The following is a 56,043-nucleotide window of genomic DNA, read 5'->3' as shown; positions in this document are numbered from 1 at the left end:
GGCTGGATGCTGGGCTGGCCCGCCGTGCAGGCGCCGCCGGCCGCTCCGCAAGTGACGAGCGCAACGGTCGACGCGCTCAGCGGACGTGTCGCCGCGGTCGAAGCCAAGGCGGGCAAGCCCGCGGCCGATCCGGCCATGGTGGCGCGGATCGACGCGCTGGAGAAATCCGTCAATGCCTTGCGCGGCGACGTCGCCAATCTGCGCGCGCAGTCCGACAAGACCGCGAGCGCGTTGAACGACGCGAAATCCGCGCCGCGCGACGCCGCGGCATCGTCCGATCTCGCCAACCGCGTCGCGCAGCTCGAGCGCGCCAGCAAGACCGAACGCGCCGAGCTCGCGCAGCAGGGCGAGAAGATCGCCGATGCCAAGACGATGGACGACAAGCCGCTGCGCTATGTCGTGGCAGCGTCCCTGCTCGACGTCGCCGTTCGCCATGGCGACCCCTATCAGTCGCAGCTGTCCGCGGCGCGGTCGCTGACCGCCAAGCCCGAATTGCTGAAGCCGCTCGACACCTTTGCATCGTCAGGGATCCCGACGCCGGTCGCGCTGAGCCGCGAGCTGCTCAACATCGTGCCAAAGCTCTCTCCGCCGGCGGAAGCCCCGGCGGCCAGCGCCGGCATCGTCGAGCGTCTCCAGGCGGGGGCCTCGAAACTCGTTCGCATCGAGCGCACCGACGGTGTCGGCAGTGATCGCGGGGCCATCGTCGCACGGGTGACGGCGGCGGCGCTCCGCAACGATTTCGCGGAGGCGCGGCGCGAGCTGAAGACGCTGCCGGAGGCCGATCGCGCCCCGGCGCAAGCCTGGCTCGACAAGGCCGATGCCCGCGACGCCGCGCTCGCCGCCTCACGCAAATTCGCCGACGATGCCATGGCGGATCTCGCCAAGTCCGATCCGGTCAAGCCTGCTCAGTAAAGGTTCGCGCAATAATCAGCGCGTAATAGGGATCGCCATGCTTCGCATCGTCCTCTTCCTCGTCCTGATTGCACTCGCTGGCGCCGGCGCGGCCTGGGTTGCCGACCAGCCCGGCGAAGTCGTGATGACCTGGGGCGGCTGGCGAGCCTCTCCGACCATTCCGGTGTTCGTGCTCCTTCTCGGCATATTTGCCGTGGCGATCGTCCTGCTCTGGAGCCTCCTGACCGCGACCTGGCGATTGCCGGGCCGCATGCGCCGCCGCCGTCACGAAAAGCGTCACGCCCGCGGCCGCCACGCCATCACCCACGGCCTGCTCGCGATCGGCCATGGCGACACCGCCCTCGCCCGCCGTCACGCCGATACCGCGCGGCGGCTGGCCGCCAACGATCCGCTCGCGCTGCTGCTGCACGCGCAGTCGGCCCAGCTCGAGGGCAATCGCGACGAGGCGCAGCGCGTCTTTCGCGTCATGGCCGAGCGCGAGGATACGCGCCTGCTCGGCCTGCGCGGCCTGTTCATCGAGGCGCAGCGTGCCGACGATGCTGTCGGCGCCGTGATGATCGCGGAGGAAGCGATCAAGCTGTCGCCGTCCTCGACCTGGGCCTCGCACGCGGTGCTCGGCTTCCGCTGCGCGCGCGGCGACTGGAGCGGCGCGCTCGCGATTCTAGATTCGAATCTGTCCGCGGGCCTGATCGACAAGGCGGCCTATCGCCGGCAGCGCGGCGTACTGCTCACGGCGCGCGCGCTGGAATTGGAAACCATGGACCGCGACGTCGCGCGCGAGAGCGTGATGGAGGCGATCAAGCTCGCGCCGACGTTGGTGCCGGCCGCGGTGCTCGCCGCCAAATTCGAGAGCGAAGCGCATCAGGTGCGCCGCGCGATGAAGATGGTCGAAGCTGCGTGGCTCGCCAATCCGCATCCGGATCTTGCCGACGCCTACGCGCATGTGAAGCTCGGCGATTCCGCGCGGCAGCGCTTGCAGCGCGTCGAGACGCTCGCGGCCAAGACAAACGACAAGACCGCTGTCGACAGGCCCGGCCATGTCGAGGGCCAGCTGGCGATCGCGCGCGCCGCAATCGACGCGTCGGAGTTCGCCCGTGCGCGCGACGTGCTGGCGCCCTACGTCAACGATCCGACCCAGCGCGTCGCGCTGCTCATGGCCGAGATCGAACGTACCGAGCACGGCGACGGCGGCCGTGCCCGCGCCTGGACCCTGCGCGCGGTGCGCGCCCGCCACGATCCGGCCTGGACCGCGGACGGCTATGTCAGCGACCGCTGGCGTCCGGTCTCGCCGGTCACCGGCCGCCTCGATGCCTTCCAGTGGCAGACGCCGGTCGCGAGCCTGCCCTCCGGCAAGGGCGCCACGATCGAATCCTCGGCCTTCGAGGAAGCCATGCTGGCCGCTCCGCCGCCGAAGCGGGTGACGGCAGCCCCGAGCGAAGCCCCGGTGGAACCGGTCGCAACGACTCCGGCGCCGGTGCCAGCCGCGCAGGACAATTCACCTCCTGAGGCTGAGGCCAAGGAGGCTGGCAAGGAAGCTGCCAAGGAGACCGTCGAGGAGATCGTCAAGGAAGAGCCTGCGGTCGCGCTTGCCGAGCCGGTCGCGCCGGCCCCGGAGGCGGCCGAATCATCTCCTGTAGCGGCAACCCCGGTGTTCCGGACCCGCGCCGACCTCGGCAAGCCTGCACAGGCGCCGATCCAGGCCGTCATCCCGATCGTCCGCGCCCCCGATGATCCCGGGATCGATGACGAGGGTCCCAGCGATGAATTTACGGAACAAATCGGAACGCCCGCCCATGCAAAGGCCCAGGCTGGTGGTTGGCGCGGATTCTGGTCCCGTTGGGGCGCGTGAGACGCATTTCGGACCCTGCTCCACCTTGCCAATTCGGGCCATGCCCGATATCAGGAGCGCGCGTATCGGGACCGGCATTGCCTGGTTCCGGCAGGGTTCGCCGCAATAGCTCAGTCGGTAGAGCACGTCATTCGTAATGACGGGGTCGGGGGTTCGAATCCCTCTTGCGGCACCAGCGCTCCCAATTCAACCAATCGTCATAAGTCAGCGTTTTGACCGCGGCATCCGGCCGGCATGAGCACGCGCAGGTTCGAGATCGCGCGGCACTCTGAGTGATCCCGGTCACATTATCCCCAACGCGAGATCCGTAATGTCCCGATCACGCCAACTCGGGGAGATCTCACATGCGCAAGATCATTCTGGTTGCCGCCATGGTCCTGGCTTCCGCGTCTGCCCATGCAGGCGACCGCAGCCTGTCGCTGGGCCAGGTCAACGCGCCGGCTCCGCAGGCCACCACGACAAGCACCGCTGCAACGACGCAAACCAGCGAAGTTGTGCCGGCGGTCGAAGCTCCGAAGTATATCGAGCGTCCGTCGGCAGTCTCGGCTCCTGCACCCGCTGCAGCGAGCACTCCCGCAGCGACCACGACAACGACGGCCTCGGCCCCGGCGGTGACAAGCAAGCCTGCTACGAAGACGGCAAAGGCGAACAAGCCGAGACGTAACCATGAATGGACCGAGCGCCGCATCATCAGCGAGCTGCATCGCTACGGCATCTACTGGTAAGCGATCCCTACCCCCAAAAAGCAAATGGCCGGGCGAAGCCCGGCCATGCACGTTTTGGAACGGTGATCGAGCAGTGCTTACTGCGAAACCGTCTGCACCACGCTCGAGATCGGACGCATGCTCGTGCTGGCGGTCGGCACCTTCATGTCCTTCATCAGCGCCTCGTCGTATTCAGGCAGCGTCTGAAGCGTTGTCTTCGCTTTCATCTGCACGACCTTGTAGCCGCCGGCCTTGAGCCGTGCGAGCAGCGCCGGCATCGCTTCGCCGGTGTGCTTCTGGAAATCGTGCATCAGGATGATGCCCTTGCCGAGCTTGTCGAGCCGCGTCATCACCGTCTCGATGATCTTCTCCGGCGTCGCACCCTTCCGGAAGTCGAAGGAGTCGATGTCGGTCGAGAACATCGCGACGTTGCGGGTGCCGAAATAGCTCACGATCGCCGGATTGTGCTGAAGCTGCGGGAAGCGGAAGAACGGCGCGGGATTGGCACCGAGCGCGAATTTCACCGCGCTGATACCCTTTTCGACCTCGTCCTTGGCCATCTGCTCGGTCATCTTCTTGCCGTTCAGATTGACGTGCGACCAGGTGTGCGTGCCGACCGTATGGCCCTGGGCCAGCACCTGGCGCAGGATTTCCGGATGATAGGTCGCATGCTTGCCGACCGAGAAGAACAGGCCCTTGGTGCATTCATCCGCAAGCGCCTTCAGCACCGCGGGCGTGTTCACCGGCCAGGGACCGTCGTCGAAGGTCAGCACGACCTCCTTGTCGGTGAGGAAGTCGAACTGCTTGAAATGGTCGAAGCCGAAGCCGGGGCCGCCGGTGGTGTCGATCTCGACCACGCGGGAGACGCCCAGCGCGTTCGGGTTGGCGCAGGCCTGCTTCGGCTGAACTGGCGCGACCGGGGCGGGCGCAGGCGCGGGTGCCTGGGCAATTGCCGTCGGCTTGGCCGCGATCGTCGCGGTGGTCGTAACGTCGTCCTTGGCGGCCAGCTTCGCCTGTGCCGGCAATGGATCGGCGGCACGGGCGGCAACTGTCTTGGGAGCGCCCTGATCGGCGCGCGAGGAATAATAAAACCAACCGCCGGCGGCAATCACGACCGCGGCAACTACACTGGCCAACATCAGGCCCAACGCATTACGCATCGCTATTCTTTCCAATTACGCAACCAACCCGGCGGAATTTCCCGCGCGACGAGCCATTAATGCGAAGGAACAGTTAACGTGACACCAACACGACAGCGTTTGCGCCGGATTTTCAGCGAGGTGCGCCAAAGTGACCGATGTCACAGAGGAGCGGTCTCCCGTGATGGTCATCACAGTAGAAACTGTTTTGCTGGAGCATCGTAGTTCCCATCAACAACGGGCTCCGTTCCCAGCGGCGCCATTGGGAGCTTCAAATGACCACGTCTTTCTCCGACAAGTCCTCTGCAAAGTCCCTGACGAGCAGGATCCGCGACACCAGCCTGGCGCTGGGCCTTGCGGCCATCGTCTCGATCGTTTCGACGAGCGCGAGCTTCGCCTTCTCGTCCGAAGCGCAGCAGCAGTGCACCGGCGATGCCTTCCGCCTGTGCTCCTCGGAAATCCCCAACATCCCGAAGATCACCGCGTGCATGATGAAGCATCGGTCGGACCTGAGCGCGGGCTGCCGCGCGGTGATGGACAAGGACCTCGCCAAGGGCGCCTCACGCAAGATCGCTGACGCCCAGAACCAATAAGAGCGACGTAGCGATCGTTGCGTCGGTTAGCTCCCCTCGCGATGTGCCCCGGCGTCAAGCCGGGGCCACGCGGTGGCGCCATGCAGCCCGTCAATAAAGCCGTTGCGGCTCCGGGATCGTCGCACTAGCTTCGCCCGCTCATCTCGAGGGGTAAGAGGCATTACGCGATGACCAGATTTCTTTTCATTGTTTCTTTGATCCTGTGCGCATCGGGCGCATCCGCGCAGCAGCAGCCCGGGCACGATGCCTGCGCGCGCGACGTCACGCGCTTCTGCCGCGCCGTGATGAACAATGGCGATGGTGCCGTGCTTGCTTGCCTCAAGCAGAACCGCACCCGGCTGAGCAAAGGCTGCGACAAGGTGCTGACGGACCACGGGCAGTGAGACGTGGCGTCGTAGCCCGGATGAGCGAAGCGATATCCGGGACTTCTGCCCCGCATGTCGCCGCGCTCATGCGGGCTACGAACTCAAAAAATCTACGTGCTGCTTCCCGCCGCGGTGGCGACCACCGGCAGCACCTCGGCGCTGGCACGATCCGGCGTCTCTTCCTTCCAGCGCACCGAGCCGAACGGACGCTCCAGCATGCGGCGGATCCGCACCGGATCGGGTCCGATGTGGAAGGCGATCGCCTCCTGATGCAGCGCGCGCTCGGACTGGGTCGAGCGGTTGCGCTGGCGTAAGTAGTCGAGCCAGGTCGGACAGTGGTAGCGCTCGGTCCACAATTCGGGGTCGGCGATGTCGCGCGCGATCGACCAGCCATAAGCGCCATTGCGCTGCCGGGAGAGTTGCACGTCCTGCATCACATTGTGGAAGGCGCGCGCGTTCTCCTGCGAGACCCGGTACTCGATCTCGACCACCAGCGGCCCGCTGCGCGCCGTGAGCGACAGTTTGACTTCCGGATCGGCCAGCACGTCCGCATCCTCGTTGCGCGCGCCGACGCGCGGCATCGTGAGCCAGAATCCGAGCAGTGGCGAGATCAGCATCAGGCCGGCGGCCGTCAGCAGCGCGACCTCGACACCGGCATAATCGGTGAGATGACCCCAACCCCAGGCGCCGATCGCGATGCCGCCGGAAATCGAGGCCTGGAACGCCGCGAGCGAACGGCCCGCGACCCAGCGCGGCGCCGAGAGCTGCACGCCGATGTTGAACAGCGCGACCGCGGCCATCCAGACCGCACCGGCGAGCACCAGCGCGGTCGCGGTCAGCACCGGCTCCGTGCTCACGGCAAGTGCGGCCATCGCGAATGCCATCGAGATCGTACAGGCCCGGATCGCAGCCTCGCCGCTCATGCGCTTGCGCAATTCGTGGATGTTGAGCGCGCCGACCACGGCGCCCATGCCGAAGGCACCCAGCATGATGCCGTAGGTCTGCGCGCCGCCATGCAGCAGGTCGCGCGCGACCAGCGGCATCAGCGCCATGATGGCACCGCCGATCAGGCCCATCACCAACGTGCGCAACAGCACGATCTTGATCGGCGGCGAATTGGTGATGTAGCGGAAGCCCGAGACCATCGCGCGGTTGAGCTTCTCGCGCGGCAGGCGCGAGGGTTCGGTGTTACGACGCCAGAGCAGCAGCACGACCAGCAGCGGCAGATAGAGGATCGCATTGCAGGCAAAGGCGGCCACCGCGCCGAGCGCGGCGACGATGACGCCGCCGACCGCGGGACCGAAGCTGCGCGCGATGTTGTAGCTGATGCCGTTCAGCGCGACCGCCGACGGCAGCGCATCGGGCGGCACCTGCTCGCTGACCGAGGACTGCCAGGCCGGACCGAACAGCGCGTTGCCGCTGCCCACGACGAAGCAGAAGGCGAGCAGCAATTCCGGGGTAATGAGATTGAGCCAGGCCAGCACCGTGAGCGCGGTCGCGCCGATCAGGGCGATTGCCAGCGAGACCAGGGTGACGATGCGGCGGTCATACATGTCGGCGATGGCGCCGGCCGGCATCGAGATCAGCATGATCGGCAGCATCAGGGCGGTCTGCACCAGCGCCACCTTGTCGGCCGAGGCCGCCATCTGCGTCATCGCCCAGGCCGCGCCCACGCCCTGGATCAGCAGGCCAAGATTGGAGAGCAGGCTGGCGAGCCAGATGCGCCGGAACACGGTGTACCGCAAGGGCGCGGTGATCCCGTCGCCGGCGAATTTCTGACGGTTCGGCTGCTCGGTCATATCCCCTTCCATATGTGCTGGCAGAAGTGGGCTTGGAGTGATCTTTGGGTGATTCCGGCAAATTCAGTGATGCCCGCGAAAGTCCTTCGCTGTCCAGTGGTTAGGCCGGTATAAGCGGTGCAAAGGCATGGTTTTCTCGGAGGAATATATGAAGCTGTCGCGACGGTCGATCCTGCTAGGGGCAGGCAGCTTGCCTTTCGCGGTTGCGAGCTTGCGGACAGGCGCGCTGGCCCAGACCGCGCCCGCGGCGCAGAATGCCGAGGTGCCGCCGATCCTGTTCGTCCACGGCAATGGCGACTACGACGCGCTCTGGATGACGACCATGTGGCGGATGGAATCCAACGGCATTGCGCGTGATCGCATGCTGGCGATCAACTTCACCGATCCCAATGCGCGCAGTGACGACAAGGTCGAGCAGGCGAACCGCTCCTCGACCGAGGACCAGCGCCGCGAGCTCACTGCTGCCATCGCGGACCTGAAGCGCCGCACCGGCGCGGCCCGCGTGGCACTGGTCGGCAGCTCGCGCGGCGGCTATGCGATCCGCAACGTCATCAGGAATGGCGGCGCCGGCGATGTCAGCCATGCCGTGCTGTGCGGTACGCCCAATCACGGCGTGTTCGCGACCGATGACCAGCCGAACAACGAGTTCAACGGCCGCGGCACATACCTGCGCGGCCTGAACGAGGGCGAGAGCGAGGTGACGCCGGGCGTGGCCTTCCTTACGCTGCGTAGCGACGGCATGGACAAATACGCCCAGGCCGACGGCCGGTTCATCGGCAAGCCCGGCACGCCGACCGGCGTCACCGTTGAAGGGCCGGACTTGAAGGGCGCCACCAACCTCGTGCTCGGCGCGCTCGATCATCGCGAAGTGGCGTTCCACCCGCGCGCCTTCCGTGAGATCTACAAATTCATCGCCGGCCGCGAGCCCGCGCGCATCGCGATCGTGCCGGACCAGAGCGTCAGGCTGAGCGGCCTCGTAACCGGCACACCGGGCGGCGTATCGACCAATCGTCCGGTGACAGGTGCAACCGTCGACGTCTTCCGCGTCGATCCCGAAACCGGTGAGCGCAAGGGCGGCGCCGTGCACAGCGCGAAGACCGGCGCCGACGGCCGCTGGGGTCCGGCGCAGGTCGAGCCGTCCTGGTCGCTCGAATTCGTCCTGACATCGCCGGATGCGCCGACGACGCACATTTACCGCTCGCCCTTCCCGCGCTCGTCCGATGTCGTGCATCTGCGTGCCGCGCGCCCGCTCGGGCCGGCGGACAAGGATGCCGGCGCCGTCGTGATCATGTCGCGACCGCGCGGCTATTTCGGCCTGCCGCGGGACGTGGTGCTGCTCGACGGCAAGGAGCCGGCCGACGTCAAGCCGGGTGTGCCCACGGATTCGGCAGCAACCTTGCGGCTTCCGGCCGCGGAGGTCGGGCGTAACGTCGTGGCCCAGTTCGACGAAGAACGAATTGTGGCACGCACCTGGCCCGCCTCCGAGAACAGGATTGCGGTTGCCGAGCTGACTTACTAGCTAATTGCCTGCGTCACATCTCTCGGGAGGGAGCCATGAATATCGCCAGTGTGCGTCGGCCCATCATCCCTCCGACCCCGCCGCGTGCGCCCGACGACATGTCGTTTTTCGGCCGGGTCGCGGTCCTCAGGCAGAACATGATCGCAACCTGGGGGCAGCGTGCGTATGAAGAAGACGTCATCAAGGGCCGCTTCTTCCTCCACAACAGCTTCATCCTGAATCAGCCGGATGCAATCCGGCACGTCCTGCTCAGCAACTACGAGAACTACACCCGCACGCCGGCGGGGATCCGCATGCTGCGTCCCGTGCTCGGCGAAGGACTGCTGATCGCGGAAGGCCACGCCTGGGCGCATCAGCGCCGGACGCTCGCGCCGGCCTTCACGCCGCGCGCGACCGCAAATCTGGTCCCGCACATGACGGCGGTGCTCGACGAGACCATCGCGAAGCTCGATGAGCGGACCAGCGACCCGGTCGACCTGCGGGAGACGATGCAGCGCATGACGCTGGAGATCGCCGGACGGACGATGTTCTCGTTCGGCATGGATCGGCACGGTGCGACCTTGCGCAATTTCGTCATGGAATATGGCGAGCGGCTGGGACGGCCGTATTTCCTCGACATGCTGCTGCCGGTGTCCTGGCCGACCCCGATGGATCGGGCGCGCGCCCGCTTCCGCAAACGCTGGACGGAATTCGTCGCCATGCTGGTCGCCGAGCGGCGTGCGATGGGCAAGAAGGACGGCGCGCCGCCGCGCGACCTGTTCGATCTCATGGACGCGGCGCGCGACCCTGAAACCGGCAAGGGCTTTTCCGACGAGCAGCTGGTCGACGAGGTCGCGACCATGATCCTGGCGGGTCACGAGACCACGGCGACCGCGCTGTTCTGGGCGCTCTACCTGCTTGCGCTCGATCCGGAGACGCAGGAAGAGGTCGCCTCCGAAACCCGCGGCGAACATCTCGACAGCATGGCCGACATCGATCGCCAGAAGTTCACCCGCGCGGTGATCGAGGAGACCATGCGGCTCTATCCGCCGGCCTTCCTGGTCGCGCGTGCCGCGCGCGAAAAGGACAATGCGGCCGGCGTCGAGATCGGCAAGGGCGACATCATCATGATCGCGCCCTGGCTGCTGCATCGGCACGAGAAGCTGTGGGATCAGCCGAACGCCTTCATTCCCAAGCGCTTCATGTCGGCGGAAGCGCCCGACCGCTTCGCCTATTTGCCGTTCGGCGCGGGCCCGCGCGTCTGCATCGGCGCGCCGTTCGCGCAGGCCGAATCCGTGCTGGCACTGGCCCGGCTGATCGGTGCTTTCCGTGTCGAGCTTGCCGAGACGACCAGTCCCGTGATTCCGCTCGGCGTGGTCACGACCCAGCCGGACCATTCACCCATGTTCCGCATCACGCGTCGATGACAGGCGCCCGCCTCGCCGACGGCGTGGTCCAACCCAGATAGAGCCCCTGCCATGAGCGACATCCAGGCCCAGCTTTCCGTTCTCAAGCAGACCGCCGATGCGAAGGTGGTCGACGCAATCGCGCGTCTCATCGAGGACGGCGAGGATCACGAGCTCAACCGCGTCAATGTCCTCGACTTTGCCACGCAGCATGGCGTCGACGAAGAGCATGCGATCTCCGCCTTCCTGCACGCGGCGCGGCTCGGGCTGTTCGATCTCGGCTGGAACGTGCTGTGCCCGGGCTGCGGTGGCGTGTTGGGGGCGCATTCGACCCTGAAGGCGCTCAAGCCGGGTGATTACCACTGCGCGCTCTGCGCCTGCGGTTACAAGGCCTCGGTCGACGACCAGGTCGAGGTGTCCTTCACCGTGAACTCGCGCGTCCGGCGCATCGCTGCGCACGACCCTGATACGCTTCCGGTCTGGGAATATTTCAAGCAGGTGTTCTGGAGCTCCGGCGTCGACTTCAACAAGGAATCGTTCGCGACGCTGGCCAACGAGGTGACTCTGGATACGATGGAGCTGCCGGCCGGCGAGAAGGCGACGATGTCGCTGCATCTGCCGAGTGACTTCATCATCATCTTCGAGCCGGTGACGCACGCTGCCCAGTTCATCGACGTCCAGGGCGAGCCGACCAAGGACCGTCAGCAACTCGCCATCATGTACAACAAGGTGCAGGCGCCGACGGGAACCACGACCATGCGGCCGGGTCCGCTGCGGCTGTCGCTGGAGAACCAGGCCGGCGTGCGCGTGCTGCCGTCGGTATTCATCGCGGCCGAGGCGCTCCATCATCTGATCGGCAAGCGCAAGCCGTTCCTCACCGCCAAGCGCATGCTGTCGAACCAGACATTCCGCGACGTCTTCAAGGCGGACAATCTCAGTCTCGACCAGCGGCTCCAGATCACGTCGCTGACCTTCCTGTTCACCGATTTGAAGGGCTCGACCGCGCTCTACGAGCGTGTCGGCGATCTCGCTGCCTTCGATCTCGTGCGCGCGCATTTCCATGCGCTGCTCGAGATCATCTCGTCCGAGAAGGGCGCCGTGGTGAAGACCATCGGCGACGCCGTGATGGCGACCTTCGTCCGTCCCGAGCACGCGATCGTCGCCGGCTTCCGGATGCGCGCGGCGATGGACGAGCTGAACAAGCAGCGCGGCACCGAGGATCTCATTGTCAAGATCGGCATCCATGAGGGGCCGTGTCTCGCGGTGATGCTCAACGAGCGGCAGGATTATTTCGGCCAGACCGTCAACATCGCCGCGCGCGTGCAGAGCTTGTCGACCGCGCAGGAAATCCACATCACCGGCCCCGTGCTCGATGCACCCGCGGTCGCCGAGTTGCTCGAGCAGCGTGCGATCAAGCCGATCCAGAAGCAGGCGGCGCTCCGCGGCATCGCCGACAAGATGGTGGTGTACGAGATACCGTGAGGGGCTTTCGCTGTCGTCCCCGCGAAACGCGGGGATCCATACCGCGTGATTTCTGAAATCGGCAGGATGGTCGTTGCCCAAGTCGTCGCCAAACCACAGCCTGTGGTTATGGGTCCCTGCTTTCGCAGGGACGACATCTGAGGGTCGGCTTGCTACTCGCGCCTAATCACAGCGGCCAGATTGCAGAAACGTAATGCGCGCGCGAAACTGACGCACGTTGCGGCGGTCGGGTTTCCCGCTCATATAGTGCTGGTGGCGGCTGCGACCCCCGCGGCTTCATTGATTTCGGTAGGATCTTATGCTCGACGGCCTGCGCCAATTCATTGCGGACATTGTCGCCCCTCAGGCGCAGGACCGCGCATTCGGTGATAGCGATTACCGGCTTGCGGCCACCGCGCTGCTGGTTCACGTGGTCTCGCTGGACGGTCAACCGACGGCGACCGAGCAGCGCAAGCTGCACAGCCTGATCGAGAGCCACTTTGGGCTGGATCACGGCACCGCGGATCGCCTGATCGCGGACGCCACAGAGGTCGAGGGCGAGGCCGTCGACCTCTATCATTTCACCAGTGTCATCATGCGCTCGCTCGACGAAGAGGGCCGCAAGCGCATCGTCCAGATGATGTGGGAGCTCGTCTACGCCGACGGCCAGGTCACCGAGTTCGAGGACAACGTCGTCTGGCGGGCGTCCGACCTGCTCGGGATTTCCCAGCGCGACCGGATCGAGCTGAAGCATGCGGTCGCGGACCGCGCCGGTACCCAGATCAAGGACGACGCCGTCGGCGGGTGAGCTGCGCCGGCGCGGTCTTATTGCCGGTTGTACGGACCACATGACAAAACTTTAATGTAGCCCTCGGCCGCGCGGGTTCCGGATTCCCCCGTGAATCCGCGGTTTTCCTGCTTTCCCTGCCGCCTGCTCAAGCAGCCATGCCATCGGCGCCGCTTGCCTGCCGAGCACGGCCTATGCTCTCGTTCCCTGATTGCGGGGCCTGAAAACTTCAATTCAAGAGACTTCGATCGTGGCTGAGCGGGTAACGTTGATCACCGGTGCTTCGGCGGGCATCGGCACGGAGCTGGCGCGTGTGTTCGCCGCCAATGGACACCGCCTCGCGCTGACGGCGCGCCGGGCGGACCGGCTGGAAGCGCTCGCGAACGAGATCGTCGCCAAGGGCGGCAAGAAGCCGATCGTGATTGCCTGCGATCTGCAGGCGGCAGATGCCGGCGAGAAGATCGCCGCCGCGCTCGCGGCCGAAGGCGTCGAGCTCGATCATCTCGTCAACAATGCCGGCTTCGGCGTCTTCGGTGACGCAATCGAGCGCGACCGCGCCGAGCAGGTCGGCATCGTCGATGTCAACGTGCGGGCGCTGACGGATCTGTCGCTGCGCTTTGCCGATCAGCTCATCAGGAACAAGGGCGGTCTTCTCAATGTCGGATCGGTCGCGGGCTTTCTGCCCGGCCCCGGCATGGCCGTCTATTACGCGTCGAAGGCCTATGTGATTTCCCTCACCGAAGCCTTGCGGGCGGAGCTCGCGCCGCGCGGCGTTCGCGTCACCGTGCTTTGCCCGGGTCCGGTGCCAACCGAATTCCAGGCGCGCGCCGGCGTCGGTGCCGGACATGACACGGCCCTTCTCAATGTTTCCGCCGCCGAAGTTGCGCAGCAGGCCTATCGTGGCCTGATGGCCAACAAACGGGCAGTGCTGCCCGGTCTCGGCATCAAGATCGTGCCATTCGCGCTGCGTTTCTTTCCGCGCGGCTTCATCCTGTCCGCCACCAGCCGGTTCCAGCGGCAGAGGCACTAAAGAATCCGTAGTGGCCCGGAGCTTGCTTCACTGTCGGACGTGTGTGCGCAAACTCACACGAAATTAACGATCGCTTAGTTATGCTGGCGATCTGAACCGATAGCACTCGCAGGGGCCATGTTGTTCCGGACGGACAGGTTTGGTGGCGCAGAAGTGGTGCCCTTCCCCAGAAGGACGCCGAGCGCCGCCGCCTCCGAGACCCGGTTGCCGGTTCTGATCGTCCTGCATCAGGAATCCTCGACGCCCGGCCGCGTCGGCAATGCGCTGCGTGCGCTCGGCCATCGCCTCGACATCCGCCGTCCCCGCTTCGGCGATCCCCTGCCCGAGACACTCGATCAACACGCCGGCGCTGTTTTCTTCGGCGGTCCGATGAGTGCCAACGATTCCGACGACTACATCCGCCGCGAGATCGACTGGATCGAAATTCCGCTCCGCGAACAGCGGCCGTTCCTCGGCATCTGCCTCGGCGCGCAGATGCTGGCGATGCAGTTAGGGGCCCGCGTTGCGCCGCATGCGGAGGCACTGACCCAGATCGGCTACTATCCGATCCGCCCGACCCCCGCGGGCCACGCGCTCTGCCCGAATTGGCCGGCGCAGGTCTATCACTGGCATCGCGAAGGATTTGAACTGCCAGTCGGCGCCGAGCTGCTTGCGGAAGGCGATGATTTTCCGATCCAGGCGTTCCGCACCGGCAACGCATTCGGGGTGCAGTTTCATCCTGACGTGACCTACGCGATGATGCATTGCTGGACCACGCGGGGCTATGACGGCCTCGGCGCGCCCGGCGCGCGCGAGCGGCATCACCATTTCGCGGACCGTGCCGTGTACGATGCGGCCGAACGCGCCTGGCTCGATCATTTCATCGACGGCTGGCTGGCGCGCCGGCCAATGCTGGCGCAAGCCGCCGAGTGATCGCGCCTTCGCGCGACAAGCCCCTGCCTCATCCCTTTATATGCTAGGCTCGCACCCAACGAGCACGCGCGAAACCGTGCCGGCAGACAAAGGGAGAGCGCCATGGCCTACGAGCACATTCTCTACGACGTCAGCGAGAAGATCGCGACCATCACGCTGAATCGCCCGGATCGCATGAATGCGTGGACCCCGATCATGGAGCGCGACGTGCGCCATGCGATGGAGGCATCGAGCGCGGATGACAATGTCCGCGTCATCGTGATCACCGGCGCGGGCCGCGCCTTCTGCGCCGGCGCCGACATGGGTGCGCTGAAAGTGCTCGATCCCAACGACGTCAGGCGCGCCTCGAACCTGCCGCCCTTCGACATGAACCGCCGGCCGGACTGGCAGACGCGCTACGGCTTCTATCCCTCGATCAAGAAGCCGGTCATCGCGATGCTCAACGGCGCGACCGCCGGCATCGGCCTTGTCCACGCGCTCTATTGCGACCTGCGCTTTGCCGCCGACAATGCCGTCTTCACGACGGCCTTCGCGCGGCGTGGCCTGATCGCGGAGCACGGCATCAGCTGGATGCTGCCGCGCATCGTCGGCCACGCCCATGCGATGGATCTGCTGCTCTCGGCGAGGCGTGTGACCAGCGATGAGGCGCTGCGGATCGGCCTGGTCAACCGGCTCTGCGCGCCTGAAAAACTGCGCGAGGAGACCTACGCCTATGCGCGCGACCTCGCCGATTTCGTCTCGCCGAGTGCGATGGCCGTGATCAAGCGGCAACTCTACGAGGTGCCGTTCCAGACACTGGCGGAGGCGACGATCGAGGCCAACCGGGAGATGATGGTCGCGTTGAACGGCAGCGATTTCAGGGAGGGCGTGGCGAGCTTCATGGAGAAGCGGCCGCCGAGGTTTACCGGGAGGTAGGGGAAGTGTTCCTCAGCCAGTCCGTCTTCGCCCTTTGGGCTTCGCCGGACACCACGCTTCGCCCTTCAGGCTCTGCGCGGCTGCGCCACGCGTAGCCCGAAGGGCGAAGCGTGGTGGAGCCAGGCGGGATCGAACCGCCGACCTCGTCATTGCGAACGACGCGCTCTCCCAGCTGAGCTATGGCCCCGTTTGCTGGCCGCTCTGGTGAATGCGGCCGACAACCGGGCGCCATTTAAGTCCCCGCCAAGGTCAAGTCAAGGACGCGTGTAACCCGGTTTTAGCCATCCTGGTACCGACTTCCCTTGTTTGGGCCGGGGGGAACCGATATCTAGCAAAAAGCGTCAATCCCGACCGCAGCCAGAGTTTTCAAAAGCCATGCGTGCCGTTCTCGACATCGTCATCATCGTGCTCGACCTCTACGTCTGGCTGCTGATCGCTTCCGCGATCCTGTCCTGGCTGATCGCCTTCAACGTCGTGAACACCCGCAACCAGTTCGTTTCGGCGGTGGCGGAGTTCCTGTACCGGATCACCGAGCCGGTCCTGGCGCCGATTCGCAACTTCCTGCCCAGCCTCGGCGGCCTCGACATCTCGCCGATCATCCTGATCCTGCTCATCATGTTCATCGAGCGGGTGATCCTGTACTACATCTACCCGAACGTGATCTGAGCAGGCGGGAGCGCCTTGATTGCCAAAGAACCTTGTTTTCAAGGAACCTTGGCGCTACTCGGCCACGGGAATCAGCATCGCGCTGCGGGTGACGCCGCGCGGCGGCCGCGACGATATCGACGGGATCGAACAGCTGGCCGATGGCCGCAGCGTGCTCAAGGTGCGGGTGCGCGCCATCGCTGATGGCGGCGAGGCCAACAGGGCCGTTCTGGTCCTGCTGGCGAAATCGCTTGGCGTCCCCAAGGCCAGCGTCAAGCTCCTGTCCGGAGCGACTTCGCGGCTGAAGCAGATTGCGGTGGACGGCGATCCGGCGCGGCTCGGCGACGTCCTGCGTAAGCTTGCCTCGGCCAAATCGACAGACCAAGGGAACTGACATGACCGCCAAGATCATCGATGGAAAAGTCATTGCCGCGGAACTCCGCGCGCGCGTCGCTGATGAGGTCGCCCGCGTCAAGCGCGAGCACAACCTGGTGCCGGGCCTTGCGGTGGTGCTGGTCGGGAGCGACCCTGCCAGTGAGGTCTATGTCCGCTCCAAGCACACGCAGACCCAGGCCGCCGGCATGGCCTCGTTCGAGCACAAGCTGCCGGCCGACGTCTCGCAAGCCGATCTGCTGGCCGTTGTCGCAAAGCTCAACCGCGATCCCGCCGTTCACGGCATTCTGGTGCAACTGCCGCTGCCGAAGGGCCTCAACACCGAGGCCGTCATCAATGCCATCGATCCCGCCAAGGATGTCGACGGCCTGCATCCGAACAACGCCGGCCGGCTCGCCGGCGGTTTCGAGGCCCTGTCGCCCTGCACGCCGCTCGGCTGCATCATCCTGACCAAGAGCGTGCACGCCTCGCTCGAAGGCATGAACGCCATCGTCATCGGCCGTTCAAATCTTGTCGGCCGCCCGCTGGTGCAATTGCTGCTGAATGAGAACGCCACGGTGACGATCGCGCATTCGCGCTCGCGCGACCTGCCCGGCCTCGTGAAGCGCGCCGACCTCGTCTACGCCGCGGTCGGCAAGCCTGAGATGGTGCGCGGCGACTGGCTGAAGCCGGGCGCGACCGTGATCGACGTCGGCATCAACCGGATTCCAAAGGACGACGGCAAGACGCGCTTGGTCGGCGATGTCGCCTATCAGGAAGCGCTCGGCATTGCGGGCGCGGTGACGCCGGTGCCGGGCGGTGTCGGTCAGATGACGGTTGCCTGCCTGCTGGTGAATACGCTGCGCGCGGCTTGCGCGATTGCAGGGCTGCCGAAGCCGGCGGTGTAGATTTTCTTCACCTCGCCCGCCTGCGGGGAGAGGTCGGAATTCGCGCGAAGCGCGGATTCCGGGTGAGGGGGACTCTCCGCGAGTCCAACTCTCACCTCACTCGCGGAGACTCCCCCTCACCCCGACCCTCCCCCGCAAGCGAGGGAGAAGGCCTCAGCCCTTCTTTTTCTTCTCACGCTCGATGCCTTCGAGGATCAGCTTCTGTGCTTCCTCCGGGCCGCCCCAGCGCAAAATCTTCACCCACTTGCCCTTCTCGAGATCCTTGTAGTGCTCGAAGAAGTGCTGGATCTGCTGCAGCGTGATGTCCGGCAGGTCGGAGTACGACTTCACCTTGTCGTAGCGCTGCGTCAGCTTCGACGACGGCACCGCGAGAATCTTCTCGTCGCCGCCGGCTTCGTCTTCCATGAACAGCACGCCCACCGGACGCACGCTCATGACGGCGCCGGGGATGATGGCGCGGGTGTTGACGATCAGCACGTCGCAGGGGTCGCCGTCATCGGACAGTGTGTGTGGGATGAAGCCGTAGTTACCGGGGTAACGCATCGGCGTGTAGAGGAAGCGGTCGACCACCAGCGTGCCGGCCTCCTTGTCCATCTCGTATTTGATCGGTTCGCCGCCCACGGGGACTTCGATGATGACGTTGACTTCGTGTGGCGTGTTTTTTCCGATCGAGACCGCATCGATACGCATTCAAGGCTCCGTTGTTGCCGAGGTTAAATCGCGCCCGGCAGCGATTTTGGCGCTGTCATACGCGGGCTTGGCCCGCCAATCCATCGTGTTTTTGTGAAATAATGAATCCAGCGACTACCGGCGCAAAAGGCGGGCGGTATCGACGGATGGGAAGCGTTGCCGGCTAGACTTTCAGCAGCTCAATTGGTCCAAGCGAAGGCAACCTTGTCGAGCGACTTCGGCCCGAAACGCTCGGAGGAGCGCGCCACCATGCGGCCGCCCAAGGCACGGTAGAACTCGGTCGCCGGATCGTTGTCCGAGAGTGCCCACACGACCATGCTCTTCAGGCCGCTCTGCATCAGATCGCGGCGGGCGGCTGTGAACAGGCGACGGCCGAAGCCGAGACCCTGGAATTCCGGACGCAGATAGAGTTCGTAGATCTCGCCGTCGAAGTGCAGGCTGCGGGCGCGGTTGCGGCCGTAATTGGCGTATCCGGCGATCTTGTCGCCGAACACCAAAACGCTGACGCGGCTGCCCTTGCGAATCGCACTGTCCCACCACTGCGGACCGCGGCGGTTGATCAGCTTCTCCAGCTCGCCGCCGGGAATGATGCCCTGATAGGCGGAGCGCCAGGCTTCGTCATGGGTGGACGCCACCGCAGTTGCATCTGCGGCTTTGGCCGGCCGGACCTCGATCAGGGTTGTGCTCATGGACGCAATCAAACCAAGTCGCCGCGCCGGCGGCAAGACCTATCGTTAATTATCGGTTAACGTGTGGACTTTGTGCATCAGTATTTAACCATGTTGTGCCGAAAAAACACAAGACGCCATTTCGAACGGCACCGGCCTGCCGTCGTCGGTGCAAAACTGCCTTGCGGCAACCAATGAACCGCGATGGCAACGCAAAAAGTCCGCCGACAATGATTCGTTCCTACCGGTCTGCCGCTGTCCGTGTTCGCCTTCGGCAATTCATGCGGCGCTTCAACATCTTCGCCCTGCTGCCACTGCTGGCTTTGTCGACGGCGCCGCCGCTATGCGCGCAGGTCACGTTTGGGTCATCGGGTACGGAGGGCGAGCCGTTTCGCAGGCAACAATGGCGTGTGCCATCGCTGGATACCGACATTGCCGCGCATGCGCTGCTGTTTCGCCCCGGCGGCGCCGGTCCGTTTCGGCTTGCGGTCATCGCACATGCCTCGACGCAAAACGTGTTGCGTCGGGCGCAAATGCCGCAGCCGGAGTACCCCGCCCTTGTCGCGTTTCTCGTCGCACGCGGCTTCGCCGTGCTGGTGCCGGAACGGCTCGGCCATGGTGCGACCGGAGGCCGCTATGTCGAGGATCAGGGCGGCTGCGACGAGGCGGACTACGCGCGTTCGGGTCGCGTGACGGCCACCGAAATCTCGCTCGCGCTGGACTATCTGCGCAAGCAGAACTTCGTGCGCAAGGATGCCGCGGTTGTCATCGGGCATTCCGCCGGCGGTTGGGGTACGCTGACGCTCGCGAACGCCGATCCGAACGCGATCTCCGCGATCATCGCGTTTGCGCCGGGGCGCGGTGGCCATGCCAATGATGAACCGAACAGGATCTGCGCGCCGCAGACGCTTCTTGCGGCCGTGGCCGAGTTCGGCAAAGCGGCGCGTATTCCCGTCACATGGCTCGTGGCGACCAATGACAGCTATTTCTCGCCGGCGTTCTCGCGGCGATTGGCGGATGCGTTTCGCGGCGGAGGCGGCAAGGTCGACTTCCGCACATTGCCGGCCGTCGGCAGCGAAGGGCATTGGATGATCGAGAGCGAAGCCGGCGTCAAGGCCGCCAGCCACGAGCTCGAGCTTGCGCTGAACCGGTCCAAAGCTGCGGCGGCCAAGAAGCCATGACGCTGTATTTCCTGGTCAAATTCCTCCACGTGCTCGGTGCCATCGTCATCCTCGGCACTGGAACGGGCATCGCCTTCTTCATGCTGATGGCGCATCGCACGAACGACGCAGAATTCATCGCGCGCACCGCGTCGGTGGTGGTGATTGCGGATGCGATCTTCACGCTGTCGGCCGTGGTCCTGCAACCGATCACAGGCGGCCTGCTGATGATGCTTTCGGCGATCCCGATCACGGAACGCTGGCTGCTGGCCTCGCTTGCGCTCTACATCTTTGCCGGCCTGTTCTGGATCCCCGTCGTCTTCATGCAGATCGAGATGCGTGATCTCGCGCGCAAGGCGGCCGGGCAGCGTAGCGCTCTGCCTGAGCGCTACTTCGTGCTCTACCGCCGCTGGTTCGCGTTCGGCTTCCCCGGCTTCGGCGCGACGATGTTGATCCTGTGGCTGATGATCGCGAAACCGTTTTGAGAGATGCGATGACCCAGCGAACCATTTTGGTGCTCGGCGCCTCCGGCCTGATCGGCCGCTTCATCACCGACGATCTGCGCGCACGGGGATTTCGCATGGTTGGTGTGGCGCGACGCTTGTCGCCGGCGCAGAAGATGGGCGCACAGGATATCGAGCGGCCGATCCTCTCGCTCGATACAGCCGCGCTGGCGCGGCTCATCAGCGAGCATGCCGTCGATGTCGTCGTGAACTGTCTCGGCGTGCTCCAGGACGGCCCCGGCAGCGATACCAGCGCGGTGCATCGCGATTTCGTTGCGCGCCTGCTTCAGGCGATCGGCGACAGCGGCCGCGCGATCCGGCTGGTGCACATCTCGATCCCCGGGACCGCGGAGGCGGATCGTACCGCCTTCGCGACGACAAAGCGCGAGGCCGAGCGCCTGATCGCGGCCTCCGGCGTTCCCCACGCCATCTTGCGGCCCGGCTTTGTCGTCGCACCGTCAGCCTATGGCGGCAGCGCCATGCTTCGCGCGCTCGCCGCTCTCCCGCTCGATCTGCCGGGCAAGGAGATGGCGACGCCGTTCCAGCCTGTCGCTGTCGAGGACATCGCCGCCACCATCGCCTGGCTCGCTGCGCGCGACATCGACGATGCCTCGGTCAACGCCGTGAGCTGGGAGCTGATGCAGGCCGATCCGGTCACCATGGCCGGCGTCATCACGCAGTTTCGTCTCGCCTTCGGCACGGCCGGCTGGCCGCGCATCGCGATGCCGTCCCTTATGCTCGATCTCGGCGCAAGGCTCGGCGATCTCGCCAATCATCTCGGCTGGATGCCGCCGATGCGCACCACGGCCATTGCCGAGCTGCGCCGCGGCGTGAGGGGTGAACCCTCGGCGTGGATTGCCGCCACACGCATCACGCCGAAGACGATGGCTGAGACGGTCGGACGCCATCCGGCAAGCATCCAGGACAAATGGTTCGCACGACTGTTTTTGGTCAAGGCGCTGATCTTCGCGAGCCTGGTCGCGTTCTGGATCGTCTCCGGCTTCATCGCGCTGTTCGTGTCCTATCGTGCCGCCGCCGGAATCCTCAGCGCGCATAACTTCCCGCCCGCGCTGGTCGATCCCATCACCATTGGCACCAGCCTCATGGACATGAGCATCGGCGTGCTGATCGCCTTCCGCCGCACCGCGGCGATCGGGCTGGTCGCAGGCATCGTCGCCTCGCTCGGCTATATGGTGGGCGCAGCGATCCTGACGCCCGACCTCTGGATCGAGCCCCTCGGCGCGCTGGTGAAGACGGGACCTGCGATCGTGCTGATGCTGGTGGCTTTGCTCATGCTGGATAATCGGTAGCGTTTTCGAGCGAAGTGGATCCCGGTTCGCGTGAAGAAAACGCGTCAAAAAGAGAGCGCTGATGCCCAAATGGCCCGACGACGACGTGATCCTGTTCGACGGCGTCTGCATCTTCTGCTCGCGCTGGGTTCGTTTCGTCGCGCAGCGCGACACGGCAAAGCGATTTCGCTTCACGCCGATTCAATCGGACTATGGCGCGAAACTCGCGCGCACGTTCGGTATCGATCCGGATGATCCCGACACCAATGCCGTGGTCCATGGCGGCGAGGTGTTCATGAAGTCGGACGCAGCGCTGACGGTGCTGTCGCAGTTGCCGCGTTGGGGCTGGGTACGCATGTTGTTTGCCGTGCCAAAGCCGCTGCGCGACCCCGTCTACAGCCTCATCGCGCGAAACCGGTACCGCATTTTTGGCAAGTATGATGCGTGCTTCGTGCCGGATGCTGATCTGCGGGCACGGGTGATCGACTGACGGCGTTTGCGGTTACGGCCTGTTCAGAGCCGCCAGCACTTCCTTCGCCGCCCGCTCCCCACTATCCCGCGCCCCATGCGCCGTCGTGAAAAACTCCGGCGACGTCGCCTCCCCCGCAAAAAACAATCGCCCGTCCACCGGCGCAGCCAGCACGGCGCGATCACCGGCATGGCCGGGCAGCGCGTGTGAATACGAGCCGCGTGCAAACGGATCATGCGCCCAGCGCGACTCGTACAGCGGCTTCAGCTTGCGGCGGATGTCGTTGCCCAAAAAGCCCGCGATCTCGTCGATGCCTTGCGCGGCGATGGCTCCTTCGCCGGCGTTTTCCAGCGCGCGCGCAAAGCTGCCGCCGAAAAAGCCTTCAATGCAGGGCTGGCCGAACGGGCGGATGTGGTAGGTGCCCATCTCGGTGCGCATGGTGGCGCCGCGCAAATTGCCTTCCTTCGGAAAGGCTTCGGCATCGCTCAGCGCCAGCGTCACCTTGTCGTCGACGCCGAGCGGCAGGCCGGCGGCGGCATCGACCTTGGCCGGAAGCGGCGGCGAGAAACGGATGGCTTCATCGGCGATCAGGTTGGTCGGCACGGTGACGATCACCTTGTCCGCGGTCAGCGTGCCCTGCGACGTCGCGATGCGGATGCGCCTGTCCGAGTGATCGATCAGCGTCACGTTGCAGTTCAGCGCCACCGGGCAGGGTGCGCCATAGGCCGTAACAAGCGTGCCATAGCCGCGGCGGACGCGCCAGTTGAGGTCGCTGTCCTCATAGGCGTCCCAGTCCAGCGTCGACATGTCCTTCAGTTCGCAGCCGTTGATGTAGGTCGAGACTGCGTCGATCATCGGATTCCAGCGATTGCCGGGCTCGAGGCTCAGGCTCGCGGGCTCGTCCTTGCCGTTTTGCGCGGTCTGCCAGAGGCGCTCATAGAACGCCTCCATCGCGCGCATGAAATCGTCGCGCTCGCTTTGCGGAAACGCATTGCCGAAGGCGCGCTCGCGCCAGGGCGGCAGGTCCCTGTTGACCTCGAAATCGAGCTGCTTCGCGATGGCGGCGAAGGAATTCTTGTCTGCCGAGTGTAGCCAGCCGCAGCCGACGTCGAACGTGACCTCGGGCGAGGCCTGCACGGTCCAGGCCCGGCCGCCGAGCCGGTCGCGCGCCTCCAGCACGATCACGGAGAGGCCGGAGCTGTGCAACGCGTGCGCTGCGCCGAGGCCGGCGGCACCGGCGCCGATGATCGCGACGTCGACGGAGGAGGGTAGGGAAGCCATGGGTCGGCTCTAGCACGTTCGCGAAGTGCGCTGAAGCCGCCACAAAGCGAACTGTCATCGCCCGCCTTGTGCGCACTTGCGCACTGGGGCGGGTGATCCAGTATTCCGGAGGCAGTTGTTATAGAGCCGAGAAGCCGCGGCGTACTGGATTCCCCGCTTTCTCGGGGAATGACAGCGAGAGCGGTAGCTTACGCCACCGCTTCCTTGGCCTTTTCCGCGCGCTTGCGCTCGTTCGGATCGAGGTGCTTCTTGCGCAGGCGGATCGACTTCGGGGTGATCTCCACCAGCTCGTCGTCCTCGATATAGGCCAGCGCCTTTTCCAGCGTCATGCGGATCGGCGGGGTCAGGCGCACAGCCTCGTCCTTCGACGTCGTGCGGATGTTGGTGAGCTGCTTGCCCTTGAGCACGTTGATCTCGAGATCGTTGTCGCGGGTGTGCTCGCCGACGATCATGCCCTTGTAGACCTTCCAGCCGGGCTCGATCATCATCGGGCCGCGGTCTTCCAGCTTGAACATGGCATAGGCCACCGACTCGCCCTGGTCGTTCGAGATCAGCACGCCGTTGCGACGGCCCTGGATCGGGCCCTTGTAGGGCAGGTAGTTGTGGAACAGGCGGTTCATGATCGCCGTGCCCTTGGTATCGGTCATCAGCTCGCCCTGGTAGCCGATCAGCCCGCGGGTCGGCGCGTAGAACACCAGACGCAGGCGGTTGCCGCCGGACGGCTTCATCTCGATCAGCTCGGACTTGCGCTCGCTCATCTTCTGCACGACGACGCCGGAATGCTCCTCGTCGACGTCGACCACGACCTCCTCGATCGGCTCCAGGGTCTGGCCGGTGGCTTCGTCCTTCTGGAACACGACGCGCGGACGCGACACGGAGAGCTCAAAGCCCTCGCGGCGCATGGTCTCGATCAGGATCGCGAGCTGCAATTCGCCGCGACCCGATACTTCCATCGCGTCCTTGTCCTGGGACTCGACGACGCGCAGCGCGACATTGCCTTCGGCCTCGCGCATCAGGCGGTCGCGGATCAGGCGACTGGTGACCTTGTCGCCCTCGGTGCCGGCGAGCGGCGAGTTGTTGACGATGAATGTCATCGACACGGTCGGCGGATCGATCGGCTGCGCCTGCAGCGGGCTCTCGACCGCGGGATCGCAGAAGGTATCGGCGACGGTGCCCTTGGTGAGGCCCGCGATGGCGACGATGTCGCCGGCCTCGGCGAACTCGACCGGCTGGCGCTCGAGGCCACGGAACGCCAGGATCTTGGTGATGCGGCCGCTCTCGATCAGCTTGCCTTCACGCGACAGCACCTTGACGGCCTGGTTCGGCTTCACCGAACCCGACGCGATGCGGCCGGTGATGATACGGCCGAGATAGGGATTGGCCTCGATGATGGTGCCGAGCAGCCGGAACGGGCCCTCCTGGACCACGGGGGGCGCCACATGCTTGAGCACCAGCTCAAAGAGCGGCTTCATGCCGACATCATGGGAGGCGTCGGGCGAGTTCGCCATCCAGCCGTTCTTGCCCGAGCCGTAGAGAATCGGGAAGTCGAGCTGCTCGTCGGTGGCGTCGAGCGCCGCGAACAGGTCGAACACCTCGTTGACGACTTCGGAGATGCGAGCGTCAGGACGATCGACCTTGTTGATGGCGACGATCGGCTTCAGGCCGAGCTTGAGCGCCTTGCCGACCACGAATTTGGTCTGCGGCATCGGGCCTTCAGCGGCGTCGACCAGCACGATCACGCCGTCGACCATCGACAGGATGCGCTCGACCTCGCCGCCGAAATCGGCGTGGCCGGGGGTGTCGACGATGTTGATCTGGGTGTTTTCCCAAGTCACCGAGGTGCACTTGGCCAGAATGGTGATGCCGCGCTCGCGCTCCAGATCGTTGGAGTCCATGGCACGCTCGGCGACCTTCTGGTTGTCGCGATAGGTGCCGGATTGCTGCAGCAGCTTGTCGACCAGGGTGGTTTTGCCGTGGTCGACGTGGGCGATGATGGCGATGTTACGAAGATTCATGAGTGAGCTTCTTTGCGGTCGGACAATGGGTTAAGCGCGATCTCGCCGGTCAAGCCGGGACCTTCTTTCGAAACAACGCTGGAAGACCTGGAAACGGGGCGCTTTCCGCCCAAAAAGGAAGCCCGGTCATATCGACCGGGCAGCCTATGCGTTGCGGCGCAATATAGGCAAAAACCGCCAAAAAACAATGTGTTCTTTGCCGCTTGGTTGACTGAATTTTGTCCGGGAATCTCCGGGGGTTAGGGGCGGTTCCGGGCCGGGCTAGCCTTTCGCCCCCTGATGGCCGCCCAGATCAAGGCGACGCCTCCGATGCCGACCACCAATCCCACGAAGACCAGCGGCGCGATGTCCGAGTCGATCCGTCCCCCGTCGACCACGGAGGCCCCGCCAAACAGCAGTGCACAAAGACCCGGCAGCAACATGATGACCCCGAAGATCACCATGATCGCGGTCAGGCAGCCGCTGCGCTGCGGCGGGGCGGCCGGAGAAGGCGCGGGCGGGGGTTCGATGTTGCTCATGACGATGCGACGCTACTGCCGGGGCCCGGGTGGGGTCGCCACGCGGATGAAGAGGAAGATCGCGATTCCGATCAGGACCAATCCAATCGGGACAAATGCACCGGCTTGGGCGCCGAATGCCAGGAAGCATAGGCCGGGGAAAAGCAGCACCACGCCGGCGATCACCATGAAAGCGGTCAGGCAGCCGCTGCGCTGCGGCGGCGCGGCCGAGGACGCGTCCTCTTGAAGCGGCGGCTTCGGAGCCGGAGGAGGCGTGCCGGTGTCGCTCATCGCGGCATCGCCTCGCCCTGCCTGGCTTCCCGATAAGTCTGCCCCGCCAGCTCTGCGCGGATGCCGTCGATCTTTCCGTTGCGGTAGAACAGGTTGTAGGTGTCGAACGGGATGATCGCGCCGCTCTCGGTGACGAAATGGATGCAGCTGCGCTTGACGTTGCCGACGCAGAAATTGAAGCGATCGAGGAATTGCACGATGGTGACGCGGAACACGTTCTCGTAAGTGAGGCCCTGCGGCACCTCGAAGCTCGGCAGGCAGCACAGCAATTCGCAGACGCGCTCGCTGGTGTTCAGCGGTCCCGATGACAGCGAAAACAGATCGACGAATTTTTCCCGCAGCACCGGATGTTTCTCCGGGCTGATGGTGTTGGGCATCACGGCCACGAGCTGATCCTGCGGGATCAGCGAGGTCAGCGGCAGCACCTTCTCGCCATTGCGCAGCCCGTAGCCGATCGAGATGCTTTCGGGATTGCAAGGCAGCGGGATCATGTCCTTTTCGCCGAACACGCCGGTTTCGACCACGCGCTTGCGGATCTCCGACAGCATGATGCGGTCGGTGTTCTTGTCGAAATTCTCGTTGCGGCCGGCGTCCTGAACCGGCTGCAGCGTGACGCCGCGAACGCACTTCCAGCTCAGGGCATGGCGGACGATACCGCCGATCTCGGCATCGTTGACGCCGCGCTTGATGGTCGCGACAAGCGTGGTCGACACGCCGTAATGCTCGAGATTTTCCAGCGCCTGCTGGCGGATCTTGCGCAGATCCGCGCCGCGCAGATTGATCAATGCGTCGCGCTCGAGCGAATCGAACTGGAGATAGATTTCCAGCCCGCGCTTGTTCTCGGCGAGCCGCGCCACGAAATCCTTTTCGCGGGCGATGCGCAGGCCGTTGGTGTTGATCATGACGTGGCGGATCGGTCGGGCGCGCACGGCTTCCAGGATCTCGAAGAAATCCGGATGCAGCGTCGGCTCGCCGCCGGAAATCTGCACCAGATCAGGCTCGCCTTCGCTCGCGACCAGCGCGTCCAGCATCTTCTCGACCGTTGCCAGCGGCGTGAAACGCGTCCGCACAGGGGAGGATTCGGCGAAGCAGACCGGGCAGGTGAGGTTGCAATGCTCGGTGATCTCGATCAGCGCCAGGCAGGAATGCTGCTCGTGGTCGGCACACAGGCCGCAATCATAGGGACAGCCGAATTCCGTGCGCTGCTGGAATTGCAGCGGCCGGTCGCCCGGCTTGATGAAATCCTTGCACAGGCGCCAATAGGCGGCATCCGTCGAAACCAACGTCGACTGAACGCCATGCTCCTTGCAGCGCTTCTCGTACCAGACCTCGTTGTCGAGGATCTGGATCTTGGTCGGCACCAGCTTCAGGCAGGTTTCGCAAAGAGACTGGGTCTGGCCCCAGAAGATATAGGGCCGCGACTTACGCAACGGCGCGTTCATGCATGGGTCTCGCTTTGGGCGCCGTTGCCAGCATGGCGGCGGCGTAGAGCAGGATGGACAGCGACAGCAGGTGAAACAGGGTGAACGGGCCGATCAGCGTGCCGTAGGGCTTGAGGAATTCCCACAGGAAGCGTTGCGCGCCATAATAGAGGAGAACCAGGTAGAAACCATTGGTGATCACAAACCCGTTCCGGTTCACGACAGCCAGCACATAGACGAGCGCGAACACGGCCATTGCCGCGCTCTCGTAGAGCTGCACGGGATGGCGCAGAACGCCGTCGCCGAAATCATGGCCAAAAGGCAGCGCCGTCGGCGTGCCGTAGGTGAAATCGTCGAGGCCGGCGAAGTAGCAGCCGAGCCGGCCGATCGCGATGCCGAGCGCCAGCGGCAGCGCAAAACGGGCGCCGGTCCGCACGGCGATCCCTGCGGACCATTTGTAGAGCTCGATCGCCACGATGCCACCGGCGAGCGCGCCTTCGACCGAGCGCGCGATGCCCCTCTCGCCCGACAGCCACAGATTGGCAGAGCCGAACAAATAGGCCCCGAGACCCGCGCCGAACACCAGCGCGGCGACATAGGGCATTGCGAAGGATTGCGCCGGAAACCGCAAGCCCCGTCGCGACAGCCAGTAGACCGCCGCACCGGCGGCCAGCCACGCTGCGACATCGAAGAGGGTGTGAAGGAAAGCCCCGCTCATGCGCGACGAGCATAGCACGGCGAACATGGGGTCGCACGCTGACCTGCCTCGGGCGGAAGAATCAGAAGGGCGCGCCGGAGCGACTACCCTGCGTCGCCCGATTCCTCGGTCGGATAGACCCCCCGCAGCACCTCCTCGAAGTGCATCTTCACCGCGTCGTTGCACAGGCAGGCGCGCAGATGCAGGCCATCGAGATTGCGGACCAGGATCGCGCCGCGCCGCGTATCGAGCACGCCCTCGGCCTTGAACGATTGGAGCACGCGGCTCGCATAGCTGCGGCCGACCCCGAGCAGCGTCGCGAGCTGCTCATGCGTCAGCGGCACGCTGCTCTGGTCGCCGGTCCGCTCCATCGCCGCAATGATCCACTTGGCCGTACGCTGCTCGATGGAGTGGATGGCGTTGCAGGCGGTGGACTGGAAGATCTGTGCCAGCATGCAGTCGGCATAGCGGGCGAAGATGTTGCGCAGCGAGGCCGAGCGCATCTTCGCCGCTTCCAGCTTGGCGACGTGAATGCGCGCAAATGGTCCGCCGAACTTCACGCAGATGCGGGTATAGGCCGGCAAGAACCCCTCGCTGACGATGCCGCCCACCGCGCCTTCGCGGCCGACCAGGATGGTCTCGACGTCGCGGCCGTCCTCGTTGGGAACGAGAAATGTCGCGAGCGACGGCCCGCAGGGAAAGTGCACGACCTGGACATCATCGCCGGGGCTGTAGAGCAGCTCGTTGGCCCCGGCATCGTCCAGGGTGATGTGCGGTGCCAGCAGCGCGTAGTCGGCCGGACTCAAGCGCCGCAGCAGATTGTTGGCCGGCCGGCTGCCGACCTCGGTTGTCTTGCTGATACGCGCATCCATCGTAAATCCCCTGCTCTCCTTTCGACACTAGCGAGGTCCGATCCTTGGCTGTGTGCACAAGTGGACAGACGTAAAAACTGTTCTGTGGTGAGTTTCGTTCCTGGAACCCTCCGATGCGCTGGGCGCAGGCGTCGGGATGCGGCTGTCCTTGGTGGATACGAACATGCAGCCCTCGATAGCCAACATCATGATACCTGCTACTCCGGACGGCTCGGCCGGCATGCCCGCGGATGTTCTGATCGTCGAGGACGATCCGATCATTGCGATCGATTTCGAGGATCGCCTGCTCGGATTTGGCGTGAAGAGCGTGCGCACCGTGGGGTCGGTGGGGCAGGCGCTTGCGGCGATCGCAGCGCGTGCGCCCGACTTCGCGCTGCTCGACGTCGAGCTCGGCCGCGAGAAAAGCTTTGCCGTCGCCGAGCGGCTGGCGGCTGCGCAAATTCCCTTCGTCTTTGTGACGGGCTACGGCGCCGAGGCGCGGATCGCTGCTGAATTCAAGGCACGGCCGCGGCTGCAAAAGCCCTGCTCGAGCGAGGCGCTGGAGGCCGCGCTGCGCGCGCGCGGCGCCTGATCGCTCGGCTGCGTTTTCCCAGCTTCAGGCAAATTTCGGATCGAGCGTGGTCGACCACAACGCGACGTCGGCGCGGTCGCGCAAGGTCACCGTCATCTGGCCGGATGCGCCGTCGATCTTGACGTGACCGAAGAATTGCATGCCCGCGGACGGCGGCAGGTTCTGGTTGTCCTTGCCCGGCGCCTTGACGAAGCGCACCTCCGGCCCAAAGGTGTTGTCGAGCGCGTTTGGACCGAAGGTGCCCGCATGCAGCGGGCCCGAGACGAATTCCCAGAACGGCTCGAACTCCTGGAATTGTGCCTTGTTCGGATCGTAATAATGCGCGGCGGCGTAGTGTACGTCCGCGGTCAGCCACACCGTGTTGTTGATCGGCGCCATCTTGATGAAGCGCAGGATGTCGGCGATCTCGAACTCGCGGCCGCGCACCGGGCCGTCTCCTTGCGCGAACGCTTCCGAGCCGCCCTTCGGCGTGTCCGACACGACGAGACTCAGCGGCATGTCGGACGCGATCACCTTCCAGGTCGCGCGCGAATTCAACAGTCCGCGCTTGAGCCAGGCGATCTGGTCCGGGCCGAGGAAGTAGCTGGCCGGGCCATATTCCGTTTCGAGATTGGCGCCATTGGGGCCGCGATAACTGCGCTCGTCGAGCACGAACACGTCGAGATGCGGGCCGTACGAGATCTGGCGATAGACCCGGCCCGGCTCATTGATGCTCTCTCGCATCGGATACATCTCGTGGAAGGCACGGGCGCCGCGGGCAGCCAGCAGCGCAATGTCGCGCACCTTGTAGGTCGCCGGCAGCTCCTTCGACAGCGACCAGTTGTTGGTCACCTCGTGATCGTCCCACTGCACGAAGATCGGGACTTCGGCATTGAAGGCGCGGACATTGTCGTCGGTGAGATTGTACTTGTGCGCGGCGCGGTACTCGTCGAGCGTCTCGGCGACCTTGGCCTTCTCGGGGATGGTGAGGTTCTTCCAGAGTTTGCCGTCGGGGAGTTTGACTTCGGATTGAATGGGGCCGTCGGCGTAGATGGTGTCGCCCGAGTGCAGGAAGAAATCCGGACGATGCTTGCGCATCGCCGAGAAGGTCAACATGCCGCCGTCATCGGGATTGATGCCCCAGCCCTGGCCGGCGACGTCGCCGCCCCAGACGAAGCTGACGTCGCGGCGGTCGGCCGGCGCGGTGCGGAAGCGGCCGATGACAGCTTCGCCCTCGATCGCGCTATGCGAGAGGTCGCGGAAGCGGACGCGATAGAAGATGTCCTGTCCACCCGGCAGGTTCTCGATCAGCATCTTGGCAGTGAAGTCGCTCTCCGGCAGGGCGGCGATCGGCGGCAGCGCGCGGGCATTCTTGAAGGATTCGGTCGTCGCGACCTCGACCAGCATCTGCGACGGCCGATCCGTGCGCGCCCAGACCACGCCGCCGTCGACGGTGACATCGCCCGACTGCACGCCATGCGTGACCGCCGGCCGGTCGGCCGCGCGCGACAGATGCGGCATGGCGATCGCGCCGAGCGCACCGGCGCCGGTGCTGAGGAAGCGGCGGCGGGAGAATTTGATGTTCATGAAGGTTTCGCTGGCTTTGCCGCGCGCATGTCGTGCGCTTCGGAATGACAGCGAAAACTATACTGAGACAGTGTGACGCAGCAATAACGACGCGCGCGAGCGGCTACGCGTTGCCCGCGGCCCTGAACTGCGCGCCGGCGCGTTGCAGATTCTGCGGCATGCTGAACAGCACCGCCTTGCGGTCGGCGACGGCGGCGTGGAACTGATCGAGCACGATGTTGATGGCGGTGAGCCCGCCCTCCTCGATGGCGCCGTGGTCGAAGCAGCGCAGCGTATCGCGCAGGATCTCGTCGGCCTCGGTCTGCATCTGGTCGAGCTCGTCGGTCGTCTCGCTCTTGCGCGCGGCGGCGATCATGTCGAACAACCTGTCGCGCAGATGGCTGTTGTTGTCGCGCTCGTCCTTCTTCAGGTAGCCCGCGAACCAGGCGCCGATCGAGCCCATCGCCGAGAGCGCCATCAGGGTCCACCAGATGTAATCGCTGTATTTGTCGAGGAAGGTCTTTTCCTCGCCGTCGACGAAGGCGGCGGCGCCCGGATGCACGGGAATCACCGCATCCTTGTCGGTGTCGGGCGTCTCGATCTTCGCCGCCAGCGGGAATTCCGCCACCAGTTGCTGGCGCACGGCGAAGAGCTGGCGCGTGAACGCCGCGATGGTGGTGTCGGACACACCTTTGCGCGCCACGATGTGGTGCGAGAAGCTGATGGTCTTGACCTCGTCGTCGGGGCGATCGGGTGAGCCGCCATAGGTGCCGGCGGGAATCTCCGATGCTTCGTAGACGGGATGATTTTGCGCGATCGCGTCCGCGGAATCGATCGCGAGGAAGGTCGGCGTGCCGCCCTCCTTGACCGTCGCTGCGATCGCATCCGACGTGATCTTGCTGTTGACGGGGCCGGCTGCGAGATAGGCATCGGCCTTCTGGGTCTTGATCGCCTCGGCGGCTTCATTGGCCGGGAACTGGATCACCTCGACCTTGGCGGGATCGACCCCGTATTGCTGGAGGATCACCTTGAGCAAATTGACGTTGGCCTGGGTGCGGCCGATCACCCCGACGCGATGGCCGGCGAGCTGCGCGATCTTGGTGATCTTCGCGCCCTTCTTCTTGCCCTTGCCGGGCACCGACCACAGCACCACGACGTTCTTGCGCAGGGTCGCAACCGCTTGCGCATTCTTCGGCACGTCGACGTCGCCGCGCACGATGGCGAGATCGACCTTGCCTTCCGCGAGCGCCTCGGCACTGGCGGTGGCGCCGTCGGTCTGAATCGGCCGCAGCCGCACCTGGCTCTTGTTCTGCGTGAACGCCTGCGTCAGCGCTTGCACGACCCTGAGGTCGTCGCTGTTGCCGGGACCGACCGCGATCTTCAGCGTCACCGGCCGCATCGCGAAATAGTACCCGCCTGCGAGCGCGCCGACGATCGCAAGCACGAGCGCCAGCGATACGAGCGCGGTCTTCCGCGCCGCTGATCGCGGTGAAGGAGGGGTGGGCGCTTCGGCCAGGTCCAGACCCCCGGTCATCGATCTCCCATACAGGCGTTTCAGGCGCAGCTTCATCTTGGCCGGCGATTTACGCCGGCAATTGTAGCAAATTTCTTGTCCGGCGGGGTTACATCTCCGTCATGGTTAGCGGATGGACGAAATCCCGCATGAACCCGGGCCATATGCACGGTGTTAGGGTAAAGTTCCCCTGAAAACGGAGATCATCATGGCAGAGCGGCTGACGGTGGAAGCACGCAAGCAGGCGCTGGGCGCCATATCGGGCTGGACCGAGGTCCAGGGCCGCGACGCCATCGGGAAGACCTTTGTCTTCAAGGATTTCAACGAGGCGTTCGGGTTCATGACCCGCGCGGCGCTGGTCGCCGAGAAGATGGATCATCACCCCGAATGGCGCAACGTCTACAAGACGGTAGAGGTGGTGCTGTCGACTCATGACGCCGGCGGCGTCACCAAGCTCGATATCGAGCTGGCCAAGGCGATGAACGCCATCGCCAAGCTGACACCGGGCTGACATCTTGCAGGGACGGGCCGCATCCCCATGTTGTGCTCAGCAAGGGATGCGGCGATCCGCCGCCCTCGGCTGAACGGGGAGTTTGTCGAACATGGCTGCCGAACACAGCGTCGGCTTCGAGCCGGCCGGTCGGCTCGCGGAAGATCGCGAAAGCGTGCGCCGCCGCTTCTGGCGCAAGCTGAAGCGTGTCGCCGCGCAACTGCCGTTCGCGGAAGATCTGCTCGCGGCCTATTACTGCGCGTTCGACCGGCAGACGCCGCGTCATGTCCAGGCGTCGCTGCTCGGGGCGATCGCCTATTTCATCCTGCCGTTCGATTTCGTCCCCGACGTGATGCCGATCCTCGGCTTCACCGATGACGCCGCCGTGCTCGCCACCGCCATACGCATGGTCGCCGGTCACATCACGACCGAGCACCGCGAAGCCGCGCGTGCCGTGCTGAAGCGCGGGGTGGATGAGGCGGAAGCAGCGTAGTGCGCCTTTGCTTCGTAGCCCGGATTGCGCTGCGCTCCATCCGGGCTACGGAGTTTGCAATGACGCTCTCTACTTCTTCTGCGGTGCCGCCTCGGCCCGCGCCTTCTCCGCGTCCCATGCCTGGAATTGCTTGAATAGCGCTTCCTTGTCCGCGTCGGACACCTTTGCGGCCGTCGGGCTCTGCTTCAAGAACGCCTCGAAGCGCTGTCGCGTCACCGGCTCGATGCCATGCTTGTCGAGCCATTGCTGTGCGACCGGCAATCTGTTCCAGCCGGACAGCGGGGCCGAAAGCGAGACCTCCTTCCACTTGGGATGGAAGGGCGGGTTCTGCAGCGCGGGGAATTTCGTGAAGAACGCGTCCACGAACAGCGCGATCTTGCGATAGCGCTCGGTGTTCGGTGCCCAATTATAGGCTGCAAGCACCGCGGGCACCGCGATCGTGTCCACGCTCTCGCCTTCCTTGATCAGGTTCGGATAGTCCTTGGCGGTCAGCGACGCCGGCAGATAGTCGCTCTGGAGCGGCTTTTCATAGTCGACGCCCGCAAGATGGAAGCGCCCGTCGTTGGCGAAGGTCGAAACCGATTTGTACGGCTTGCCTCCGACCACGATGACGGCGTCGATCTGGCCGGCCTTCAGCTTCTCCATCGCGATGCGCTGCTCGACATAGACGAATTTCGCCTTGATCCCGAGCCGCTCGAACACGGTGAGCGCGGTGACGAAGGTGCCGCCGTTCGGCAGGTCCACGCTGACAGTCTTGCCTTCGAGGTCCTTGAGCGTCGCGACCGATTTCGGCGCGATCACCTGCATCTCCTCGTTATAGAGCTTGGTCACATAGGTGAACTGCTTCTTGATGTCCTTGGCAAAACCCTTGCGCTCGAGATAGTCGAGCGTATCCGCCCGCACGACGCCGAGATCGACACCTTGGAGGAACAGGATGTCGGCGACGCTCTGCACCGAGCCGCGGCCGACGATCGGCAGCACGCGGATCTTGTTGCCGTCGTCGAGCACGGAGGCGAGGTCGGCGCCGAATTGCACATAGGTGCCGCCGATCGTGCCGGTGATCAGCGTGACGGTGTTCGCGTTCAGCGACTGCTTGGTCGAGGTCGAGCCGAACTGGAAGATGGCCTTCAGGCTGTCCGAGACCTTGGCTGGATCGTATTCGGTCTGCTCCGCGCGTGCCGCGAAGGCACAAATCGTCATGATGGCGGCAAGCGCCATTCCCAAAGCGTTACGCATGATATCCTCTGAAAAGTTTTAGTTCTGAAGCTGGGTGAGGCGTTGCCGCGCCTCCGCCGATCCGAGTGCCGCGGCCTTCTGGTACCAGTCGCGCGCGACGGTCGCGTCGCCAGCGACGCTCCGCGCGTCGCTGGTGCCCAGCACGGCCGGGTCATGGGTCTGCGCCAGCAGAAATGCCGCTGTCGCATCCTGTGCATTGGCCGCGCGTTCGAGCAGCAAGCGGGCCGCAACAATATCGCCGACCTTCAACAGGTTCTTCGCGCGCGTCATCAGCCCGGCCAGCGTATCGGCGTCGAGCGCCTTGGCGGGCGGAGGGGGTGCAGGCGGCGCCGCGACGGGTGCGGGCAGGGCCACCGGCGTTTGGGCTTGCAGCGCGGTCTGATAGGCGGTCGCGATCGCCTCGCGGCTCGGCGTTGACGGCGCAGGGAGGCCCTGCGTGTCGGCGCTCGCCAGCTTCGTGCTTGTCACGCCGGCCGGATCCTTGAGCGAGGTCTGCGGCATGGCCGCCGCGTTGACCGACGCCATGGCCTGGTCCGACGCGACGACCATCCAGCGACCGGCATTGGCGGCGAAGAGGCCGCGAAGGTCGGACTGAAACAGTGTGACCACAACCGCCACGGTGGATGCCGTCAGAACGGCCGCGAGAACGCGCGGGACGATTCTGGAGCGCACCTCTACCGGCTCATATTCGCTTGGGTCCGGCGCACCGAGCGGATCGGACAAGAAGAGCGGAATTGGATCGTCCTGCGAAAGATCGGCCCGCGCGGCGCGCGCGCGGATAAAGGACGCGGTCGGCGGATGTAATGCGGCTCGATTGGCGTCGAGGGCTGTCGACTCCTTCGACTGGCGGTACGCCGTCGTTTCCATGGTGATCCTCCCCTTAACTAACGCAACGCAGGGGCATTTCCGGCTTCAGTCTTCTTGCTTTTGTCCAGAACTGTCCCGTAAATGGAACCGGTAAAACGCCGCGTGAATCAGCCCAAAAAACGACGACGGTTTGCGCGAATCTGGAAATAGTTGGGTTTGATTGAGGCGAGGTCGGGGAATGCACCGCAATTTCAGCGGTGATGGTTGAGGAAGGCTCTACCGGACGTCGCCGCGCCCGCCCGTGCTGCCTCCACATTCCCCGCCGTCCAGGACGCCGCGGCTTCTCGGTCAAGTCACTGTCATCTCCGGAAATACCGGGTCGCCCGGTCCCGGTTCCGCCACGGCTTCGCTGGGCCTTGTATGGGGCCGGCGTAGCTTCAGCGAAGACGGCAAGCCGGACGACGACGGTCGAGCGCGTGCTGCGCAGCGCCTCGACGAGGTCGCTACGCGCTCACATCACGGGTGCAAGATCACCTTGCCCATGGCCTGGCGTCCCGCGAGCACCTTCAGGGCGTCGGCGGTTTGCGCCAGCGGGAAGGTGCGGTCGACATGCGAGGAAATCTTTCCTTCCGCGGTCCACTTCACGAGCTTCTCGAGATTGGCGCGGTTCTTCTCCGGATTCTGCCGGGTCCATGCGCCCCAGAACACGCCGCGAATGTCGCAGCCCTTCAGCAGCGCGAGGTTCAGCGGCATCTTCGGAATATCGCCGGCGGCAAAACCGATGACGAGGAAGCGGCCCTCCCAGGCGATCGAGCGCAGCGCCTGCTCGGCATACGCACCACCAACCGGATCGAAGATGATGTCGACGCCCTTGCCGCCGGTGAGCTTGCGCAAGCCTTCCTTCAAATCTTCCTTGGCGTAGTTCAGCGTCAGCTCGGCGCCATGCGCCTTCGCGAATTCGAGCTTCTCGTCCGACGAAGCGCAGGCGATCACCTTCAGGCCCATCAGCTTGCCGAGCTCGCAGGCAGCAAGGCCCGTGCCGCCGGCGGCGCCCAGCACCGCGAGCGTCTCGCCCGGCTTCGGGCTGGCGCGATCTTCCAGCGCATGCAGCGCGGTGCCGTAGATGATGATAATGCCGGCCGCGCGGTCATAGTCGAGATTGTCGGGGATCTTCACGATCGATGCCGCCGGCAGCGCGATCTTCTCGCGCGCGCCGTTGTGGCCGCAGGACGCAACGACGCGATCGCCGACCTTCAGATCGGTCACGCCGGGGCCGATGCTCTCGATCACGCCTGCGACTTCCGCGGCCGGCGAGAACGGGAACGGCGGCTTGATCTGGTACTTGCCCTGGATCATCAGGATGTCGAAGAAGTTCAGTGCCGCCGCCTTGATCGCGATCACGGCCTCGCCGGGACCTGCCACCGGATCCGGCACGTCGGCAAGCACGAGATCGTCGGGCTGGCAATATTGCGAGCAGAGGATGGCTTTCATGGCGGCACCTGGAGCGTTTCGGGGTGGAATTATAGTTGGCCCGTTTCTGCCGGATTTAGGCACGGGCGACAATCCGGTTTCTTTGCCCAAAGCAATGCACAGGCCTATCGTCACGCCATCGCGAGCGCAGCGAAGCAATCCAGAGTCCGTGCTGCGGAAATAGTCTGGATTGCTTCGCGGAGCCTGTCATCGGGCCGCGCTTTGCGCGGACCTGGTGGCTCGCAACGACGATAACAAGAAAAAAGGATTCAAACGATGTTTGAAACGGGACTGCTCAAGGACAAGCGCATCCTCGTCACCGGCGGCGGATCTGGCCTCGGCGCCGCGATGGGGCTTCGCTTCCTCGCGCTCGGCGCCGAGCTCATCATCTGCGGCCGCAAGCTCGACCGGCTGGAGGCAACAGCGAGCGAGATGCGCGCGCAGACCAGCGGCAAGGTCACGACGATGGCCTGCGATATTCGCGACGGCGCAGCCGTCGAGAGCATGATGGATGCGATCTGGCGCGAGGCGCCGCTCGACATCCTCGTCAACAATGCCGCCGCGACCTTCATCGCGCAGAGCGAGCATCTGTCGTTTCGCGCCGCGGACGCGATCCTCGCGCCGACGCTGCATGGCGCGATGTATTGCACGCTCGCCGCCGGCAAGCGCTGGATCGACGGCAAGCATCATGGCGTCGTGCTCTCGATCCTCTCGACCTCGACCATCACCGGCCGCGCCTTCACCGTTCCCTCGGCGATGGCCAAGTCGGCGGTGCTGGCGATGACCAGGAGCCTCGCGGTCGAGTGGGGCCCGAAGGGCATCCGCACCATCGCGATCGCGCCGGGGCCGTTCCCGACCGCGGGCGCTTCGGGCCAGCTCCGTCCCGAGGGCCGCGACGAAGGCTGGACCGCGCGGAACCCGATGGGCCGCACCGGCGAGCACAGCGAACTTACCGACCTCGCCAGCTTCCTGGTCTCGGACCGTGCCGGTTACATCAATGGCGAGATGGTCGTGATCGACGGTGGCGCGCATTTGCGCAGTTCCGGCGCCGAGGATTTGCTCGGCTGGACCGACGCACAATGGGCCGAGCAGCGCGCGGCGCGATCCAGGGGCTGACCCGCTAACTGCCTTCCCAAATTGGACTTTCCCCGCTATCCCTGCTGCGGGGACAACGCGCGGCCGGGCCATCTTCCAGTCACAATATTGAGGGAACCACTCCAGCATGTGGCGGGTGCTGATTTTAGCCTTGATGACTGGCGTGATGGCCGTGGGAATCACCGATTCCGCGCGGGCGCAGACGGCGCAACCTGCGCCCAAGGCCGCACCGAAGGCGGCTGCACCGGCTGCCAGTCCGACTGCCAAGACGGCAGCAAAGCCCGAGAGCAAGCCGGCGGCTCCGGCCGCCGCGGTTGCGGGCGGCGCCGAGCCCACCCTGATCGGCCAGTTCGGCACCTGGGGCGCCTATTCGGCCACGCCCAACGGCAAGAAGGTCTGCTTCGCGCTGGCCAAGCCGTCGTCGTCGAAGACCAACCCGCCGAACCGTCCGCGCGATCCCGCCTATGCCTTCGTCTCGACCCGGCCGGCGGAAAAGGTGAACAACGAAGTCTCGGTCATGATCGGCTACGCGCTGAAGCCGGGCTCGGAATCCTCGGTCGAGGTCGGCGGCGCCGCCTTCGCGATGTACACGCAGGGCGACGGGCTCTGGATCAAGAACGCGGCCGAGGAGGAGCGGATGGTGGAAGCCATGCGCAAATCCGCCGATCTCGTGGTCAAGGGCGTCTCGGCCAAGGGAACCGAAACGACCGATACCTTCTCGCTGAAAGGCCTCGCCCAGGCGCTAGACCGGATTTCGCAGGATTGCAGGCGTTAAGGCTGCGGGCGGTATCACGGTCGCAATCGGCTGTTCCGGTTGCTATATAGAGACGGTTCCAAGTTTTTCCGTCATTCCGGGATGGTCCGAAGGACCAGACCCGGAATCTCGAGGTTCCGGGTTCGATGCTGCGCATCGCCCCGGAACGACAAGACAATCAGGTCCATTCAATGCAACCGATGACCGAGCCGCACAACGCAACACTGGTGGAGAAGACTCCGCTCGAAACCTATGTGCCGCCGGCAAAGCCCTCGCTGATCGGCCTGTCGCGCACTGAACTTGCCGACCGCCTCGGCGAGATCGGCGTCGCGCCCGCCCAGCGCAAGATGCGCGTGCAGCAGCTCTGGCACTGGCTCTATTTCCGCGGCGCCCAAAGCTTCGACGACATGACCTCGATCTCGAAGGGCATTCGCGCCGATCTCGCGCAGCATTTTACCGTCGACCGGCCCGAAGTCGTGGCCGAGCAGATCTCCAACGACGGCACCCGCAAATGGCTGTTGCGCCTGCCGAGCGGCGACAACGCCGAAAGGGCGCATGAAGTCGAGTGCGTCTACATCCCCGAGACCGATCGCGGCACGCTCTGCGTCTCCTCGCAGGTCGGCTGCACGCTGAACTGCTCCTTCTGCCACACCGGCACGCAGCGCCTGGTGCGCAACCTCACCGCCGGCGAGATCGTGGGACAGGTGATGGTCGCGCGCGATCGCCTGAACGATTGGGCCGATCGCGAGGACGGCACGCGCCGCGTCACCAACATCGTGATGATGGGCATGGGCGAGCCGCTCTACAATTTCGACGCGGTGCGCGATGCGCTGCTGATCGTCGGCGACAATGAAGGCATCGGCATCTCCCGCCGCCGCATCACGCTGTCGACCTCGGGCGTGGTGCCGAACATCGTTCGTGCGGGCGAGGAGATCGGCGTCATGCTCGCGATCTCGCTGCATGCGGTGCGCGACGAGCTGCGCAACGAGCTGGTACCGCTCAATCGCAAATATCCGATCAAGGAGCTGCTGCAGGCCTGCCGCGACTATCCCGGCGCATCGAACGCGCGCCGCATCACCTTCGAATATGTGATGCTCAAGGGCGTCAACGATTCGCTCGACGATGCGAAACTCCTGGTGAAGCTGCTCAAGGGCATTCACGCCAAGATCAATCTGATCCCGTTCAATCCCTGGCCCGGCACGGCCTATGAATGCTCGGACTGGGACCAGATCGAAAAATTCTCCGAATACATCTTCAACGCGGGCTATTCCTCGCCGGTCCGCACCCCGCGCGGCCGCGACATCCTCGCCGCCTGCGGCCAGCTCAAATCGGAGACCGAAAAGCTCTCGGCCAGGGAACGCCAGGCGCTGCGCGCCATGGCGATGACGGATTAGCCTTTCATGCTCGCGCTCTTTCGTCATTGCGAGGAGCGCAGCGACGAAGCAATCCAGACTGTCTCCGCGGACGCATCTCTGGATTGCTTCGCTGCGCTCGCAATAACGACAACGGTGGCTTCCCCCGCATGTCCCTGATCGGCCGCCTCGTCGTCATCTTCATCGGCTTCCTCGCCGCCTGTTTCGTCGGCGGCATGATCGTCGTCGTCGCGTTGCTGTTTCCGGAATTCGCCGATCTTGGCGCGGGCCCGGTCGATCAAGGCGCGATCGACATCCTGCTCGGCTTCGGCTTCATCTTCGTCTCGGGCTTTGCGCTGGTGCCGGCGGCGGTGATCGTCGCGATCACCGAGGCGCTCTATATCCGCAGCGCGCTTGCCTACGCCGCTGGCGGCGGCCTCGTCGGGCTCGCCTGCTATCTCGGCCTCGTTCCCTTCCACTCCGATACGTTGCAGTTCGAAGGCATCGTGCGGCGGCATCTGGAAATCATGACCGGCGCGGGCATCGTCGCCGGAATCGTCTACTGGCTGATCGCCGGCCGCAATGCCGGCGCCTGGCGCGACCCCTCGCCCCCGCGCAAACCGCCTCCGCCGCTGCCGTCGAATTCAAGGCCGGACGCGCGATGATTTGTGCTGTCATTCCGGGGCGATGCTCAGCATCGAACCCGGAATCTCGAGATTCCGGGTCTGGTCCTTCGGACCATCCCGGAATGACGCCGGCCAGGGTTTTCATCTCCGTCCCACTCCGCTAAACCGCGCGCCATGAACCGGACTGGACTCTTCATCGCCCTGGCGCTGTGGCTCGTGATCGGCGTCGTTTTCGGCCTCTATCCCGAACTCGACCTCAAGCTCGCCGCGCTGTTCTTCGATCCCGACACAAAAACCTTTCCGCTCAAGCTGAACGACTGGGCCGGCTTTGCGCGTGACGCTGCGATGTGGGTCGCCTGGGCGTTCGTGCTGCCGTCGCTTGTCGCACTCGTGGTCAAGATGTTCCGGCCCGACCGGCCGCTGATGGTGTCGGGGCGCGCGATCGTGTTCCTGCTGGTCACGATCATCCTGTCGGCCGGCATCCTCACCAACCTCACCTTCAAGACCTATTGGGGCCGGCCGCGGCCGGTGGTGGTGACGCAGTTCGCCGGCGACCAGCAGTTCGTGGCGTGGTGGGATCCGCGCGGCGAGTGTGCGCGCAACTGCTCGTTCTTCTCGGGCGAAGGTGCGACCGCGTTCTGGACCCTGGCGCCGGCCGCGCTGGCGCCGCCGGCGTGGCGGCCGCTCGCTTATGCCGCCGCGGTGGTCTTCGGCATCGTGACCAGCGGGCTGCGGATGGCCTTCGGCGGCCACTTCTTCACGGATGTCTCGATCGCCGGCCTCGTGACCTTCGTCGTGATCTGGTTCGCCTACGCGCTGATCTACCGCTGGCCACGGACCCGGTTCTCGGACGAGGCGGTCGACGCCGCCCTGACCCGGCTGAACATGCCCGCTTACCGGCTCCGCCAGCGCCTGTTCGGCCGCAAGACGGGCGCCGAGCCCTCGGTTTGAGCCATTAAATGGGTGCCGAGACGTGCGAAATTTGATATTCGCGCGGTCAAGTTCACCCTCACATCAGCCCTTTGAGACCCGATTGGAAGCGCCATGACCACGATCCTGAAAAGCCTGCCCAAGGGTGAGAAAGTCGGCATCGCTTTTTCGGGCGGCCTCGACACCAGCGCGGCGCTGCTCTGGATGAAGCAGAAGGGCGCGCGCTGCTACGCCTATACCGCCAATCTCGGCCAGCCCGATGAGGCCGACTACAACGAGATCCCGCGCAAGGCGGAAGCGTTCGGCGCCGAGAAGGCCGTGCTGGTCGATTGCCGCACCCAGCTGGTCCACGAGGGCATCGCCGCGATCCAGTCCGGCGCCTTCCACATCTCGACCGGCGGCATCACCTATTTCAACACCACGCCGCTCGGCCGTGCCGTCACCGGCACCATGCTGGTCGCGGCGATGAAGGAGGACGGCGTCAACATCTGGGGCGACGGCTCGACCTTCAAGGGCAACGACATCGAGCGCTTCTACCGCTACGGCCTGCTGACCAACCCGTCCCTGCGCATCTACAAGCCCTGGCTCGACCAGCAGTTCATCGACGAGCTCGGCGGCCGCGCCGAGATGTCGGCGTTCATGACGGCGCAGGGCTTTGCCTACAAGATGAGCGCCGAGAAGGCGTATTCGACCGACAGCAATCTGCTCGGCGCCACGCACGAAGCGAAAGATCTCGAGAGCCTCGACAGCGGCATCAAGATCGTCAACCCGATCATGGGCGTGCCGTTCTGGCGCGACGACTGCAACGTCAAGGCCGAGAAGGTCGTGGTGCGCTTCGAGGAAGGCCAGCCTGTTGCGTTGAACGGCCAGACCTTCTCTGATCCCGTCGCGCTGTTCCTCGAAGCCAACGCCATCGGCGGCCGTCATGGCCTGGGCATGAGCGACCAGATCGAGAACCGCATCATCGAGGCCAAGAGCCGCGGCATCTACGAAGCGCCGGGCATGGCGCTCCTGCACATCGCCTATGAGCGCCTCGTCACCGGCATCCACAACGAGGACACCATCGAGCAGTACCGCATCAGCGGCATGCGCCTGGGACGTCTGCTCTATCAGGGCCGCTGGTTCGATTCGCAGGCCCTGATGCTGCGCGAGACCGCGCAACGCTGGGTCGCGCGCGCCGTCACCGGCGAGGTGACGCTGGAGCTGCGCCGCGGCAACGACTACTCGATCCTCAACACCGAGAGCCCCAACCTGACCTATGCGCCGGAGCGGCTCAGCATGGAGAAGGTCGAGGACGCCGCCTTCACGCCGGCTGACCGCATCGGCCAGCTCACCATGCGCAACCTCGACATTGCCGACACGCGCACCAAGCTTGGTCTCTATTCGAAGACCGGTCTGCTGTCGGGCAGCGAAGGCTCGCAGATCTTCAGGCTCGAGAGCGACAAGGGCTGAGGCCGTAGGGCGGGTTAGCCGAAGGCGTAACCCGCCACGCCTCCGCGTTTGGCAAACGAAGTCGGCGGATTACGCTTCGCTAATCCGCCCTACAACAAGAAACAAGAATGGCCGGGATCGCTCCCGGCCATTTTGCATTCATGCTTCGCCTCAGCGCAGCACCGATTGGGGGCGGCGGCAGCGAGGCCTGACTGCCGCCGAGCCGCGGCGTGCAAGCGCCTGATTTTGCGTCCGTTTGTAAATCGAGGCTCGGCAGCGTGCCGCGCGACATTATGCGGCACTGTGTTCCACGAGACCGGAAGGTGTCTGAAACGACCGAATGAGTGGGGCCTGTCACGACGGAGCGACCCATGGCCAGACACAGACACGATCTGCCGCAGCATCGAGGCGGCATCTTCCTGACCGACGGTGGCATGGAGACCACCCTGATCTTTCACAAGGGACTGGAGCTTCCCCACTTCGCTGCATTCGTGCTGCTCGAGAGCGCGGAAGGCCGATCACATCTGAAGGAATATTACGACGCCTATCTCGCCATCGCGCGGCAGCGTGGGCTCGGCTTTGTGCTCGACAGTCCGACCTGGCGCGCCAATGCTGATTGGGGTGCCAAGCTTGGTTATGATGAGGACAGGCTCAAGGCGCTCAACATGCGTGCCATTCGCTTTATCGAGGAATTGCGCGGTGCCTGGGAGGCTCCTGGCCGGCCTTGCGTGATCAACGGCGCGATCGGCCCGAGGGGCGATGGCTACAAGGCCGGCAACATGGATGCGGCCGAGGCGATGGCCTATCACTCGCCTCAGATCGCGGCCTTTGCCGAGGCTGGCGCGGACATGGTGACCGCGTTCACGCTGAACAGCGTCAATGAAGCCATCGGCGTTGTGCGTGCGGCGAAGATGCAGGCGATTCCAGTTGCGGTCTCGTTCACAGTCGAAACCGACGGTCGTCTGGTCAGGGGAGAGACCCTGCGTGAGGCGATCGAAACGGTCGATCATGCAACGGAACGCGCGTGCGAATATTTTCTGATCAACTGTGCTCATCCAACACATTTCGAGGGTGCTCTCGAAGCCGGCGAGCCATGGGTCGAGCGCATTCATGGCGTTCGCGCCAACGCCTCGATCAAGAGCCATGCCGAGCTTGACGAATCGGAGGCGATCGACAGTGGCGATCCCGTCGATCTCGGCCGCCGCTATCTGGCGCTCAGGCGCGCGTTCCCGCGCATGCAGTTGCTCGGCGGCTGCTGTGGCACTGATCACAGGCATCTCGCAGCCATCTGCGATGCCTGCATGCCGCATCAGGCGTCAGGTGCATGATTAAAACAAAAATGGCCGGGATCGCTCCCGGCCATTTTCCATTCGTGCCTCGCCTCAGCGCGGCGGTGCGGTGCCGGGCGGGGGCGGCGGCAGCGAAGCCTGACCACCATTGAGCAGCGGCGTGATGTTGCGGATGGTCACACGCCGGTTGATCGGGCTCGGCCCCTGCGTCTGCTCCTTCAGATACTGCTCGCCGTAGCCCTGTGACGTCAGGTTCTCGGCGGGCACATTGAACTGTTGCGTCAGCAGTTCGGCCGCGGACTGCGCACGGCGGTCCGACAGCGACAGATTGTCGACGTCGTTGCCGACCGCGTCGGTGTGTCCCTCGATCAGGAACACCTCGCGCGGGTTGCGCTGGATCGCCTGGTTCAGTCCGTCCGCGATCACCTGGAGCCGGGCCGCCTGGTCCGGCGGGATGGTCCACGATCCCGTCTCGAAGTTGATCGTGTTGACGTCGATGCTCGGCATCTGCATGCGAACATTGGGGCTGTAGCGGATCTCGTCGAGCGAGTAACGCCGATCGATCCGCTGCACCGGCGGTGCCACCATGGTCTGGTAGATCACGTCCGGCGACGCCTCCTGGGCGTCGACGATGTAGCGATCATAGGGAATGTTCACGACCGGCGGCGGCACGTCGACATAGAAGCCGCCGACCGCCCGCGGATCGCGATAGGTGTTGTCGATGATGATGATCTCGCGTCCGCGCGGGTCCCTGCGGATACGCCGCAGCAGCGAGCCGTCCGCGCCGACCACGGTGATCACCTCGCTGCCGTCGGGACGGACCACGACGGTGCGGGTTTCGCCGCCGACGGTGTCGGTGCGGATGTCGCGGGCGCCGTAGCGGAAGCGATAGAGATCGTTGCCGCGGACATAGGCCTGCCCGCCCGGATCGCGGATGATGATGCGGTCCGGCTCGGTGTAGACGGTGCGGCCGCCTTCGACGACCTCACGCCGCTGGCTGTGCATGTCGGCGATGGTCGCGCCGATCACGGCACCGGCAACCACGCCCGCGCCGATCGCGAGCGGCGTCAAGTCACGCTGCTGCGGACGCGGCGGTGGCGGCAGCGGAGCTGCGACTGTCGGCGCGGCACGGAAGGCCGGTGCGACCGTCGGCGGCGCGTATTGCGCCCTGTTGGGCGGCGGTGCCGCGGCCGGCGTACCGGGGACGACGGTCGGTGCCGCGGCGCCGGCGGGAGGAGCCGGTGGCCGGGGCGGCAGACCGGCCTGGGGCGGCGCGGCCGGGGCTCCGGCAGCGGGCGCGCCGGCAGGAGGCGTTGCACCCTGTTGGCCGGGGGGCGGCGTCGTGGTCGGGGCTGCACCAGGCGCGGGCGCTGGTCCCGCACCGGGACGTCCGGGCGGCGGCGTTGCGGCACCGGGGGCCGGTGTGGCCGTCGGAGCGGGCGCGGCACCGGGAGCCGGTGTCGGCGATCCCGCAGCCGGAGGGGTGCCGGGCCGTGCGCCGGGCGGCGGCGCGCCGGGGCGGCCAACAGGGGGTGCGCCAGGCGTGCTGCCCGGAGCCGGCGTTGCGGTCGGCGCAGGTGTTGCCGTCGGTGCAGGTGTGGTTGCCGGGGCAGGCGCGTTCGGGCGAGCCGTGGGTGCTGCTGTCGGAGCAGCAGGCGTTGCCGCCGGCGCGGGGCGCCCCGCAGGACCCGCTGCCGGAGGCGGCGGAGGCGGCGTCGGAGTCGGGCGAGCCGCAGGCGGCGGTGGCGTCGGCGCGTGCTGCTGCGGAGCCGCCGCGGGAGGCGGTGCTGGCGGCGTGGGAGCCGGACGTGCTGCGGGCGGTGCCGGAGGCGGCGGTGTCGGAGCGTGCTGCTGCGGCGCTGCAGCCGGCGGCGGCGAAGGCTGCTTCGGGGCGGCAGGCGGCGGTGGGGGCGGCGGCGGCGCCGGGCGGGCCGCAGGTGGCGGCGGAGGCGGTGGCGGCGCTGCAGGGCGCGGCGGTGCGGCAGCCGGCGGAGGCGCAGCAGGCGGGTGGGGCGGTGCAGCCGCGGGCGGCGGTGCCGCGGGGCGCGCGGGCGCCGCAGGCGGCGCGGCCGCTGGCGGTCCCTTCGGAGGCTGCTTCGGTTTTCCGTCAGGGCCCGTCTCTTGTTGTGGTTGGGCCTGCGCAACCACGAGCGGCGGCGCGCTTTGCGCATGCGATGCGGAGCTTGTGAACTGCATCGCGGTCAGAGCCGTCGTTGCAAGCAGCACGAAACGAAGGTGAGTCATATTGGTGAACTTCCCCGGAAGGTTCTTTGACGAAGTGTCGGGATGAACGGCTACGCGTTAGGCCGGAATGTGGCGGGCGAAGAGGTCGCGGTCCGATTTATTTCTGCACGCAAATCACCTCACTATGGTGACGTTCATTGCGCATTCAGAAGCAGGTTGCAATTGCCTCACATGTGATGCTTCGCCTCATATGTGATCCCGCGGCGAACTTGCATCCGTCGCGGGATTCGGCGTGAGCGGCCCGGTCGGTCCGCGCGATGGAATCTCTTCCGGCATGTGGCCCGGCAATTCGTCGGGTCGCGGTGGCGAGCCGGGCTCGCGCACCGGCGGCGTGATTTCAGGCTGCGGATTGCCCGGCGGAATTCCAGGCGGCGGCTCGGTAGGCGTGCCGGGAGTCGACGGCGGAATCTCGGGCGGCTCAATCGGCATCAGCATCATCGGGGTCAGTTGTCAGGAGAACGATAACGATGATGCCGCACCGATGTTCCTCGCGCCGTCGTCCTGAAAGCTGCCTATTCCGGTGCGTGGCAGACGGCCTCGATGTTGTGGCCGTCGGGATCGCGCACGAACGCGCCGTAATAGTTCGCATGATAATGCGGGCGGATGCCGGGCGGTCCGTTGTCGCGTCCGCCGGCCGCCATCGCCGCCTTGTAGAACGCATCGACCGTGGCGCGGTCTTTGGCGACGATCGCAACATGCACGGGCTTGTTCATCGGGCCTTCGGCGCCGAACCAGAAGTCCGGCTTGCCGTTGGCGCCGAAGCCCGCGGCAGCGGAGTGGCCGGTCTGCTCCGCCGTCACTTCCATGATCAGGCTGTAGCCGAGCGGAGCGAGCGCCGCCGCGTAGAACGCCTTCGCGCGTTCATAGTCGGAGACGGAGAAACCCAAATGGTCGATCATCGCAACCTCCGTTGTTCGCCCCTGTCAGCGCGACAGGAACGTATTGCTCCGCGTCTTGCGCACGATCGCAAAGCCGCGTGCGACCATGTCGGCAATACAATCCTGCTGCCATTCGTTTTGTGACAGATGCTCGATCACGACTGCGCGCGGCCACTGCGATTGCGGCGCGTCGCGGAAGAAGCCGATCAGCACGCGATCCTCGAAGCCTTCGACGTCGATCTTCAGCGAATCGACCTGCGCAACTCCGGCCTCGTCCAGGATGCGCGTCAGCCGCAGCGACGGCACCTTGATCGCATCCGTGCTGGCCGCGCCGGTCACGACATGCGTGGCGCCGAGATTGCCGCCGCCGCTCTCGATCATCAGCTCGCCGTCGCTGTCGCCGGCGGCGGCCTGCACCAGGCGCACCTGCGTTGCGTTCGATGCGGCCTGGTTGAACGACAGCCGCCCGAACGTCATCGGATGCGGCTCGATCGCGACCACCTTGCCCGTGGTGCCAACCTGCCGCGCCATCACCAGCGCAAAGGTGCCGACATTGGCACCGACGTCGACGAACGTGCCGCCTGCGGGCGTGTGCCGGCGCAGGAAGTCGAGCTCGTCGAGATTGTAGTCGGGGTTGAACAGCGCGCCGCGCTCGGTCGCACTGCCCTGGTGATAGAGCCGGAACGAGGCGCCCTGGTATTGCACGTCAACGGGGCCGCCGCGCAGCAGATTGACGAGCCGCGACATCCACGGACGGAACGCGCCGCGCTTCAGCCCCGACTGCGTCGCGAGGCGAATGATGGCAGCCTGCGCAGCATTTGGCGCAAATGCGCCGAATGGCGCGGACGAAGGGGCGTTGTCGGGCGTCAAGCAGGCGGTCCTCGTTGCAAGCGGCGCATGCATAGCCGGTTTTGATGAGAGCTACAATTTCGCTGTCGTTCCGGGGCGCGAAGCGAACCCGGGACCCATAACCACGCGGAGGAATTGTGGTGCAAGATGCCCACTCCGAGTCTTCGCCACACTGCTCCCTGGGGGTATGGGCCCCGAATCTGCGCTCCGCTTCGCTGCGCTTGTCCGGGATGACGGAGAGAGTGTGCTACGCCGCCTTCTTCGGTGTCGCCTTGCGCTGGCGCAGGAAGCGGCCGAGCAGCTTTCGCCGGCCCTTGCGCGGGATCAGGTCGATGTCGCTGACGAGCTTGGCGCCGCCCTTGCGGCGCTCCAGCACGATCTTGCGGCTGTGGAAGGCCTCCAGCTCGACGCGATGCGCGACGCTGACGATGGTCGCCTTCGGCAGCGCGTCGGTGACCATCTGCATCATCTTGTCCTGGCTCTTCTCGTCGAGCGCGGAGGTCGCCTCATCGAGCACGACGATGTCGGGGTTGTGCAGCAGCAGCCGGGCGAAGGCGAGGCGCTGCTTTTCACCGCCCGACAGCGTCTGGTCCCACGGTCCGTCCTCCTCGATCTTCTCCTTGAGATGATCGAGGCCGACCTTGTGCAGCGCTTCGCCGATCTCCTCGACGGTCCAGTGGTCGGCCGCGCCGGGATAGGCGACAGCACGGCGCAGGCTGCCGGACGGTACGTAGGGCCGCTGCGGCAGCATGAACAGCCGCCGGTCGGGATGGAAATTGACGCTGCCGCCGCCCCATGGCCAGAGCCCTGCGATGGCGCGGACCAGCGTGCTCTTGCCGGTGCCGGATTCGCCGGCGACCAGCAGCCGCTCGCCGGGCTCGATCACCACCTCGGTCTCGCCGACAACCGCGGTGCCGTCGTCGAGCGTGACCGAAAGGTCGTTCAATTCCAGCATGGCGTCGTTGCTGGTCTCGCCACGCTTGATGCGGCCGAGGCCGTCGCCCTGCTCGGCGCGCTCGAGGCCGTCAAGCGACATCATCAGCGAGGCGATGCGCCGGGCGCAGGCGTTCCAGTCGGCGAGCCGCGGATAATTGTCGACCAGCCAGCCGAACGCGCTCTGCACGATGGTGAAGGCGGAGGCGGCCTGCATCACCTGTCCGAGCGTCATGCTGCCCTCGAGGAATTTTGGCGCGCAGAGCAGCAGCGGCACGACCGGTGCAACGAGGCTCGAGCCTTGCGAGACCAGCGTTGTGCGCATGTGCTGGCCGGCGAGGCGCGCCCATTGCCTGAGCACGCTGGTGAAGTTGCGGTCGATGCCGCCGCGCTCCTCCTCCTCGCCGCCGAGCAGCGCGATGCTCTCGCCGTTCTCGCGCACGCGCGTCAGCGTGTAGCGGAAATCCGCCTCGGCCTGGTTCTTGTCCTCGGAGACCTGCACGAAGCGCCGGCCGATCACCAGGATCGAGCCGGAGGCTATCGCGGCATAGAGGATTGCGGCGATGACGAGGAAGCCCGGAATGGTGATGGTCGAGCCGCCGAGCGTGACCGTGAGCGCGCCGCCGATGGTCCACAGCACGATGATGAAAGTGACGGCTGACAACAGCGCCGAGGTCACGCCGGCGAGAAAATCGACCGGAGAATCGGTCGCAACGCGCAGATCCTCGGCGATGCGGTATTCCGGGTTCTTGTGGTCGCCGCCGACCAGGTTGAGCTGATAGTAGCGCCCGTTGGCAAGCCAGCGCGTCAGCACGCTGGCGGTGAGCCAGGCCCGCCAGCGCCGCTGAATGCCCATGCGTGCAAACACCTGGGCGACGCCGAGCACGATGCTGCCGATCGCGAGCGGGAAGAACATGGCCGTGAGATGGAAGACGGTGGCTGCGTCGCGCTTCTCGATGGCGTCGAAGATCGCGCGATTCCAGACGTTGATGCCGTACTGGAAGCCGACGGTCAGGATGATCAGCACGCCGAGTCCGATCGAGAATGGCCAGGCGAGACGGTCGCCGTTGCGGCCCCAGAAGCCGCGTGCGCTGATCCAGAAGCGCGTCAGCAGATAGTCCTTGCGGGCCTGCTCGGCCTCTTCGGGCGACAGCTCGGGGTCAGGTTCGACCAGCTCGGGCGGCGGCGGTGCGACCTCATCGCCGCCCTCGCCGGTGATCTCGATGATGGGCGGCTCCTTGCCCTGTTCGCGCTTTGCGGCCGGCTTGTGCATGCGCGGCTAACGCGAAAGAAATCAGTCGGTTCCCGCAGGTTCCGCACCAGCCTCATTCGGCGGCGCCGTCGCGGACCGGCCGCAGCCTCGCGGCCCGATGGAGAACGCGCGACAATTCCTCAATCGAATAAGGCTTTTGCACGAGGTCGAAGCCGGCGGCGCCATCCTGTGACAGGGCCTGACTGTAGCCCGTGGTCAGCACGACCGGCACGCGGATGCCGCGGTCGCGGATGGCCTGCGCCAGATCGAGCCCGGTCATGACAGGCATCACCACGTCGGAGAACACGACGTCGAAGCGATCCGAATCCACGACCAGCTCGGCGAGCGCGTCGGTGGCATTGTCGACCAGGGTGATGCTGTAGCCGAGCTCGGTGAGGCCGTCGGCCGCGAAATTGGCCAGCTCGATATTGTCCTCGACCACCAGCACCGACATGCCGCTGCCTGCCTCCGCCGGCGCGGTGTTCGGCGCCTGCCGCTGCGGCAGCAGGTCCGCCGGCACGCGCGGCAGATAGAGCGAGAAGGTGCTGCCCTGGCCGACCTCGCTCGTCACGGTCACCTCGCCGCCGGATTGCCGGGCGAAGCCGAACACCTGCGACAGGCCGAGGCCGGTGCCCTGGCCGACCTGCTTGGTGGTGAAGAACGGCTCGAAGATGCGCCCCAAGCGTGCGGCGGGAATGCCGATGCCGGTGTCGCTGACGGCGACGCTGACGAAGCCGCCGTTTTCCGGGATCTGGCTGCCTGAGAGGTGTGCGAGCGTATCAGGAACGGTCGCCGCCGCCTGCACGACGAAGGTGATCCTGCCTTTGCCCTGCATGGCATCGCGCGCATTGGTCGCCATGTTGATCAGCGCTGTCTCGAACTGGCTGGCATCGGCATTGACGAGGCACGGCTCCGCCGGGAGCCGCATCGCGATCTCGATCGCCGGGCCAAGCAGCGTCGCGAGCATGTCGTGCAGCGACTGTATCCGCTCGCCGATATCGAACACCTCGGGCTTCAAGGTCTGGCGCCGCGCAAACGCCAGAAGCTGCGAGGTCAGCTTGGCCGCGCGCGCGACCGCGTCCGCAATGGCGGTGATGTAGCGCTCCCGCCGCTCCTCCGTCAGTTGCGGCCGGTTCAACAGGTCGACCGAGGCGCGGATCACGGTGAGCAGATTGTTGAAGTCGTGGGCGACACCGCCGGTGAGCTGCCCGAGCGCTTCCAGCCGCTGGCTGTGCTTGAGCGCCTCCTCGGCCTCGCGCCGCGCCGTGGCCTCGGCGTGGAGATGCCGGGTGCGCCGGAGCGCGAACGCAAGCAGCAGAAACAGCAGCGCCGTAGCCGGAATGCCGAACACCAGATGCTGGCCCATGGTGGCGAACCAGCGCGCGCGGATCGCCGAGGTCTCGAGCCCGGCGCTGACATAGATCGGATATTCCGCCACGCGCCTGTAGCCGATGCGCCGCTCGATTCCGTCCGAGGGCCAGGCGATGGTGATGAGGCCGTGCTCGGGGTGAGCGGCGATCTGCCGCCCGACCGGCCCGGTCGGATCTAGCCGGAAGTCGCGGTCTACCCGCGGAAAATGCGTGAGCAGCACGCCGTCCGTGCGTCCCATGGCGAAGAAGCTGCCGGGATCGGAGCCGATCCTGGCATAAAAGCTCTCGAAATATTCCGGCAGGACGGAGGCCTGGATGACGCCGACGAAGCTGCCATCGTCGGTTTCACGGCGCCTGCTCACGCCGAAGAAGCGTGCGCCCTGATAGGGCGGACGCGGCGTCAGGGCCGCGCCGACGAACGTGCCGATGTTCTGGTCGACATGGGAATAGAAATAATCGCGGTCCGCGAAACTCAGATCCTGCGGCGGCGAGGCGAGGCTGTTGACCAGCGACTTTCCATTCGCGTCGAAGATCCAGGCTGATTTGAGCTGCGGCAGCGAATCGGCGAGCCGTTTCAGGCGGCGGTGCAGCGCCGGTTCGCGCGAGCGGATGACGTCGTCGGGAAGGCCGCGCACCACCTCGTTGATCTCGGCGAGGCTGCGGTCGATGGTCTCGAACACCTTGAGCGCGTGCTCATGGGCGACATCGAGGGTGCGCTCGATCTCGCGGTCGGCGATGTCCTTGGTCGATGTGTAGGAAATCGTGGAGGTGAAGACGAACAGCGCAATCGGCAGCGCCAGGGATGCAGCCATCATCCACTGCAACAGTCTCAACGAATTGCGTTGCGCGCCCTGCACTGCTCCGGTCCCTGACCGGAGAGCTTACTTGAAATTCCCGCCGGGAAGGAAGCGGCTTGTCGATGGAACCGGAGGTTGCAATCCGGAACTTCGCCCGTGGCGCGGGCTGGAAGAAAAATCTGCTCGAATCCGCGCCGGCCGTAGCATGCCCCGGCCGGCCCGGCCGGGGATCGTGACGTGAACGGCGGCTAGATCTGGCGCTCGACCATCTTGAGCTTGAGCTCGGCGATGGCTTCCGCCGGGTTCAGGCCCTTCGGGCAGGCCTTGGCGCAGTTCATGATGGTATGGCAGCGGTAGAGGCGGAACGGGTCCTCGAGATTGTCGAGCCGCTCGCCGGTCGCCTCGTCGCGGGAGTCGGACACCCAGCGGTTCGCCTGGAGCAGGGCGGCGGGACCGAGATAGCGGTCGCTGTTCCACCAATAGCTCGGGCACGAGGTCGAGCAGCAGGCGCACAGGATACACTCGTAGAGGCCGTCGAGCTTCTCGCGGTCCTCGTGGCTCTGCTTCCATTCCTTTTGCGGCGTCGGCGAGGTCGTCTTCAGCCACGGCTCGACGGAGGCGTATTGCGCGTAGAAATTGGTCAGGTCGGGGACGAGGTCCTTCACCACCGGCTGGTGCGGCAGCGGATTGATCTTCACCGCGCCGTCCTTCACGTCGTGCATCGAGCGGGTGCAGGCCAGCGTGTTCTGGCCGTCGATGTTCATGGCGCAGGAGCCGCAGACGCCTTCGCGGCAGGAGCGGCGGAAGGTCAGCGACGGATCGATGTTGTTCTTGATCCAGATCAGACCGTCCAGCACCATCGGACCGCAATCATGGGTGTCGACGTAATAGGTGTCGACGCTCGGATTCTTGCCGTCGTCGGGATTCCAGCGATAGACGCGGAATTCGCGCGTTTCAGTCGCGCCCGCGGGCTTCGGCCAGGTCTTGCCGCCGGTGATCCTGGAGTTCTTCGGAAGTGCGAATTCAACCATTGCTCTAACCTTTCGTCATTCCGGGATGGTCCGAAGGACCAGGCCCGAAATCTCGAGATTCCGGGTTCGATGCTGTGCATCGCCCCGGAATGACGAGCTACTGTTGTTTCTCAGTACACGCGCGCCTTGGGCGGGATGTACTGCACGTCGTTGGTCATAGTGTAGTCGTGAACCGGGCGGTACTCGATCTTGACCTTGCCGGAGTCATTCAGCCAGGCCAGCGTGTGCTTCATCCAGTTCTTGTCGTCGCGCTCGGAGAAGTCCTCGCGGGCATGCGCGCCGCGGCTCTCGGTGCGGTTGGCGGCCGAGTTCATCGTCACCACCGCCTGCGAGATCAGATTGTCGAACTCCAGCGTCTCGACGAGATCCGAATTCCACACCAGCGAGCGGTCGGACACGGCGATGTCGGTGATGCCGCTATGGACCTTCTCGATCAGGTTCTGGCCTTCGCTCAGGATCTCGCCGGTGCGGAACACCGCGCAATTGTTCTGCATCACGTGCTGCATGCCTTCGCGCAGCTTTGCGGTCGGCGTGCCGCCGGAAGCGTAGCGGTAATGGTCGAGGCGGCCGAGCGCCAGCTCGGACGAGTTCGCCGGCAGCTCCGGCTGGTTGGCGTTGGGCGTGAGCTTCTCGGCAAGGCGCAGCGCGGCGGCGCGGCCGAACACGACGAGGTCGATCAGCGAATTCGAGCCGAGGCGGTTGGCGCCGTGCACGGAGACGCAGGCCGCTTCGCCGATCGCCATCAGGCCGGGGATGATGGCGTTGTCGTCGCCGTCCTTCTTGGTCAGCACTTCGCCGTGATAGTTCGTCGGGATGCCGCCCATGTTGTAGTGCACGGTCGGCACGATCGGGATCGGCTCGCGCGTCACGTCGACATTGGCGAAGATCTTGGCGGATTCGGAGATGCCCGGCAGGCGCTCGGCGAGCACCGCGGGATCGAGATGGTCGAGATGAAGGAAGATGTGGTCCTTCTTCTTGCCGACGCCGCGGCCTTCGCGGATCTCGATGGTCATCGCGCGCGAGACGACGTCGCGCGAGGCCAGATCCTTCGCGGACGGCGCGTAGCGCTCCATGAAACGCTCGCCCTCGGAATTGACGAGATAACCGCCTTCGCCGCGTGCACCTTCGGTGACGAGGCAGCCCGAGCCGTAGATGCCGGTCGGGTGGAACTGCACGAACTCCATGTCCTGCATCGGCAGGCCGGCGCGCAGCACCATGCCGCCGCCGTCGCCGGTGCAGGTGTGCGCCGAGGTGCAGGAGGCGTAGGCGCGGCCGTAGCCGCCGGTCGCGAGAATTACGGTCTGGGCCCGGAAGCGGTGCAGCGTGCCGTCGTCGAGCTTGAGCGCGATGACGCCGCGGCAGGCGCCCTGGTCGTCCATGATCAGGTCGATGGCGAAGAATTCGATGAAGAACTCGGCCGCATGGCGCAGCGACTGGCCGTACATCGTGTGCAGCATGGCATGGCCGGTACGGTCGGCGGCGGCGCAGGTACGCTGCGCCTGGCTCTTGCCGAACTCGGTGGTCATGCCGCCGAACGGACGCTGGTAGATCTTGCCGTCCTCGGTGCGCGAGAACGGCACGCCCCAATGCTCGAGCTCGTAGACCGCCTCGGGCGCGTTGCGCACCATGTATTCGATCGCGTCCTGGTCGCCGAGCCAGTCCGACCCCTTCACGGTGTCGTACATGTGCCAGCGCCAGTCGTCCTTGTGCATGTTGCCGAGCGAGGCCGAGATGCCGCCCTGCGCCGCGACCGTATGCGAGCGGGTCGGGAACACCTTGGTGATGCAGGCGGTGCGAAGACCCGCTTCGCTACAGCCGACCACGGCGCGCAGGCCCGCGCCGCCGGCGCCGACCACGACGACGTCATAGGTGTGGTCTTCGATCGGATAGGCCTTGCCGTTGGTGGCGGGAGCGCCGGTGCCCTTGCCATTGGTCTCTG

General features: G+C 65.4%; 53 protein-coding genes and 2 tRNA genes (2 of these 55 running past the window's edge). 30 read left to right on the top strand and 25 right to left on the bottom strand.

The genetic code is table 11. The features are described 5' to 3' along the window. From NLM25_RS01270 to NLM25_RS01255, 4 genes are all read left to right on the top strand, one after another. Window positions 1-912 carry the 3' portion of a COG4223 family protein gene (locus tag NLM25_RS01270; protein ID WP_254135750.1) on the top strand. Its footprint begins 315 nt before the window's first position, so only the last 912 of its 1,227 coding nucleotides appear in the window; the start codon falls outside the window, past its left edge; the stop codon is at window positions 910-912. A 37-nt stretch (window positions 913-949) separates the two neighbouring features. Further along, window positions 950-2,761 carry a heme biosynthesis HemY N-terminal domain-containing protein gene (locus NLM25_RS01265; RefSeq protein ID WP_254135749.1) on the top strand — a complete coding sequence of 604 codons (1,812 nt, stop codon included), beginning with the start codon at window positions 950-952 and terminating at the stop codon, window positions 2,759-2,761. Between the two features lie 99 nt (window positions 2,762-2,860). Next, window positions 2,861-2,936, top strand: a tRNA-Thr gene (locus NLM25_RS01260). A 169-nt stretch (window positions 2,937-3,105) separates the two neighbouring features. Continuing rightward, entirely contained in the window at window positions 3,106-3,486 is a 381-nt protein-coding gene (locus NLM25_RS01255) for a hypothetical protein (RefSeq protein ID WP_254135748.1), read from the top strand. A gap of 77 nt (window positions 3,487-3,563) precedes the next feature. Here NLM25_RS01255 and NLM25_RS01250 read toward each other — a convergent pair whose 3' ends face one another. Continuing rightward, window positions 3,564-4,625 (bottom strand): polysaccharide deacetylase family protein, encoded by a 1,062-nt coding sequence (locus NLM25_RS01250; protein ID WP_254135747.1) that lies wholly within the window; start codon window positions 4,623-4,625, stop codon window positions 3,564-3,566. Window positions 4,626-4,879: 254 nt separating this feature from the next. Between NLM25_RS01250 and NLM25_RS01245 the strand changes: the two genes are divergently transcribed. Together NLM25_RS01245 and NLM25_RS01240 are read left to right on the top strand one after the other, a co-directional pair. Then, the gene (locus tag NLM25_RS01245; RefSeq protein ID WP_254135746.1) at window positions 4,880-5,197 is read left to right on the top strand and encodes a hypothetical protein; all 318 of its coding nucleotides are present in this window, start codon (window positions 4,880-4,882) and stop codon (window positions 5,195-5,197) included. 167 nt (window positions 5,198-5,364) lie between these two features. Continuing rightward, entirely contained in the window at window positions 5,365-5,580 is a 216-nt protein-coding gene (locus NLM25_RS01240) for a cysteine rich repeat-containing protein (protein ID WP_254114909.1), read from the top strand. Between the two features lie 92 nt (window positions 5,581-5,672). On the opposite strand, the gene NLM25_RS01235 is transcribed toward NLM25_RS01240, so the two are convergent. After that, window positions 5,673-7,361 carry an MFS transporter gene (locus tag NLM25_RS01235; protein ID WP_254135745.1) on the bottom strand — a complete coding sequence of 563 codons (1,689 nt, stop codon included), beginning with the start codon at window positions 7,359-7,361 and terminating at the stop codon, window positions 5,673-5,675. Window positions 7,362-7,509: 148 nt separating this feature from the next. On the opposite strand from NLM25_RS01235, the gene NLM25_RS01230 reads away from it, so the two are divergent. The 7 genes from NLM25_RS01230 (at window position 7,510) to NLM25_RS01200 (ending at window position 15,370) form a co-directional block, all read left to right on the top strand. Beyond that, window positions 7,510-8,880: a hydrolase gene (locus NLM25_RS01230; RefSeq protein ID WP_254135744.1), complete on the top strand. Its 1,371-nt coding sequence runs from the start codon at window positions 7,510-7,512 to the stop codon at window positions 8,878-8,880. Window positions 8,881-8,915: 35 nt separating this feature from the next. Then, the gene (locus NLM25_RS01225; protein ID WP_254135743.1) at window positions 8,916-10,286 is read left to right on the top strand and encodes a cytochrome P450; all 1,371 of its coding nucleotides are present in this window, start codon (window positions 8,916-8,918) and stop codon (window positions 10,284-10,286) included. 51 nt (window positions 10,287-10,337) lie between these two features. Next, window positions 10,338-11,747 carry an adenylate/guanylate cyclase domain-containing protein gene (locus NLM25_RS01220; RefSeq protein ID WP_254135742.1) on the top strand — a complete coding sequence of 470 codons (1,410 nt, stop codon included), beginning with the start codon at window positions 10,338-10,340 and terminating at the stop codon, window positions 11,745-11,747. 298 nt (window positions 11,748-12,045) lie between these two features. Next, window positions 12,046-12,534 carry a TerB family tellurite resistance protein gene (locus tag NLM25_RS01215; RefSeq protein ID WP_254135741.1) on the top strand — a complete coding sequence of 163 codons (489 nt, stop codon included), beginning with the start codon at window positions 12,046-12,048 and terminating at the stop codon, window positions 12,532-12,534. Between the two features lie 229 nt (window positions 12,535-12,763). Further along, window positions 12,764-13,543, top strand: a complete 780-nt coding sequence (locus NLM25_RS01210) for an SDR family oxidoreductase (RefSeq protein ID WP_254135740.1) — start codon at window positions 12,764-12,766, stop codon at window positions 13,541-13,543. Window positions 13,544-13,660: 117 nt separating this feature from the next. Next, window positions 13,661-14,455, top strand: coding sequence for a glutamine amidotransferase (locus tag NLM25_RS01205; protein WP_254114922.1), 795 nt, complete (start codon window positions 13,661-13,663; stop codon window positions 14,453-14,455). Window positions 14,456-14,557: 102 nt separating this feature from the next. Next, window positions 14,558-15,370 carry an enoyl-CoA hydratase gene (locus NLM25_RS01200; protein WP_254135739.1) on the top strand — a complete coding sequence of 271 codons (813 nt, stop codon included), beginning with the start codon at window positions 14,558-14,560 and terminating at the stop codon, window positions 15,368-15,370. A 111-nt stretch (window positions 15,371-15,481) separates the two neighbouring features. On the opposite strand, the gene NLM25_RS01195 is transcribed toward NLM25_RS01200, so the two are convergent. Continuing rightward, window positions 15,482-15,557: transfer RNA gene (locus NLM25_RS01195), tRNA-Ala, on the bottom strand. A 188-nt stretch (window positions 15,558-15,745) separates the two neighbouring features. Between NLM25_RS01195 and NLM25_RS01190 the strand changes: the two genes are divergently transcribed. Genes NLM25_RS01190 through folD form a run of 3 tightly spaced genes read left to right on the top strand, consistent with a single transcriptional unit; the run spans window position 15,746 to window position 17,295 of the window. After that, the gene (locus NLM25_RS01190; RefSeq protein ID WP_007598721.1) at window positions 15,746-16,036 is read left to right on the top strand and encodes a YggT family protein; all 291 of its coding nucleotides are present in this window, start codon (window positions 15,746-15,748) and stop codon (window positions 16,034-16,036) included. 19 nt (window positions 16,037-16,055) lie between these two features. After that, complete coding sequence (locus NLM25_RS01185) at window positions 16,056-16,409, top strand: DUF167 domain-containing protein (RefSeq protein ID WP_254114924.1); 354 nt, start codon at window positions 16,056-16,058, stop codon at window positions 16,407-16,409. A 1-nt stretch (window position 16,410) separates the two neighbouring features. Next, a complete protein-coding gene (gene folD / locus NLM25_RS01180) occupies window positions 16,411-17,295 on the top strand; it encodes a bifunctional methylenetetrahydrofolate dehydrogenase/methenyltetrahydrofolate cyclohydrolase FolD (protein ID WP_254135738.1) in 885 nt (294 codons plus the stop codon). Window positions 17,296-17,448: 153 nt separating this feature from the next. Here the strand turns inward: folD and ppa are convergent, their stop codons facing one another. Both ppa and NLM25_RS01170 read right to left on the bottom strand, forming a co-directional pair. Beyond that, complete coding sequence (ppa, locus tag NLM25_RS01175) at window positions 17,449-17,985, bottom strand: inorganic diphosphatase (protein ID WP_254114926.1); 537 nt, start codon at window positions 17,983-17,985, stop codon at window positions 17,449-17,451. A 179-nt stretch (window positions 17,986-18,164) separates the two neighbouring features. Continuing rightward, window positions 18,165-18,674 (bottom strand): GNAT family N-acetyltransferase, encoded by a 510-nt coding sequence (locus NLM25_RS01170; protein ID WP_014490714.1) that lies wholly within the window; start codon window positions 18,672-18,674, stop codon window positions 18,165-18,167. Window positions 18,675-18,934: 260 nt separating this feature from the next. Between NLM25_RS01170 and NLM25_RS01165 the strand changes: the two genes are divergently transcribed. The 4 genes from NLM25_RS01165 (at window position 18,935) to NLM25_RS01150 (ending at window position 22,095) form a co-directional block, all read left to right on the top strand. Next, on the top strand, window positions 18,935-19,834 hold the full coding sequence (locus tag NLM25_RS01165) for a S9 family peptidase (RefSeq protein WP_254135737.1): 900 nt from the start codon (window positions 18,935-18,937) through the stop codon (window positions 19,832-19,834). Next, window positions 19,831-20,298, top strand: coding sequence for a DUF2269 domain-containing protein (locus NLM25_RS01160; protein WP_254135736.1), 468 nt, complete (start codon window positions 19,831-19,833; stop codon window positions 20,296-20,298). Before NLM25_RS01165 ends, NLM25_RS01160 begins: the two co-directional genes overlap by 4 nt. Window positions 20,299-20,306: 8 nt before the next feature. After that, complete coding sequence (locus NLM25_RS01155) at window positions 20,307-21,626, top strand: SDR family oxidoreductase (protein WP_254135735.1); 1,320 nt, start codon at window positions 20,307-20,309, stop codon at window positions 21,624-21,626. A gap of 61 nt (window positions 21,627-21,687) precedes the next feature. Continuing rightward, a complete protein-coding gene (locus NLM25_RS01150; RefSeq protein ID WP_254135734.1) occupies window positions 21,688-22,095 on the top strand; it encodes a thiol-disulfide oxidoreductase DCC family protein in 408 nt (135 codons plus the stop codon). Between the two features lie 12 nt (window positions 22,096-22,107). Here NLM25_RS01150 and NLM25_RS01145 read toward each other — a convergent pair whose 3' ends face one another. From NLM25_RS01145 to NLM25_RS01115, 7 genes are all read right to left on the bottom strand, one after another. Beyond that, window positions 22,108-23,355, bottom strand: coding sequence for an NAD(P)/FAD-dependent oxidoreductase (locus tag NLM25_RS01145; protein WP_254135733.1), 1,248 nt, complete (start codon window positions 23,353-23,355; stop codon window positions 22,108-22,110). Window positions 23,356-23,543: 188 nt separating this feature from the next. Continuing rightward, complete coding sequence (typA, locus tag NLM25_RS01140; protein ID WP_254135732.1) at window positions 23,544-25,370, bottom strand: translational GTPase TypA; 1,827 nt, start codon at window positions 25,368-25,370, stop codon at window positions 23,544-23,546. Between the two features lie 239 nt (window positions 25,371-25,609). Then, entirely contained in the window at window positions 25,610-25,888 is a 279-nt protein-coding gene (locus tag NLM25_RS01135; protein WP_254135731.1) for a hypothetical protein, read from the bottom strand. A gap of 12 nt (window positions 25,889-25,900) precedes the next feature. Then, the gene (locus NLM25_RS01130; RefSeq protein ID WP_254135730.1) at window positions 25,901-26,158 is read right to left on the bottom strand and encodes a hypothetical protein; all 258 of its coding nucleotides are present in this window, start codon (window positions 26,156-26,158) and stop codon (window positions 25,901-25,903) included. Continuing rightward, entirely contained in the window at window positions 26,155-27,600 is a 1,446-nt protein-coding gene (locus tag NLM25_RS01125; RefSeq protein ID WP_254135729.1) for a radical SAM protein, read from the bottom strand. The genes NLM25_RS01130 and NLM25_RS01125 overlap by 4 nt, the downstream gene beginning before the upstream one ends. Further along, entirely contained in the window at window positions 27,581-28,297 is a 717-nt protein-coding gene (locus NLM25_RS01120) for a prolipoprotein diacylglyceryl transferase family protein (RefSeq protein WP_254135728.1), read from the bottom strand. Before NLM25_RS01120 ends, NLM25_RS01125 begins: the two co-directional genes overlap by 20 nt. An 83-nt stretch (window positions 28,298-28,380) precedes the next feature. Next, entirely contained in the window at window positions 28,381-29,148 is a 768-nt protein-coding gene (locus NLM25_RS01115) for a Crp/Fnr family transcriptional regulator (RefSeq protein WP_254135727.1), read from the bottom strand. Between the two features lie 163 nt (window positions 29,149-29,311). Here NLM25_RS01115 and NLM25_RS01110 point away from each other — a divergent pair, with 163 nt between their 5' ends. Then, window positions 29,312-29,719, top strand: coding sequence for a response regulator (locus NLM25_RS01110; RefSeq protein ID WP_254114947.1), 408 nt, complete (start codon window positions 29,312-29,314; stop codon window positions 29,717-29,719). A 24-nt stretch (window positions 29,720-29,743) separates the two neighbouring features. Here NLM25_RS01110 and NLM25_RS01105 read toward each other — a convergent pair whose 3' ends face one another. Together NLM25_RS01105 and NLM25_RS01100 are read right to left on the bottom strand one after the other, a co-directional pair. Continuing rightward, window positions 29,744-31,285 carry an alkaline phosphatase gene (locus NLM25_RS01105; protein WP_254135726.1) on the bottom strand — a complete coding sequence of 514 codons (1,542 nt, stop codon included), beginning with the start codon at window positions 31,283-31,285 and terminating at the stop codon, window positions 29,744-29,746. Between the two features lie 103 nt (window positions 31,286-31,388). Further along, complete coding sequence (locus NLM25_RS01100; RefSeq protein WP_254135725.1) at window positions 31,389-32,834, bottom strand: TAXI family TRAP transporter solute-binding subunit; 1,446 nt, start codon at window positions 32,832-32,834, stop codon at window positions 31,389-31,391. A gap of 151 nt (window positions 32,835-32,985) precedes the next feature. Between NLM25_RS01100 and NLM25_RS01095 the strand changes: the two genes are divergently transcribed. Further along, window positions 32,986-33,288, top strand: coding sequence for a 4a-hydroxytetrahydrobiopterin dehydratase (locus tag NLM25_RS01095; RefSeq protein ID WP_254135724.1), 303 nt, complete (start codon window positions 32,986-32,988; stop codon window positions 33,286-33,288). A 91-nt stretch (window positions 33,289-33,379) separates the two neighbouring features. After that, window positions 33,380-33,760, top strand: coding sequence for a YkvA family protein (locus tag NLM25_RS01090; RefSeq protein ID WP_254135723.1), 381 nt, complete (start codon window positions 33,380-33,382; stop codon window positions 33,758-33,760). 69 nt (window positions 33,761-33,829) lie between these two features. Here NLM25_RS01090 and NLM25_RS01085 read toward each other — a convergent pair whose 3' ends face one another. From NLM25_RS01085 to NLM25_RS01075, 3 genes are all read right to left on the bottom strand, one after another. Beyond that, entirely contained in the window at window positions 33,830-34,996 is a 1,167-nt protein-coding gene (locus NLM25_RS01085) for a TAXI family TRAP transporter solute-binding subunit (RefSeq protein ID WP_254135722.1), read from the bottom strand. Between the two features lie 18 nt (window positions 34,997-35,014). Further along, window positions 35,015-35,863, bottom strand: a complete 849-nt coding sequence (locus tag NLM25_RS01080) for a hypothetical protein (protein ID WP_254114955.1) — start codon at window positions 35,861-35,863, stop codon at window positions 35,015-35,017. A gap of 456 nt (window positions 35,864-36,319) precedes the next feature. Next, window positions 36,320-37,294: an NADPH:quinone oxidoreductase family protein gene (locus NLM25_RS01075; RefSeq protein ID WP_097660586.1), complete on the bottom strand. Its 975-nt coding sequence runs from the start codon at window positions 37,292-37,294 to the stop codon at window positions 36,320-36,322. Window positions 37,295-37,549: 255 nt separating this feature from the next. Here NLM25_RS01075 and NLM25_RS01070 point away from each other — a divergent pair, with 255 nt between their 5' ends. The 7 genes from NLM25_RS01070 (at window position 37,550) to NLM25_RS01040 (ending at window position 44,789) form a co-directional block, all read left to right on the top strand. After that, window positions 37,550-38,389 (top strand): SDR family oxidoreductase, encoded by an 840-nt coding sequence (locus NLM25_RS01070; protein WP_254135721.1) that lies wholly within the window; start codon window positions 37,550-37,552, stop codon window positions 38,387-38,389. Window positions 38,390-38,495: 106 nt separating this feature from the next. After that, window positions 38,496-39,143, top strand: coding sequence for an invasion associated locus B family protein (locus tag NLM25_RS01065; RefSeq protein ID WP_254114959.1), 648 nt, complete (start codon window positions 38,496-38,498; stop codon window positions 39,141-39,143). A 170-nt stretch (window positions 39,144-39,313) separates the two neighbouring features. Then, the gene (rlmN, locus tag NLM25_RS01060; protein ID WP_254114961.1) at window positions 39,314-40,516 is read left to right on the top strand and encodes a 23S rRNA (adenine(2503)-C(2))-methyltransferase RlmN; all 1,203 of its coding nucleotides are present in this window, start codon (window positions 39,314-39,316) and stop codon (window positions 40,514-40,516) included. Between the two features lie 128 nt (window positions 40,517-40,644). Then, entirely contained in the window at window positions 40,645-41,139 is a 495-nt protein-coding gene (locus tag NLM25_RS01055; RefSeq protein ID WP_254135720.1) for a hypothetical protein, read from the top strand. Window positions 41,140-41,274: 135 nt separating this feature from the next. Beyond that, on the top strand, window positions 41,275-42,051 hold the full coding sequence (locus tag NLM25_RS01050) for a phosphatase PAP2 family protein (protein ID WP_254135719.1): 777 nt from the start codon (window positions 41,275-41,277) through the stop codon (window positions 42,049-42,051). Window positions 42,052-42,144: 93 nt separating this feature from the next. After that, window positions 42,145-43,482 carry an argininosuccinate synthase gene (argG, locus tag NLM25_RS01045; RefSeq protein ID WP_254135718.1) on the top strand — a complete coding sequence of 446 codons (1,338 nt, stop codon included), beginning with the start codon at window positions 42,145-42,147 and terminating at the stop codon, window positions 43,480-43,482. A 350-nt stretch (window positions 43,483-43,832) separates the two neighbouring features. Then, window positions 43,833-44,789, top strand: coding sequence for a homocysteine S-methyltransferase family protein (locus tag NLM25_RS01040; protein WP_254114966.1), 957 nt, complete (start codon window positions 43,833-43,835; stop codon window positions 44,787-44,789). A 54-nt stretch (window positions 44,790-44,843) separates the two neighbouring features. On the opposite strand, the gene NLM25_RS01035 is transcribed toward NLM25_RS01040, so the two are convergent. From NLM25_RS01035 to sdhA, 8 genes are all read right to left on the bottom strand, one after another. Next, complete coding sequence (locus tag NLM25_RS01035; RefSeq protein ID WP_254135717.1) at window positions 44,844-46,994, bottom strand: OmpA family protein; 2,151 nt, start codon at window positions 46,992-46,994, stop codon at window positions 44,844-44,846. Between the two features lie 186 nt (window positions 46,995-47,180). After that, complete coding sequence (locus NLM25_RS01030; RefSeq protein ID WP_254135716.1) at window positions 47,181-47,423, bottom strand: hypothetical protein; 243 nt, start codon at window positions 47,421-47,423, stop codon at window positions 47,181-47,183. A gap of 83 nt (window positions 47,424-47,506) precedes the next feature. Beyond that, window positions 47,507-47,893, bottom strand: a complete 387-nt coding sequence (locus NLM25_RS01025) for a VOC family protein (RefSeq protein ID WP_254135715.1) — start codon at window positions 47,891-47,893, stop codon at window positions 47,507-47,509. A gap of 24 nt (window positions 47,894-47,917) precedes the next feature. Further along, window positions 47,918-48,742, bottom strand: coding sequence for an FkbM family methyltransferase (locus NLM25_RS01020; RefSeq protein ID WP_254135714.1), 825 nt, complete (start codon window positions 48,740-48,742; stop codon window positions 47,918-47,920). Between the two features lie 226 nt (window positions 48,743-48,968). Continuing rightward, window positions 48,969-50,927, bottom strand: coding sequence for an ABC transporter ATP-binding protein/permease (locus NLM25_RS01015; RefSeq protein WP_254135713.1), 1,959 nt, complete (start codon window positions 50,925-50,927; stop codon window positions 48,969-48,971). A gap of 52 nt (window positions 50,928-50,979) precedes the next feature. Next, entirely contained in the window at window positions 50,980-53,133 is a 2,154-nt protein-coding gene (locus NLM25_RS01010) for a hybrid sensor histidine kinase/response regulator (RefSeq protein WP_254135712.1), read from the bottom strand. Between the two features lie 188 nt (window positions 53,134-53,321). After that, on the bottom strand, window positions 53,322-54,104 hold the full coding sequence (locus NLM25_RS01005) for a succinate dehydrogenase iron-sulfur subunit (protein ID WP_254135711.1): 783 nt from the start codon (window positions 54,102-54,104) through the stop codon (window positions 53,322-53,324). 110 nt (window positions 54,105-54,214) lie between these two features. Continuing rightward, window positions 54,215-56,043, bottom strand: the 3' portion of a protein-coding gene (sdhA, locus tag NLM25_RS01000; RefSeq protein ID WP_254135710.1) for a succinate dehydrogenase flavoprotein subunit. The gene runs 7 nt beyond the window's last position; only the last 1,829 of its 1,836 coding nucleotides appear in the window; its start codon lies beyond the right edge, outside the window; the stop codon is at window positions 54,215-54,217.

The sequence above is a fragment of the Bradyrhizobium sp. CCGB01 genome (assembly GCF_024199795.1).
In the GTDB taxonomy this organism is placed as follows: domain Bacteria; phylum Pseudomonadota; class Alphaproteobacteria; order Rhizobiales; family Xanthobacteraceae; genus Bradyrhizobium.
Note: the sequence above shows the minus strand (reverse complement) of the source record. Positions and strands in the feature narration are given on the sequence as shown.

Coding starts and splice junctions, on each gene's coding strand:
- NLM25_RS01265 (WP_254135749.1), top strand. CDS start 950: ATGCTTCGCATCGTCCTCTTCCTCGTCCTGATTGCACTCGCTGGCGCC.
- NLM25_RS01255 (WP_254135748.1), top strand. CDS start 3,106: ATGCGCAAGATCATTCTGGTTGCCGCCATGGTCCTGGCTTCCGCGTCT.
- NLM25_RS01250 (WP_254135747.1), bottom strand. CDS start 4,625: ATGCGTAATGCGTTGGGCCTGATGTTGGCCAGTGTAGTTGCCGCGGTC.
- NLM25_RS01245 (WP_254135746.1), top strand. CDS start 4,880: ATGACCACGTCTTTCTCCGACAAGTCCTCTGCAAAGTCCCTGACGAGC.
- NLM25_RS01240 (WP_254114909.1), top strand. CDS start 5,365: ATGACCAGATTTCTTTTCATTGTTTCTTTGATCCTGTGCGCATCGGGC.
- NLM25_RS01235 (WP_254135745.1), bottom strand. CDS start 7,361: ATGACCGAGCAGCCGAACCGTCAGAAATTCGCCGGCGACGGGATCACC.
- NLM25_RS01230 (WP_254135744.1), top strand. CDS start 7,510: ATGAAGCTGTCGCGACGGTCGATCCTGCTAGGGGCAGGCAGCTTGCCT.
- NLM25_RS01225 (WP_254135743.1), top strand. CDS start 8,916: ATGAATATCGCCAGTGTGCGTCGGCCCATCATCCCTCCGACCCCGCCG.
- NLM25_RS01220 (WP_254135742.1), top strand. CDS start 10,338: ATGAGCGACATCCAGGCCCAGCTTTCCGTTCTCAAGCAGACCGCCGAT.
- NLM25_RS01215 (WP_254135741.1), top strand. CDS start 12,046: ATGCTCGACGGCCTGCGCCAATTCATTGCGGACATTGTCGCCCCTCAG.
- NLM25_RS01205 (WP_254114922.1), top strand. CDS start 13,661: ATGTTGTTCCGGACGGACAGGTTTGGTGGCGCAGAAGTGGTGCCCTTC.
- NLM25_RS01200 (WP_254135739.1), top strand. CDS start 14,558: ATGGCCTACGAGCACATTCTCTACGACGTCAGCGAGAAGATCGCGACC.
- NLM25_RS01190 (WP_007598721.1), top strand. CDS start 15,746: ATGCGTGCCGTTCTCGACATCGTCATCATCGTGCTCGACCTCTACGTC.
- folD (WP_254135738.1), top strand. CDS start 16,411: ATGACCGCCAAGATCATCGATGGAAAAGTCATTGCCGCGGAACTCCGC.
- ppa (WP_254114926.1), bottom strand. CDS start 17,985: ATGCGTATCGATGCGGTCTCGATCGGAAAAAACACGCCACACGAAGTC.
- NLM25_RS01170 (WP_014490714.1), bottom strand. CDS start 18,674: ATGAGCACAACCCTGATCGAGGTCCGGCCGGCCAAAGCCGCAGATGCA.
- NLM25_RS01165 (WP_254135737.1), top strand. CDS start 18,935: ATGCGGCGCTTCAACATCTTCGCCCTGCTGCCACTGCTGGCTTTGTCG.
- NLM25_RS01160 (WP_254135736.1), top strand. CDS start 19,831: ATGACGCTGTATTTCCTGGTCAAATTCCTCCACGTGCTCGGTGCCATC.
- NLM25_RS01155 (WP_254135735.1), top strand. CDS start 20,307: ATGACCCAGCGAACCATTTTGGTGCTCGGCGCCTCCGGCCTGATCGGC.
- NLM25_RS01150 (WP_254135734.1), top strand. CDS start 21,688: ATGCCCAAATGGCCCGACGACGACGTGATCCTGTTCGACGGCGTCTGC.
- NLM25_RS01145 (WP_254135733.1), bottom strand. CDS start 23,355: ATGGCTTCCCTACCCTCCTCCGTCGACGTCGCGATCATCGGCGCCGGT.
- typA (WP_254135732.1), bottom strand. CDS start 25,370: ATGAATCTTCGTAACATCGCCATCATCGCCCACGTCGACCACGGCAAA.
- NLM25_RS01135 (WP_254135731.1), bottom strand. CDS start 25,888: ATGAGCAACATCGAACCCCCGCCCGCGCCTTCTCCGGCCGCCCCGCCG.
- NLM25_RS01130 (WP_254135730.1), bottom strand. CDS start 26,158: ATGAGCGACACCGGCACGCCTCCTCCGGCTCCGAAGCCGCCGCTTCAA.
- NLM25_RS01125 (WP_254135729.1), bottom strand. CDS start 27,600: ATGAACGCGCCGTTGCGTAAGTCGCGGCCCTATATCTTCTGGGGCCAG.
- NLM25_RS01120 (WP_254135728.1), bottom strand. CDS start 28,297: ATGAGCGGGGCTTTCCTTCACACCCTCTTCGATGTCGCAGCGTGGCTG.
- NLM25_RS01115 (WP_254135727.1), bottom strand. CDS start 29,148: ATGGATGCGCGTATCAGCAAGACAACCGAGGTCGGCAGCCGGCCGGCC.
- NLM25_RS01110 (WP_254114947.1), top strand. CDS start 29,312: ATGCAGCCCTCGATAGCCAACATCATGATACCTGCTACTCCGGACGGC.
- NLM25_RS01105 (WP_254135726.1), bottom strand. CDS start 31,285: ATGAACATCAAATTCTCCCGCCGCCGCTTCCTCAGCACCGGCGCCGGT.
- NLM25_RS01100 (WP_254135725.1), bottom strand. CDS start 32,834: ATGAAGCTGCGCCTGAAACGCCTGTATGGGAGATCGATGACCGGGGGT.
- NLM25_RS01095 (WP_254135724.1), top strand. CDS start 32,986: ATGGCAGAGCGGCTGACGGTGGAAGCACGCAAGCAGGCGCTGGGCGCC.
- NLM25_RS01090 (WP_254135723.1), top strand. CDS start 33,380: ATGGCTGCCGAACACAGCGTCGGCTTCGAGCCGGCCGGTCGGCTCGCG.
- NLM25_RS01085 (WP_254135722.1), bottom strand. CDS start 34,996: ATGCGTAACGCTTTGGGAATGGCGCTTGCCGCCATCATGACGATTTGT.
- NLM25_RS01080 (WP_254114955.1), bottom strand. CDS start 35,863: ATGGAAACGACGGCGTACCGCCAGTCGAAGGAGTCGACAGCCCTCGAC.
- NLM25_RS01075 (WP_097660586.1), bottom strand. CDS start 37,294: ATGAAAGCCATCCTCTGCTCGCAATATTGCCAGCCCGACGATCTCGTG.
- NLM25_RS01070 (WP_254135721.1), top strand. CDS start 37,550: ATGTTTGAAACGGGACTGCTCAAGGACAAGCGCATCCTCGTCACCGGC.
- NLM25_RS01065 (WP_254114959.1), top strand. CDS start 38,496: ATGTGGCGGGTGCTGATTTTAGCCTTGATGACTGGCGTGATGGCCGTG.
- rlmN (WP_254114961.1), top strand. CDS start 39,314: ATGCAACCGATGACCGAGCCGCACAACGCAACACTGGTGGAGAAGACT.
- NLM25_RS01055 (WP_254135720.1), top strand. CDS start 40,645: ATGTCCCTGATCGGCCGCCTCGTCGTCATCTTCATCGGCTTCCTCGCC.
- NLM25_RS01050 (WP_254135719.1), top strand. CDS start 41,275: ATGAACCGGACTGGACTCTTCATCGCCCTGGCGCTGTGGCTCGTGATC.
- argG (WP_254135718.1), top strand. CDS start 42,145: ATGACCACGATCCTGAAAAGCCTGCCCAAGGGTGAGAAAGTCGGCATC.
- NLM25_RS01040 (WP_254114966.1), top strand. CDS start 43,833: ATGGCCAGACACAGACACGATCTGCCGCAGCATCGAGGCGGCATCTTC.
- NLM25_RS01035 (WP_254135717.1), bottom strand. CDS start 46,994: ATGACTCACCTTCGTTTCGTGCTGCTTGCAACGACGGCTCTGACCGCG.
- NLM25_RS01030 (WP_254135716.1), bottom strand. CDS start 47,423: ATGCCGATTGAGCCGCCCGAGATTCCGCCGTCGACTCCCGGCACGCCT.
- NLM25_RS01025 (WP_254135715.1), bottom strand. CDS start 47,893: ATGATCGACCATTTGGGTTTCTCCGTCTCCGACTATGAACGCGCGAAG.
- NLM25_RS01015 (WP_254135713.1), bottom strand. CDS start 50,927: ATGCACAAGCCGGCCGCAAAGCGCGAACAGGGCAAGGAGCCGCCCATC.
- NLM25_RS01005 (WP_254135711.1), bottom strand. CDS start 54,104: ATGGTTGAATTCGCACTTCCGAAGAACTCCAGGATCACCGGCGGCAAG.